The 46,811-nt window shown below is 49.1% G+C and carries 50 protein-coding genes, 1 tRNA gene and 2 pseudogenes (1 of these 53 only partly in view); 19 read left to right on the forward strand and 34 right to left on the reverse strand.

What is annotated here, in order from left to right; all coding sequences use genetic code 11:
• The 9 genes and pseudogenes from HMPREF1534_RS17395 to HMPREF1534_RS17360 all read right to left on the reverse strand — a co-directional run.
• Positions 1 to 3,428, reverse strand: the 5' portion of a protein-coding gene (locus tag HMPREF1534_RS17395) for a hypothetical protein (protein ID WP_005936081.1). Its footprint begins 97 nt before the window's first position; only the first 3,428 of its 3,525 coding nucleotides appear in the window; its start codon is at positions 3,426 to 3,428; its stop codon lies beyond the left edge, outside the window.
• A gap of 6 nt (positions 3,429 to 3,434) precedes the next feature.
• On the reverse strand, positions 3,435 to 3,737 hold the full coding sequence (locus HMPREF1534_RS17390; RefSeq protein ID WP_005936084.1) for a hypothetical protein: 303 nt from the start codon (positions 3,735 to 3,737) through the stop codon (positions 3,435 to 3,437).
• Complete coding sequence (locus HMPREF1534_RS17385) at positions 3,734 to 4,186, reverse strand: hypothetical protein (protein WP_018452625.1); 453 nt, start codon at positions 4,184 to 4,186, stop codon at positions 3,734 to 3,736. Before HMPREF1534_RS17385 ends, HMPREF1534_RS17390 begins: the two co-directional genes overlap by 4 nt.
• A gap of 7 nt (positions 4,187 to 4,193) precedes the next feature.
• Entirely contained in the window at positions 4,194 to 4,703 is a 510-nt protein-coding gene (locus tag HMPREF1534_RS17380; RefSeq protein WP_005936090.1) for a hypothetical protein, read from the reverse strand.
• Between the two features lie 17 nt (positions 4,704 to 4,720).
• Complete coding sequence (locus HMPREF1534_RS0118770; RefSeq protein WP_018452626.1) at positions 4,721 to 4,981, reverse strand: hypothetical protein; 261 nt, start codon at positions 4,979 to 4,981, stop codon at positions 4,721 to 4,723.
• Positions 4,971 to 5,456: a hypothetical protein gene (locus HMPREF1534_RS17375; protein WP_005936093.1), complete on the reverse strand. Its 486-nt coding sequence runs from the start codon at positions 5,454 to 5,456 to the stop codon at positions 4,971 to 4,973. The genes HMPREF1534_RS0118770 and HMPREF1534_RS17375 overlap by 11 nt, the downstream gene beginning before the upstream one ends.
• Before the next feature lie 21 nt (positions 5,457 to 5,477).
• Entirely contained in the window at positions 5,478 to 5,879 is a 402-nt protein-coding gene (locus HMPREF1534_RS17370; RefSeq protein ID WP_005936096.1) for a hypothetical protein, read from the reverse strand.
• 28 nt (positions 5,880 to 5,907) lie between these two features.
• Positions 5,908 to 6,843: pseudogene (locus HMPREF1534_RS17365) on the reverse strand (hypothetical protein); the annotation flags it as partial.
• A gap of 148 nt (positions 6,844 to 6,991) precedes the next feature.
• Positions 6,992 to 8,050, reverse strand: a complete 1,059-nt coding sequence (locus tag HMPREF1534_RS17360; RefSeq protein WP_005936102.1) for a head maturation protease, ClpP-related — start codon at positions 8,048 to 8,050, stop codon at positions 6,992 to 6,994.
• Between the two features lie 242 nt (positions 8,051 to 8,292).
• Here HMPREF1534_RS17360 and HMPREF1534_RS17355 point away from each other — a divergent pair, with 242 nt between their 5' ends.
• The 7 genes from HMPREF1534_RS17355 to HMPREF1534_RS17325 all read left to right on the forward strand — a co-directional run bounded on the left by HMPREF1534_RS17355 (position 8,293) and on the right by HMPREF1534_RS17325 (position 14,569).
• The gene (locus tag HMPREF1534_RS17355) at positions 8,293 to 8,736 is read left to right on the forward strand and encodes a YfeC-like transcriptional regulator (RefSeq protein ID WP_005936105.1); all 444 of its coding nucleotides are present in this window, start codon (positions 8,293 to 8,295) and stop codon (positions 8,734 to 8,736) included.
• Positions 8,733 to 10,259, forward strand: a complete 1,527-nt coding sequence (locus tag HMPREF1534_RS17350) for a hypothetical protein (protein WP_005936107.1) — start codon at positions 8,733 to 8,735, stop codon at positions 10,257 to 10,259. Before HMPREF1534_RS17355 ends, HMPREF1534_RS17350 begins: the two co-directional genes overlap by 4 nt.
• Before the next feature lie 22 nt (positions 10,260 to 10,281).
• The gene (locus HMPREF1534_RS17345) at positions 10,282 to 10,707 is read left to right on the forward strand and encodes a phage protein Gp36 family protein (RefSeq protein ID WP_005936110.1); all 426 of its coding nucleotides are present in this window, start codon (positions 10,282 to 10,284) and stop codon (positions 10,705 to 10,707) included.
• Between the two features lie 32 nt (positions 10,708 to 10,739).
• Positions 10,740 to 12,104 carry a phage portal protein family protein gene (locus HMPREF1534_RS17340; RefSeq protein WP_005936113.1) on the forward strand — a complete coding sequence of 455 codons (1,365 nt, stop codon included), beginning with the start codon at positions 10,740 to 10,742 and terminating at the stop codon, positions 12,102 to 12,104.
• Positions 12,104 to 13,390, forward strand: coding sequence for an LPD3 domain-containing protein (locus HMPREF1534_RS17335; RefSeq protein WP_005936116.1), 1,287 nt, complete (start codon positions 12,104 to 12,106; stop codon positions 13,388 to 13,390). Before HMPREF1534_RS17340 ends, HMPREF1534_RS17335 begins: the two co-directional genes overlap by 1 nt.
• Positions 13,391 to 13,496: 106 nt before the next feature.
• Positions 13,497 to 14,120, forward strand: coding sequence for a phage virion morphogenesis protein (locus HMPREF1534_RS17330; RefSeq protein WP_005936119.1), 624 nt, complete (start codon positions 13,497 to 13,499; stop codon positions 14,118 to 14,120).
• Between the two features lie 8 nt (positions 14,121 to 14,128).
• Positions 14,129 to 14,569 carry a hypothetical protein gene (locus HMPREF1534_RS17325; RefSeq protein WP_005936121.1) on the forward strand — a complete coding sequence of 147 codons (441 nt, stop codon included), beginning with the start codon at positions 14,129 to 14,131 and terminating at the stop codon, positions 14,567 to 14,569.
• Here the strand turns inward: HMPREF1534_RS17325 and HMPREF1534_RS17320 are convergent.
• Positions 14,566 to 14,802: a hypothetical protein gene (locus HMPREF1534_RS17320; RefSeq protein ID WP_005936123.1), complete on the reverse strand. Its 237-nt coding sequence runs from the start codon at positions 14,800 to 14,802 to the stop codon at positions 14,566 to 14,568. The genes HMPREF1534_RS17325 and HMPREF1534_RS17320 overlap by 4 nt on opposite strands.
• 237 nt (positions 14,803 to 15,039) lie before the next feature.
• Between HMPREF1534_RS17320 and HMPREF1534_RS17315 the strand changes: the two genes are divergently transcribed.
• The gene (locus HMPREF1534_RS17315) at positions 15,040 to 15,474 is read left to right on the forward strand and encodes an HU family DNA-binding protein (RefSeq protein WP_005936126.1); all 435 of its coding nucleotides are present in this window, start codon (positions 15,040 to 15,042) and stop codon (positions 15,472 to 15,474) included.
• A 149-nt stretch (positions 15,475 to 15,623) separates the two neighbouring features.
• Positions 15,624 to 15,833, forward strand: coding sequence for a DUF4248 domain-containing protein (locus HMPREF1534_RS17310; protein WP_018452628.1), 210 nt, complete (start codon positions 15,624 to 15,626; stop codon positions 15,831 to 15,833).
• Positions 15,834 to 15,922: 89 nt separating this feature from the next.
• On the opposite strand, the gene HMPREF1534_RS17305 is transcribed toward HMPREF1534_RS17310, so the two are convergent.
• From HMPREF1534_RS17305 to HMPREF1534_RS17235, 17 genes are all read right to left on the reverse strand, one after another.
• Complete coding sequence (locus HMPREF1534_RS17305; RefSeq protein WP_005936132.1) at positions 15,923 to 16,360, reverse strand: DUF2335 domain-containing protein; 438 nt, start codon at positions 16,358 to 16,360, stop codon at positions 15,923 to 15,925.
• Positions 16,353 to 16,586 carry a hypothetical protein gene (locus HMPREF1534_RS17300; protein ID WP_258462299.1) on the reverse strand — a complete coding sequence of 78 codons (234 nt, stop codon included), beginning with the start codon at positions 16,584 to 16,586 and terminating at the stop codon, positions 16,353 to 16,355. The genes HMPREF1534_RS17305 and HMPREF1534_RS17300 overlap by 8 nt, the downstream gene beginning before the upstream one ends.
• 269 nt (positions 16,587 to 16,855) lie before the next feature.
• Complete coding sequence (locus HMPREF1534_RS17295; protein WP_005936139.1) at positions 16,856 to 17,113, reverse strand: hypothetical protein; 258 nt, start codon at positions 17,111 to 17,113, stop codon at positions 16,856 to 16,858.
• Complete coding sequence (locus tag HMPREF1534_RS0118775) at positions 17,101 to 17,322, reverse strand: hypothetical protein (protein WP_018452629.1); 222 nt, start codon at positions 17,320 to 17,322, stop codon at positions 17,101 to 17,103. The genes HMPREF1534_RS17295 and HMPREF1534_RS0118775 overlap by 13 nt, the downstream gene beginning before the upstream one ends.
• On the reverse strand, positions 17,312 to 17,809 hold the full coding sequence (locus HMPREF1534_RS17290) for a DUF4494 domain-containing protein (RefSeq protein ID WP_005936141.1): 498 nt from the start codon (positions 17,807 to 17,809) through the stop codon (positions 17,312 to 17,314). The genes HMPREF1534_RS0118775 and HMPREF1534_RS17290 overlap by 11 nt, the downstream gene beginning before the upstream one ends.
• 35 nt (positions 17,810 to 17,844) lie before the next feature.
• Positions 17,845 to 18,549 (reverse strand): DUF2786 domain-containing protein, encoded by a 705-nt coding sequence (locus tag HMPREF1534_RS17285; protein ID WP_005936144.1) that lies wholly within the window; start codon positions 18,547 to 18,549, stop codon positions 17,845 to 17,847.
• 3 nt (positions 18,550 to 18,552) lie between these two features.
• Positions 18,553 to 18,837: a hypothetical protein gene (locus HMPREF1534_RS17280; RefSeq protein WP_005936147.1), complete on the reverse strand. Its 285-nt coding sequence runs from the start codon at positions 18,835 to 18,837 to the stop codon at positions 18,553 to 18,555.
• Between the two features lie 167 nt (positions 18,838 to 19,004).
• Entirely contained in the window at positions 19,005 to 19,547 is a 543-nt protein-coding gene (locus HMPREF1534_RS17275) for a host-nuclease inhibitor Gam family protein (protein WP_005936150.1), read from the reverse strand.
• Positions 19,548 to 19,736: 189 nt separating this feature from the next.
• Positions 19,737 to 19,904 carry a hypothetical protein gene (locus HMPREF1534_RS20580; protein WP_005936153.1) on the reverse strand — a complete coding sequence of 56 codons (168 nt, stop codon included), beginning with the start codon at positions 19,902 to 19,904 and terminating at the stop codon, positions 19,737 to 19,739.
• Positions 19,901 to 20,509, reverse strand: coding sequence for a MerR family transcriptional regulator (locus HMPREF1534_RS17270; RefSeq protein WP_005936155.1), 609 nt, complete (start codon positions 20,507 to 20,509; stop codon positions 19,901 to 19,903). The genes HMPREF1534_RS20580 and HMPREF1534_RS17270 overlap by 4 nt, the downstream gene beginning before the upstream one ends.
• A 48-nt stretch (positions 20,510 to 20,557) precedes the next feature.
• Entirely contained in the window at positions 20,558 to 21,001 is a 444-nt protein-coding gene (locus HMPREF1534_RS17265; RefSeq protein ID WP_005936158.1) for a hypothetical protein, read from the reverse strand.
• A gap of 22 nt (positions 21,002 to 21,023) precedes the next feature.
• Positions 21,024 to 21,707 carry a DNA repair protein RadA family protein gene (locus HMPREF1534_RS17260; protein ID WP_005936161.1) on the reverse strand — a complete coding sequence of 228 codons (684 nt, stop codon included), beginning with the start codon at positions 21,705 to 21,707 and terminating at the stop codon, positions 21,024 to 21,026.
• Complete coding sequence (locus HMPREF1534_RS17255; RefSeq protein WP_005936165.1) at positions 21,704 to 22,597, reverse strand: AAA family ATPase; 894 nt, start codon at positions 22,595 to 22,597, stop codon at positions 21,704 to 21,706. Before HMPREF1534_RS17255 ends, HMPREF1534_RS17260 begins: the two co-directional genes overlap by 4 nt.
• A gap of 61 nt (positions 22,598 to 22,658) precedes the next feature.
• Positions 22,659 to 24,752 carry a hypothetical protein gene (locus tag HMPREF1534_RS17250; RefSeq protein WP_005936169.1) on the reverse strand — a complete coding sequence of 698 codons (2,094 nt, stop codon included), beginning with the start codon at positions 24,750 to 24,752 and terminating at the stop codon, positions 22,659 to 22,661.
• A 203-nt stretch (positions 24,753 to 24,955) separates the two neighbouring features.
• Positions 24,956 to 25,171, reverse strand: coding sequence for a hypothetical protein (locus HMPREF1534_RS17245; RefSeq protein WP_005936172.1), 216 nt, complete (start codon positions 25,169 to 25,171; stop codon positions 24,956 to 24,958).
• 145 nt (positions 25,172 to 25,316) lie between these two features.
• Positions 25,317 to 25,517, reverse strand: a complete 201-nt coding sequence (locus HMPREF1534_RS17240) for a hypothetical protein (RefSeq protein WP_005936174.1) — start codon at positions 25,515 to 25,517, stop codon at positions 25,317 to 25,319.
• A gap of 11 nt (positions 25,518 to 25,528) precedes the next feature.
• Positions 25,529 to 25,741, reverse strand: coding sequence for a hypothetical protein (locus HMPREF1534_RS17235; protein ID WP_005936178.1), 213 nt, complete (start codon positions 25,739 to 25,741; stop codon positions 25,529 to 25,531).
• Positions 25,742 to 25,882: 141 nt separating this feature from the next.
• On the opposite strand from HMPREF1534_RS17235, the gene HMPREF1534_RS17230 reads away from it, so the two are divergent.
• Together HMPREF1534_RS17230 and HMPREF1534_RS17225 are read left to right on the forward strand one after the other, a co-directional pair.
• A complete protein-coding gene (locus HMPREF1534_RS17230; protein ID WP_018452630.1) occupies positions 25,883 to 26,698 on the forward strand; it encodes a LexA family transcriptional regulator in 816 nt (271 codons plus the stop codon).
• 33 nt (positions 26,699 to 26,731) lie between these two features.
• Entirely contained in the window at positions 26,732 to 28,075 is a 1,344-nt protein-coding gene (locus tag HMPREF1534_RS17225) for a hypothetical protein (protein WP_005936184.1), read from the forward strand.
• A 134-nt stretch (positions 28,076 to 28,209) separates the two neighbouring features.
• On the opposite strand, the gene HMPREF1534_RS20225 is transcribed toward HMPREF1534_RS17225, so the two are convergent.
• Positions 28,210 to 28,291, reverse strand: a tRNA-OTHER gene (locus HMPREF1534_RS20225).
• 798 nt (positions 28,292 to 29,089) lie between these two features.
• Between HMPREF1534_RS20225 and HMPREF1534_RS17220 the strand changes: the two genes are divergently transcribed.
• Positions 29,090 to 29,656 (forward strand): DUF4840 domain-containing protein, encoded by a 567-nt coding sequence (locus HMPREF1534_RS17220; protein WP_005936187.1) that lies wholly within the window; start codon positions 29,090 to 29,092, stop codon positions 29,654 to 29,656.
• A 59-nt stretch (positions 29,657 to 29,715) separates the two neighbouring features.
• Here HMPREF1534_RS17220 and HMPREF1534_RS17215 read toward each other — a convergent pair whose 3' ends face one another.
• Complete coding sequence (locus HMPREF1534_RS17215; RefSeq protein WP_025066763.1) at positions 29,716 to 30,600, reverse strand: helix-turn-helix domain-containing protein; 885 nt, start codon at positions 30,598 to 30,600, stop codon at positions 29,716 to 29,718.
• A gap of 233 nt (positions 30,601 to 30,833) precedes the next feature.
• Here HMPREF1534_RS17215 and HMPREF1534_RS17210 point away from each other — a divergent pair, with 233 nt between their 5' ends.
• The 7 genes from HMPREF1534_RS17210 to HMPREF1534_RS17180 all read left to right on the forward strand — a co-directional run bounded on the left by HMPREF1534_RS17210 (position 30,834) and on the right by HMPREF1534_RS17180 (position 38,224).
• The gene (locus HMPREF1534_RS17210) at positions 30,834 to 31,910 is read left to right on the forward strand and encodes an alpha/beta hydrolase (protein WP_025066764.1); all 1,077 of its coding nucleotides are present in this window, start codon (positions 30,834 to 30,836) and stop codon (positions 31,908 to 31,910) included.
• Between the two features lie 225 nt (positions 31,911 to 32,135).
• Complete coding sequence (locus HMPREF1534_RS17205; RefSeq protein WP_005936194.1) at positions 32,136 to 32,897, forward strand: amidohydrolase; 762 nt, start codon at positions 32,136 to 32,138, stop codon at positions 32,895 to 32,897.
• A gap of 46 nt (positions 32,898 to 32,943) precedes the next feature.
• Positions 32,944 to 34,560, forward strand: a complete 1,617-nt coding sequence (locus HMPREF1534_RS17200; RefSeq protein ID WP_005936197.1) for a thiamine pyrophosphate-dependent enzyme — start codon at positions 32,944 to 32,946, stop codon at positions 34,558 to 34,560.
• Positions 34,557 to 35,138 (forward strand): indolepyruvate oxidoreductase subunit beta, encoded by a 582-nt coding sequence (locus tag HMPREF1534_RS17195; protein ID WP_005936201.1) that lies wholly within the window; start codon positions 34,557 to 34,559, stop codon positions 35,136 to 35,138. Before HMPREF1534_RS17200 ends, HMPREF1534_RS17195 begins: the two co-directional genes overlap by 4 nt.
• A 6-nt stretch (positions 35,139 to 35,144) precedes the next feature.
• Positions 35,145 to 36,452, forward strand: a complete 1,308-nt coding sequence (locus tag HMPREF1534_RS17190; RefSeq protein ID WP_005936204.1) for an aminotransferase class I/II-fold pyridoxal phosphate-dependent enzyme — start codon at positions 35,145 to 35,147, stop codon at positions 36,450 to 36,452.
• Between the two features lie 39 nt (positions 36,453 to 36,491).
• Entirely contained in the window at positions 36,492 to 37,793 is a 1,302-nt protein-coding gene (locus HMPREF1534_RS17185; protein ID WP_005936207.1) for a phenylacetate--CoA ligase family protein, read from the forward strand.
• A gap of 14 nt (positions 37,794 to 37,807) precedes the next feature.
• Entirely contained in the window at positions 37,808 to 38,224 is a 417-nt protein-coding gene (locus tag HMPREF1534_RS17180; protein ID WP_005936209.1) for a hypothetical protein, read from the forward strand.
• A gap of 85 nt (positions 38,225 to 38,309) precedes the next feature.
• On the opposite strand, the gene HMPREF1534_RS17175 is transcribed toward HMPREF1534_RS17180, so the two are convergent.
• From HMPREF1534_RS17175 to HMPREF1534_RS17155, 5 genes and pseudogenes are all read right to left on the reverse strand, one after another.
• Positions 38,310 to 39,407 carry an OmpA family protein gene (locus HMPREF1534_RS17175; protein WP_005936212.1) on the reverse strand — a complete coding sequence of 366 codons (1,098 nt, stop codon included), beginning with the start codon at positions 39,405 to 39,407 and terminating at the stop codon, positions 38,310 to 38,312.
• Between the two features lie 128 nt (positions 39,408 to 39,535).
• The gene (locus HMPREF1534_RS17170; protein WP_005936214.1) at positions 39,536 to 41,740 is read right to left on the reverse strand and encodes a sodium-translocating pyrophosphatase; all 2,205 of its coding nucleotides are present in this window, start codon (positions 41,738 to 41,740) and stop codon (positions 39,536 to 39,538) included.
• A 258-nt stretch (positions 41,741 to 41,998) separates the two neighbouring features.
• A complete protein-coding gene (locus HMPREF1534_RS17165) occupies positions 41,999 to 43,939 on the reverse strand; it encodes a YgiQ family radical SAM protein (protein ID WP_018452632.1) in 1,941 nt (646 codons plus the stop codon).
• Positions 43,908 to 44,240, reverse strand: coding sequence for a hypothetical protein (locus HMPREF1534_RS17160; protein WP_005936219.1), 333 nt, complete (start codon positions 44,238 to 44,240; stop codon positions 43,908 to 43,910). Before HMPREF1534_RS17160 ends, HMPREF1534_RS17165 begins: the two co-directional genes overlap by 32 nt.
• 88 nt (positions 44,241 to 44,328) lie before the next feature.
• Positions 44,329 to 46,770 (reverse strand): annotated as a pseudogene (locus tag HMPREF1534_RS17155) (golvesin C-terminal-like domain-containing protein); the annotation flags it as partial.
• Positions 46,771 to 46,811: the final 41 nt, after the last annotated feature.

Raw genomic sequence — 46,811 nt, forward strand, 5'->3', positions numbered from 1 at the left:
GCAAAGACTGCACTGTCCGCCTCGCGTCCCTTCTTCAGCTCCTCCAGCAGGATGCCGAAGGATATCATCTTGTCCAGCATGTTGTTTCCGATACCCACCAGCTCGTTGCCGGTCTCTTCGGTAATGTTGCTTATGGCACCGCTTCTTCCAGCCTGAGAACTTGAAGAAGAAGGAGCAGACCAACCGAAATCTTTCATTATCCGTTCGCGTTCTTCCATCATGTCCTTCACTATGCGGTCATACGTTTCACGCAACGCATCCGCTTCCTTATCGTTCAGTTCCTTGTCACTTTCAGCCATATCCGCCCATGAAGCATACAAACTCTCTATGTCTTTTTTATATTTTCCCGCCACTAATGCGGAGAAGATGGCATTCTGCAAATATTTCTCGAAGTTCCTGGCAAAGTCCTCCGAAGTGGCGTCCAAGTCGGACAGGGTGGAAACAAAGCTGTCATAAAAACTGTCGAAATCCATTTTTGTAAGTGCCTCCTTGCGTGATTCCTGCACTTCCTGCCAGGCTTCTTCGCTCTCAATGATTTGATTCAGATATTCTTGCGTGTCCTGATGGAGTTCTCCCCAAAAGACGGAGGCTTCATCGCGCAGTTTCACCAGTTGTTCATAGGTCAGGTCGAACAGTCCCGTCATGCGTCCGTCCGAAATCTTGGTGAAATCGCTTCCCAGTGCCTTGCGTGCCTGCTCCCAAGCGGAAGACGAAATGTTTTTCCGCTGTTTTGTCCCTTCGGATGCGGAGGAACCGATGCCAAATACTCCTTTGCTTGCACCTGAATTTAGATATGCCTTACCCATTTCGCGCGCATAGTCCTGTTGTTTCCTCAACAGTTCACGCGCCTTTTCGTAAGAGTTGTCCGCATTGGCGAAATCATCCGCCTCCATGGAAGCAACCAGTTCCTTTTGTTTGCTGATGACTTGGTCCAGCACATCCATGTAGCTTTCGTATTTTTCTTTTGCCTCTTCATACCGCTTGCGTGACTTCTCACCGCCAAAGTCGGCACCAAACAAACTTCCGAACGTCTTGATCACACCGCCTGCCGAGCCTAACGCTCCCGCTATCATTCCGGCTATGTCACCGTTTTGCGCCGCGCTCACCACGTTGTTGATGCCTTCGCTCATGGCGCCGAACCCTTCCACCATGCCGCGGATATCTTCCCCCACTTCAACACCCAGCATGTCGAAAGTGGAAATGATGGAATTGGCGGCATCGGATATCCGGCTTATTTCGGACGATACGCCACTCATGGACTTGACCAGTCCCGACAAGGCTTCCTTGCGCTTTTTCTGTGCGGCGGTCAGCTTGTCTTCCGCTTCCTTTTGCGTGAGCAGGCGGCGGGTCACTTCTCCTGTCTCCTCGTCGTATTCTTCGATGATGAGCGAACCGAACTTCTGCACTTGGTTCAGCTCCGTCTGTGCCTTTTCCACTTCCGCCTGTGCGGTGCGGTAATCGGCCAGGTCCTTTTTCAGCTCCCGGAAAGGTTGTCGGCCTTTTATTTCAAAGTCGATATCCTTGAAGGCGTCCTGAAGGTTCTTTAAATCATCGGGCTTTAAATCCTTGGCGGAATTATTGATGAACTCCTTCAGCTTGTCGCGAAGAACAGCCAGTGCCTCCGTGCCCTGTGCGTCAAGGTCGCCGAAGATGCCGGCGAAGTCGATGCTGTTCTTGAACTCCTTCATGTTCAACTCGCGCAGGTCGGCCTCCAGTTCCTTTCCCAGCGATGCACGTTCACCTTCCGTCAGTCCTTCCTGCATCATCTTCAGGTTGTATTCGCGGGTAACCGCCAGACGTTTCTGTTGGTAGGTGCCGTATTCCTTGTTATAGTCTATCCATGACTGTATGTTCTTGTCCTGCCATTCCTTCTCGATGTCGTAATATTCCTTGATGTATTTCTCCGTAGCCAAGAGCCGGTTCAGCCGGGCGGTGTCCTTCACGCCCTGTTCCTCTTCGGGGGTGATCTTCACACCCTTCTTCTTCCGGGCCTCCTGCATCTTCTGCAGGGTCTCGCGTTCCGTCCGGTCTATGCCGGCTATTTCCTCGTCCAGTTCCCGGCGGGCGATGGCTTTCCGTTTCTTGTACCCCTCCGTCATGACGGCGATGCGTGCCGCCTCCAGTTTCTGCTGGGCGCGGATGCGTGCGTCCGCCAGTTCCTGCCGGTAGTCCAGGGCGGATTTGCCGGTATTCCGTTCCGGGTCCGGGTCTTCGGTCACCTTCTTCCGGATGCCGGCCTTTTTCAAGTCCTCGTCCGCCCGGCGGTTCAGCTCGCGGCTCTTGTCGTAATAGGAATTGTAGTTGGCCAGCCATACCGCCGCTTCCTCTTTGTATCCCTGTATCCTCTTTTCCTTCTGCTTTTCGAAGTCTTCCATCATGGTGTCCGCATCGTATGTGCCTATACCGGCCAGGATGACATCGCCCAATGACATTTCGCGCTGCGCTTCTTCCGCGCCTCGGCTTTCCGCCTGCAGGTATTTCTTGTACGCATCCTTGGCCAGTTCGTCGGCGGCTCCTGCCTGCGCCCGTTTTTTCAGTGCCGCTATAAAAGCGTCCGTGTTGCCTATCAGCAGGTTCTCCGCTTCGCGGACGGAATCGACAGAGACGCCCAGTCTCTCGAACTCGCCTTTTGAGGCGCGGATGAACTTCTGTTGTTTGTCGGCGTCCGTGCCAAGCTCCTTCCATTTGTCCTTCAGCTTTTGATAGGCAAGCACCTGCCCGGCTACAGTGCCCGTGCTCTCACGGTACCCCTCATTCAACTTCTTCTGCGCCTCTGCCATGGACAGGGCTTCTTCCTTGGCGCCGAGCATCTTTTTGACCCACGCCGTTATCTCTTTCCCGTGGGCGATAAACAGGGTGATGCCTACAATGAGTGCCGTCTGTGGGGAGAGCAACGCTTTGCCCAGCTGCTTCCATACCGGCACCGCCTTCTGTCCGGAGGCGCGGAGCAGCTCGTTCTCCTTGCGGACATTGGCGATAGCCTCTGTCAGCATGGGCAGGTTGTTGCTGATGGCCAGGATGAACATCTGCGGACTCAGTGCCAGCGATGGCAGCTCGTGTGCCACCTGCGTGAACTGCAATTTCAGGTTGGCAGCGGTTCTGCCTGCCTTGTCCATGCCGGCGGTCGCCTTATCGTCCACCACCAGTGTCTCGTGTCCTGCCTTCTTCTGCTTCTCCAGTTCCGCCAGTTCCTCCTTCAGTCCCTTCACCATGCCTGTCATGGCCTGTATGTCCGCCATTTGTTTCGGGGACACCACGCCCTGTTCCGCGGCCAGCTTCGCCTTTGCCTGCATCTCCGCCAGTTCCTTCTCCAGCAGCGCGATGACCGACAGGGTGTTCTGTTTCACCCCGTCGATGTTCTTCGCCACCGAGCGGAGTCCCGCACGGGTCAGGTCTTTCATGAATATTTCCAGTTTGATAGGTTCCATATACTTCTACTTGGCTGCGTAATGAGTGAAAAAATCCAGCGGACTGACTCCTTTTCCGGGAGCGGACTCCGGCGGACGGTTGGTTTGGCGGAGCTTGTCCATCTCCTCGAAGTGGCGCACGATCTCGTCGGGCGTCATCTTCTTCTTCTCTACATAGCGGGGTATGTCCATCTGTATCATCATCAGCGTGATGTAGTCCAATTTCAGGATGTAGTCCACGCTCCATCCCGTGGCGCGTGCCACTTCCCCGATGATTCCGAACAGGCTATGAGGCGGTTCGTAATGCCCTGACTCCTGTTTCCTTTTCATTGGCCCATCGTCAGCGGCGCCATCTGGTTGACGGCCTCCGCCGATGCGGTAATGTTGCCGAAAGCCCCCAGCGTGAGCGGGGAGAGTATCCGCATCCATGCCTCCTGCAGGGCCACCGGGTGCATGTACCGCCTGAGCAGCCATGCCACGATGCGGTTCTTCACCCCCGGGGGCGGCCAGCGGCGGGCGATGCCGAATGCCACCATGCGGCTCACCTCCCTGCCGTGTATCACCATGAAGCGGGCTTTCTGCTCGAACGTGTAGCCGTTCAGCTCCTCGGCGGTGACACCCATCTTCAGATACATGCGCGAGATGCGCAGCAGGTCTTCCGTGCTGGGTATCCTCATCGTGATGCGGACGGTGCCCAGCAGGGTCTGCAACGGCAGGCTGATGCCTCCTCCCAGCAGGGCGGTGGCACCCAGCAGTTCAGTTTCCTTGGGACTCATCATGCCTCAATCATGCTTCCGCCCCCGCGTCCGGAGCGGCATCGGCGGGTGGAACAATCTTGTACCGTTCGCCACCGGTGGCGGGCTTCATCATGTCCACACGGAATCCGAATGCCAGCACGTTGCTCATGTTCAGTCCGTTCTGCAGTCCGTTCTTGGACACGCGGGCGTTGGGAATAGTGAACGTGTGTCCCGAATGCGTCTTGATATCCATGGGTCCTGTGCCCATCATGACAGCGGGCGGTGTCCACGAGTCATCCGCCGCGCCTTTGGTGCCGCCGATGACGTCAACGAGGTTCTCGGCCTTCAGCTGTATCAGGTTGAAGGTAAAGGCGTCGCTGCCGGGATTGGTCATGATACTGTCCACCGGGCCGTCCTGCACCTGTGCCGCATGCACGTCCATGAAGGAGGGCGCGTTGCCAGCAGGCTGCATGCCCTGTTCGTCTATGTAGCCTATCACTTTTTCTTTGAATTTCACCTCGGCCACGCCGTAGATGATTCCGTTGCTTTTGTCTGCCATATTCTTTGAGTTTAAAATTAGAAATAGAGTTTTAAACGCCGCTTGAGGACTGTCAGAACAAGTCCCAAACAGCACACGCCCACCGCTATCCGTCCGGTGTGTATCCAGAACCATTGCCAGCCTGTAGGCTCATGCACGACCACTTCCGGAGGCTTGATATCCTGTTCCTGCAACTCGTTGCGGATGCGGATGATTTCCTCTTCCAGCTGCCGGCAGCGGCGCTGTATGCTGTCGCAGGCCGATTCCACCACGAGGTTGTTGTCTTCGTCACGCCCCACCTGCACCGAGGCCTGTCCGCTGCGTGCCGTGTAGCGTGCCCCTTCCGGGAGGCGGAGCACACTGTCCATCGGCACTTTCAGACTGACCCGGCTTTCGGGAATTGCCTCTTGCCACGTGAGTGTTCTTCTTACGCTTTGCAGGCTGTCGCACCGGACGGATGTCCGTTCCGTGGTCAGGTTCTTCTGCCCCCTGCAGCTCGCCGCGCATAGGGCAGTCGCGATAATGAGGGCAGGCAACAGCCTTCTGAATGGTGCGGTTAAGGTCGCGCACCGCCTTGTATAACTTGATGTTCTCATTCTGTAAGTCCAGTAAGGTGTCCGAAAGGTTGTCGTACATCTGTTTGTAGGCATCGTTGCGCTCTTTGGATGCCGCCGCCTTCCGGTTGTCCTTGGTTTTTATCCACACCAGCAGAGCGGTTACGCATCCGGGCGTGAACAGGAAATTCAGGACTTGTAAAATTCCGTCTGCTGTCATGGTCTGTTCTTTTTTTCTTGTTTACAATAGGTCCCAGCCCGCTTCCACTTCTTTCCTGTCGGCGGGCACTCCGTTTTCTACCTTGCTGATGGCTGCCGCCATGGCGGTCAGGGTGGCCTTGTCGTCCACGTCGGGGACATAGACCGAAGGCACCTGCATGTCGCGGCACACGCTGCGTATGTAGGCTCCGGTGTTGTTCTCGCACTCGGGCGCCCAGCGGGTGATGAAGTCCGCCACCGTGTGGCACTTGTGCTTGCGGCGGTAGTTCTGGAGGGTGCGCATCAGAGCACGGTAGCCCCATCTCATTTCGGTGAACTGGAAAAATTCCTTGTCCGCCTGCACCGGGCGCAGCCCCTGCCACTTGTCTTTCGACAGGCGCAGGTTGCCCGGGTTACAGTTTCTCAGTCCTCTGCTCTGTGCCATGGCGTCATCCCTCTCCGGCTGTCGCCTTCTTGAACACAGGTACCGCGCGCTTGTCCAGTACCACAAATTCCTCACCGAAAGCGATGTTGGTATCCGCCTTCATCAGCATTTTGAAAAAATAGAGTTCGGAGGCGGGTGCCAGCTTGTCTATCTGGATCACGTCTTCGTCGTCGCTCAGGTTCACGGCGGCAAACAGGTTGGACGAGGATGCGTTCGGCGAACAGAGGGTGGCCACAATCAGGTCATCGGGCCATGCGGCGAGCGTCTCGATGGGGATACCCTTGTAGCGCATGGCGTTCACATCCGTCTCGCTGGTGTTCTTCGCCTCACGTGCGGTCAGCTCGTCATCATACTTGTCAAAGTCATTGATGGACATGATGATGCGCAATGCGGGGTTGTTGCGGATGGCGACAGGGATGGCCTTGCGCAACGCTTTCAGCCTGCCCAGCATGGTGGTCTCGGCGCTTTCCGCGATAATGATGTCCGTATCCTTGGCCGCCTGCGTCAGAATACCGTTCATCAGCTTCGTGGCGTCATCGCCATATTCACCGTTCACGTACAGGTCGCCCAGCTCGAAAGTCACCTGTTTGGACAGTTCCTCCAGCAGCTTGTTCTGCACTTCGGCCGGCAGTTCGCGGAACACCATCTGCCCTTTGGGTTGGAACGGACGCCATACCGCTTCGAAAGCGATGGGGTCGAACACGGTGAAAGCCATCATGTCGTGCGGTTCCAGTTGTTTCTCGCTGTAGTCAAAATCCCCTTTGCTGTTGGCCAGCTGCGGGTTCTTGTTGCGCTTCTGCAGCATCTTTCCCGATTTGATGCGCGGGATGGATACAGCCTTGTTGATGTTGGGGATGACGCAGAGCAGTCCCTTCTCCACGATCTCGTTGCCGGTAGCGGCCAGCGTGAGGAGGGTTTCCAGCACCTCGCCGCTATAATTGGTGTTTTTTACATTCAGAGCCATTTCTTCTCGGATTAAAAATTATAAGTTGAAAATTAAAACTAGCGTCACATTTTGATGCTTTGGCGCGGGCGGATATAAGCGCCCGTATTCTTGCCGGAGGACACCGTACTGCCGATGCGCACTCCTTTCGGGGGTTGTGTCTTCATGGTCAGCGGTGTTGGTAGCGGTTTCGTATCTCCGCCTGTTTTCGTTCCCACGTCGAGTCGGCTTCCGGCTTCGGGTTGCCCAGTTCGTTTTTCAGCAGGCGTTTCTGTCTCAAAGCCTTCAGTGCCGTCATTCCGTTCTTGAAGTCCGCTTTCAGCAGGTTCTTGTACGTATCCTTTTGCCCGGCGTCGATGCGTCCGTCCGCCACGGCTTCTTCCACGGCGGTGTCGATGCGTTCCGCCTCCGCCTGTTCCATCTGCGCCTTCAGTGTGCCGTTCTCTTCTTTCAGTGTACTGTTCTCTGTCTCCAGCAGGTCTGCCTGGTCGGCACGTGCCGCCGTTTCGCCCAGCATGGCCAGGGCCGCCGTTTCGTCCGCACAGTTGGCGAAGCGTGGAATCTTCTTAAAATCTTCTAATTTCATGTCATTATCTGATTGTGGCTGTTGCCGGAAAGACTCCAGCCGGTTAGTAAATATGCGGTAAATGTCATCGGTGGTGCTGCCGTCCGGTACGGACTCCTCTACGTCGTAGATGGCGTCCACCAGCCCCATGGCCAGCGCTTCATCGGCTTTCAGCCAATGATCCTTGCCGTCAAAGTATTCGGCCTTCACCTCGTCCGGGGTCTTTCCGCAACGGTGGGAGATGATTTCCCCGATGGTGTTCTCCAGGCTCTCCAACTCGCGTATCATATCCCTCAGGTCATCCTTGTTGCCGTAGCATCCGCCGCTCACGTTGTGCAGCATGATGCGTGCGTAGCGGCTCATCTCCACCCTCCGTTCGCACAGGGCGATGACCCCCGCTATGCTGGCGGCGATGCCGTCTATGTAGATGGTCACGTTGCTCCGGCACCGGCGGATGGCGTTGAAAATGGCGATGCCGGGATACACGTCGCCGCCCACCGAGTTGATGCGGATGTTCAGGTTGCGGTAGCTTCCGTCCAGGTATAGCAGTTCGTTCACTACGTCGCGGCTAGAGATTTTCCCCTCGCCGCCCTCGTCGTTCACCTCGCCGTAAAGCAGCAGGCAGGCGGTGTCTTCGTTCAATATGGATTTGAATACTGTCATGGGTCTGTCGTTCTTTTCCGGCGAAATTAGGGTGTCCGCCCCGGCCGCGCAAAAAAGTGTGTAACCCTTCCACGCAAGCGCGCAACGGATGTGCACAACCTTGCAAGCCTTTCACGTTTTTTTCCGTACCCCGCCGATTCTATGAAACTTTGCGCCGACCGTAGGGGCGGGGGGGCCCGTCCGGCAACATACACCGTAGGGGCGGACACATGGGTCCACCCGACAACATAAAGCAGAGAATTATGGCAGATTTGACATCACAGCAGAAAAAGGAATGGGCGGGCATGCTCTACATCAAGGACAGCCTCACCCAGCAGGAGATAGCCGAGAAAGTGGGAGTCTCCCGCCAGACCGTCGCCCGGTGGGCGAAAGAGGAGAAATGGGAGGAACACAAGGTAGGCGTGACCCTGACCCGCGAACAGCAGATAGCCAACCTGCACCGGCAGGTGGCGGAAATAAACAAGGTGATCGCCTCGAGGGAGGACGGACAGCGTTACGCCAATGCCGCCGAGGCGGACACCATCAACAAGCTGTCCGCCGCCATCAAGAAACTGGAAACGGACGTAGGTGTCTCGGATATCATCAGCGTGGGCATGAAGTTCGTCAACTGGCTGCGTCCGTATGACCTGGACCGCAGCAAGGAGTATCTGAAATTGTGGGACGCATTCATCAAGGACAGCCTATGAAACTGACACAGAAAGACCGCGACGCCCTGAAAGAGTGGGCGGTGTTCTACGAGGCAGGCATGCGCCGCACCAATCAGGACGTGAACCTCACGCAGGCGGAAATCGCCAAAGAGCTGGAACGGCTGGAGCGTGACCCGGTTGTATGGATCAAGTTCTTTTTCCCCGACTATGCGAAATACGAGTTCGCCCCCTTCCATCTCCGTGCCATCCGCCGCTGCATTCAGCACGACGAATGGTTCGAGGTGCTCAGCTGGGCGCGAAGCCTGGCCAAGAGTACCACGGTGATGTTCATCGTGCTCTATCTGGCACTGACCGGACGGAAACGCAATGTGATGATGGCGAGCGCCACACAGGACAGTGCCGTCCGCCTGCTGGCACCCTACAAGGAGATGCTGGAATGCAACGGACTGATACGCGCCTATTACGGCGCACAGGTCTGTCCGGGCAACTGGGCGGCGGAGGAGTTCATTGCCAAGTGCGGCTGTTCCTTCCGTGCCGTAGGGGCGGGCAATGCACCGCGCGGCAGCCGTAACGGGGCTGTCCGTCCCGATGTGCTGCTGGTGGACGACTTCGACACCGACGAGGCGGTGCGCAACCCCGACACCGTGCAGAAGAACTGGGAGTGGTGGGAAAAGGCGCTCTATCCCACGCGTGACCCCGCCAACCCCGTACTGGTGGTGTTCTGCGGCAATATTATCGCCCGCGACTGCTGCGTGACCCGGGCCGGAGCGATGGCCGATCATTGGGATGTGGTGAACATACGCGACAAGGACGGACACAGCACATGGCCTCAGAAGAACACCGAGAAACAGATAGATGAGGTGCTGGCCAAGATCAGCACCTCCGCCCAGCAGACGGAGTATTTCAACAACCCCGTGACCGAAGGCGAGGTGTTCAAGGAACTGACCTACGGCCGGGTGCCCGCCCTGACGAAATTCAAGTTCCTGGTAGTTTACGGCGACCCCGCGCCCGGCGAGAACAAGACCAGGAACTCCTCCACCAAGGGCTGCATCCTAATGGGCATGACCGGACAGAAGCTCTACATCATCAAGGTGCGTCTGGACCGCGGGCTGAATGCCGAGTTCATCGACTGGTACGTGCAGCTGCTGGAGTACGTGAACGGCAAAGTGCCCGTGTATTGCTACATGGAGAACAACAAGCTGCAGGACCCCTTTTTCCAGCAGGTGTTCAAGCCGCTGGTGTCCAAGGTGCGCCGCGAGAGGGACGTGCAGCTCTACATCCACCCCGACGAAGACCGCAAGACGGAGAAGGGAACCCGTATAGAGGCCAATCTGGAACCGCTGAACCGCGAGGGCAACCTGATTCTGAACGAGGCCGAGAAAAACGACCCGCACATGAAACGCCTGGACGACCAGTTCCGCCTGTTCACCCTGCGGATGAAGTTTCCCGCCGACGGCCCCGACTGTGTGGAAGGCGGCCTGCGCGTATTGAAGAAAAAGACACAGCAACTGGAACCGGTGCAGGTGATGCACACCCGCAAGCACGGCAGCCGGAGACTATGACATTTATAAAAAAGACATAACCATGAGTAAATTCATCACCCCCGAAGACTATGACGCCAGCATCCACCGCGAGATACTGGACGCCCTGACCCGGAACGACGACACCCTTGTCGAGATATGTGAAGACCGTGCCGTCTCCGAGATGCGCGGCTACCTCAGTGCGCGTTACGACACGGACACCCTTTTCAGCGCGGAAGGCAGCGCACGCCATCCGCTGGTGCTGATGATGGCGCTGGACATCACCGTCTACCACCTGTTCTGCATCCACAACCCCCAGAAACTCTCGCAAGTGCGGGAAGACCGGTACGAGCGTGCCGTGGAATGGCTGCGCCAGGTGGCGAAGTGCCAGATCAACATAGACGGCGCACCGCCCCTGCCCGATACGGAATCCCGGCAGGGACTTCCCTGGAAGATGCGGAGCAACCCCAAACGCCGCAACCGGCTTTAATTTTCAATGTCTAATCCTCAACCCCAAGAAGTATGAAACTGATCGATAAAATCCCCCTGCTGCGCAACTACCGCACCGCCGCTTCCCACAAACAGGGACGGCGCATCACCGAGGGCGGCAACTTCCGCCCCGGCACTACCATCACCCTGACCGCCCCGCGCCGTTTTTCCTTTGACATGGACGCCTACAAGTCCGCCCTGCGCGGAGCGGAGGATGTGGACTTCACCCGCCGCGTCCGCCTGTACGACCTCTATAACGACACACTGCTGGACCCCCACCTGTTCTGCGTGGCGCAAAAACGGAAGTCCGGTGTGCTGGGCCGCAAGATAGAGTTCCGCCGGAACGGCATGCCAGACGACCGGGTGAACGAGCAGATATCCAGTCCGTGGTTCCTGCGCTTCATCGAGGATGCGCTGGACGCACAGTTCTGGGGATTTACCCTGCTGCAATTCTACCTCAACGAAAAGGGCTGGATAGATTACTACTGCGTGCCGCGCAAGCATGTGGACCCGGTGCGGCGGCTCATCAAGCACCGCCAGGACAACATCACCGGCGAGCCTTTCGACGCCTACGGCGACCTGCTGATGATATGCGGAAAGGAACCGCTGGGCATCCTGGCACGCACCGCCCCGTATGTGCTCTACAAGCGCGGCACCATGAACGACTGGGCGGAGTTCTCCGAATTGTTCGGCATGCCCATACGCAAATACACCTACGACTCCTCCGACCCCGAGTCCGTGAGCGCCGCCATGGATGCCGCCGCCGGCCAGGGAGGGGCGAATGTCTACTTCTGCCCGTCGGACAGCAATCTGGAATTCATCGAATCGAACAACAAGACCGGCAGCAGCGAACTCTACGCCTCGCTGGTGGACCGCTGCAATGCCGAGATGAGCAAAGCCGTGCTGGGCAACACCCTCACCACCGAAGCCAGCGAGACAGGCACACAGGCACTGGGCACGGTGCACGACAAGGTGGAGCAGGAACTGGCAGACCAGGACGCGCTCTTCATCCTCAACCTGCTGAACTATGACATGACCGACCAGTTCGCCGCCCTTGGCGTGAACACCGAAGGCGGGGAGTTTGTCTACGTGGAAGCCGAGGATACGGCCGATGTCACCGCCAAGGCCGCCTTGCTGGAGAAAGCCGTGACCGTGTTCCATCTGCCTCTGGGCGATGACTACCTGTACGAACAGCTCAAGGTGGAGAAGCCGGACAACTACGAACAACTGAAAGCGGAACAGGCGGCACAACGCAGCGAGAACCGGCAGCCCTTTCCCTCCGTAGGGGCGGACCCATGTGTCCGCCCGGATACTCAAGTCAAAGCACATCCCCAAAACCGCTCAGACCGTTTTTTCGCCCACGCCCCGCAACCCGAAGACGGGGCTTTAGACTGGTAATGAACGACCTGTACGGGCTTCCCGACCTGGACGAACTGGATTATATGGGCGACACCGTCAGCCCCCTGCAGGCGAAAGCCGAAGACGACGAGTCCGTAGCGTCGTCTTTCCGTTTTGACAAGGATACACTGCTTGCCTCCTTGAAGCGCATCTACGGCGGACAGCTGGACGTGTCCTCCGAGGTGGAGGAAGGCCTGTGGCAGGAAGTGTACCGCATCCTGTCCGAAGCCTCGGACACCGGACTGGCAGAGAGCGGTGCGGTGGTATCCACCGGCTTCCGCCGGCAGGTGGCTTACCACACAGCCGCGTTCAGTGCCTTCAAGGTGCACCGGATGCAGAATGATATCGCCGCCCGGCTTCATGATTCGAACGGTGTTCTCAAACCGTTTAAAGGTTGGTTGAACGATGTGCAGCCTATGCTGGACCACCATACAGACTCGTGGCTCCGCACGGAGTATGACACCGCGGTCATCCGCATGCATCAGGCGGCGGACTGGCAGCGCTTTGAGGAGGACGCGGATATCCTGCCCAATCTGGAATGGATGCCCAGCACCAGCGCGCATCCCGGAGCGGACCACCGCCTCTTCTGGGGGACGGTGCTTCCGGTGAACGATTCTTTCTGGAACCGCCACCGCCCCGGCGACCGCTGGAACTGCAAGTGCTGGCTGAAAAACACCGATGCCCCGGTGACAAAAGTGCCCGACGGTGGAGACGCTCCGAAAGACCGCCCCTCACCGGGACTGGACAATAACCCGGGCGTGGACGGCAAGCTGTTCGGTGACTCGCATCCGTATGTGGCGAAGGCTTATCCGGGGGCGGAGAAGGCGGTGCGGAAATTCATAGCGGAGAAGGTGAAGGAGGGGACGGTGATAAAGGTGGAGGCGAAGGTCTCTGCTCTGGAAAAGGAGAAGATAAAGGCACGCACAAAGGAATTGAGAAAGGAGGCGGCCGTTTTAAAGGAAGAGTCTTTCGTCAACAAGGACTTTCACAAGGAAATGCACATCACAGGACGTGGTATCAAGGAATGGCTGAACCAGCCGCATGAGCACTATGCCCAAAAGAACGAACTGCTACTGGATATAAATAACGTGATGAAAAAGGCAAAGTATCTGGGGTATGGAAATGACAAGCACGACCCGTCCGTAAAAGCACATTTGTTTGAAATTGAAATTGTAGGGGACAAATCTTGGATTATTGTCCGTGAGCTGAATCCTTCCAGATGTGAAATTTACAGTATATCGGACAGCTCTAATATTCTGAGAATAATAAAAGAGCCGACCTCTTAAAAAGGGTTCCGCGGAACTACAATCCGCAGCCTTTTTAGGAAATCAGCTCCTTGTTTTGCAAATATACGACTAATTATTTAATAACCAATTATATTGAACGAAAAACATGACTCCCGAACAACTGATCCGAACCTTGGAGCAACGTGTCGCCCGGCTGGGCGATTACCTGAAACGCACTGCTCCCCGGCTGGTGGGCGATATCGCCATCAACCACATCCGCGAGGACTTCGCCCGGGGCGGACTGACCCACAACGGCTTCCGTCCATGGGTCAAGACACGCCGCCAGCAGTCGGGCGGAACATCCGCATCCTCGCAATACGGCCCCCTACTCAGCAAACGGAACCACCTGATGCACAGCATCGACAAGCAGACCGGCGAGGGCCGGGTAACCGTCTACACCGATGTGCCCTACGCCGCCATCCATAACCGTGGTGGCACGCTGCACCCCAAGGTCACTCCCAAAATGCGGAAATTCGCCTGGGCGATGTACTACAAGGAGACCGGCATCACCCGCAAGATGAAACGCGGCGGCAAGGCACGGAAGAACCGGCAGCTGAACGAAAGCGAGGAAGCCAAGAACTGGAAACGCCTGGCATTGACCCGGAAGACGCAACTCAACATCCGCATTCCCCGGCGGCAGTTCATGCCCGACATCCCCGGACCGGAACTGGTGCGGAAAATCAACACCCGGCTGGACGCTGACATCGAAAAGATTATGAACCCTAAATAAGAATAGACATGGAACAATTATTCAACGACCTGCAAAAGCATATAGCCCTGAAGCTGGGCAACGAGATAATCCTGATAGACGAGGACTACGGACAGCTGGAGGCGCTGATGAACGGCGAGGACCAATACCCCGTCACCTTTCCCTGTGTGCTGATAAGCATGCCCGAAGTGAAATGGAGCTCCCTTGGCGGAGACGCCCAGCGCGGCACCTGCCTGATGACCGTGCGCCTGGCTTTCGACTGCTACGATGACACCCGTTATGGCAGCGGGCAGGAAGGAAAGGCGGCGGAACGCATGTCGCTGTCCCGGCAGCTGAACAGGAACATCCACCTGTGGAGATTTGAGGGATGCTCCAGGGTGATGGAGCGGAAGAGCACCCGCGGATATTCCCTGCCCGGAGGCGTCAAGGTGTACGAACATGTCTACGAGACCGAAATGATAGAATCCTAGAACAGTGACAGCTGCGTATTGATGCTTTTCAGCCCCTCAATGATGCGCGGCTCCGCACTGGCATTGATGATGTTGTAAAACGTCTTTTCGCAGATGTGGTATTTCGGCCAGATATGACGGCGCAGTATTTCGCGGTTGCTCAGCCCCGAACGGCTGTGCTCGTCGTAGATACGGATGATGTCATCCACCCTGTACAGATAACTGCGGCCTACTATTTTCCTGTGTTTACGCATCTTTTTGCCTTTAAAATGAAAGAAAACCGATAATTTGTCGAACGTCTTGGATTATATCTGATTATGTATGCAAATATAGTGATTTTCACTTTTATGTACCTATATTTATAGATGGATATTCTATAAAATGACCTGTTCGTCAACTCTATATTCTGCAACCATAGTATATTTGCGCCGTGTTCGCGACACAACATGCGATTGATTATTATTTACCAACCATTAAAACACGACAGAATTATGGCAGAAATCAACTATTCTATTGCGGCGATGAAGAAGCCCGCAGAACCCGAAGCCGCGCCGCTATACTACGCCAAAATGCAGGCAAGCGGCGTGGTGGACCTGGACGACATGGCCGAGGAAATATCCTACGCCACCACCCTGACCGACGGTGACGTGCTCAACGTGCTCCGCGCCCTTATCAAGCAGATGAAGAAGAACCTCGCGGCGGGCAAGATTGTCCGCATGGAGAAGTTCGGCTCGTTCCAGTTCCAGCTTTGCAGCAAAGGCGCAGACTCGGAAGAGAAGTTCTCGGCCGACAGCATCAAGAAGGTGAATATCCAGTTCCGCCCCGGCGCGCTGGTGCGCGAGGCGCAGAACCTGAAGACGCTCAACTTCAAGAAGGTGCCCAAGAAGACGGCCGGGAAGGACGCACCGGCCAAGGCGCAGGACTAGCATGGGGTAAACGCCAGCCTACCATGCAGTGATTCACCGACTACCCCATAGTAGATGACCGGCTACTATGGGGTAGTTTTTTATTAGTATGAACCATAGGGCAGACCCCGTGTGTCTGTCCGCAAACACGAAGGAAGGAGACAAGAAGTATGAAAGCAATTTATATGAATGAACTGGCACAGGAGTATTTTCCGCGTTCTACCAAGCGGAGTGCCGTGACGCAGCTGCGCCGATGGGTGGTGCTGTGCGTGCCGTTGCAGCACAGGCTGGAGGAACTGTCGTTTCATAAAGGGCAGCGGGTGCTTACACCGTTGCAGCATGAGGCGGTGGTGGAGTTTCTGGGTGAACCGGGAGAATAGACCTTTTTGCGGAGGTCAGCAAAATGATAATCCCCGGCAGACACAACCGTCTGCCGGGGATTATCATTTTCTTGTTATAGGTTATATTGTTATTTTTTCGATGCCTTGTTTTCGCTGTTGTCTTTATTGACGAAAATCGAAATGATGGAGACAATAGCTGTTCCTCCTAAGAAAGTAGCAAGCCAAGGTTTATCCAGATACAATGCGTAAGCAGCAACGGCGAGAAACGCAATCAGACATAAAAACGCAAAAAACATACCCCACCAGTTCATTCTTCCTGTTCTTCCGTCCGCTTTGCTTATTATTTGGAGCTTCTTCTCATCCATCTTATGCCTGTGGCTTTGTTCTTTTATTGAAGCGTCAATCAAATAATCTACAATGCGGGGGTCTATTTGTTTGTATGCTTCAAGTTCTTGAGGGGAAGGCAGACAATTATCATCTACTGTATAAGTTTGTTCCAATTGTTTCCCGACCCCTTGCTCGGTAGAGACCTGAGTCTCTTTTTGTTTGATTTCTTGCTTACCCATTTCTTAAAGCTAGTTTGTCGAATGATTTACGTACATCTTTTTCGATAGCTTTGCGGTCTTTTAATACATTCTGACGGTCATCCGAACGACGGCTTTCTTTCCCGAACATTTCTTCTTTTAGTTCAAGGATTTCCTTTGATTCTTTATGGTAGCGTCCTTTGGAAGCATCGCGGAATGTAGACGTTCCTTTCTTTATGAAACGACTCAATTCTTTTATTACACACATATTGGCCTCCATTCTTAATTGATTTATATTTAAACCCATATTCCAGTAAAAAGGTTCGCACTTTTATATTTAATTGTAATAGCTATCGGAATCTTCATTTTGAAACACGCTACAAATAAACGAAAAAAGAATGGTTTACGCAATTATTGTCGCTACTTTGTGGTTATCTTGTGGTCTTTTTGTGGCTTCTTCGTAGTGTGGCCGTGCTGTTCCGGATACAACAATCCCCGGCAGACACAACCGCCTGTCGGGGATTATCATTTTGGGACTCATTTCTGTTTCGTGATATTCCAAACCCGTCCTCCCGTCTTGCTCACCGCCCGCTCCATGAACTCCATGGCCTTGTAGTCTTTGGGGTTCACGGTGAAGGTCACCGCCACCAGTCCGGGGGTGTTTGCTTCTTGAAAGGTGATGGACATCGGGCGGTCATAGCGTACCCAGTAGGAGAGGAATTCCACGCACCGCGCTTCATCCAGCTGCACCGCCAGGCGTTGAGGGCCGAAGATGTCGAGACTTATCCCTTCCATGACACCTTTGTTTTGTCTTCAGGAATATAGGGGATTATCACCACGTCTATCACCGCACTCACCACGACGCGTCCGCTTCCCCGGCAGTCGGGACAGATTTCGGTGATCTCGTTCTCTTCCCGTTCATCCAGCCTGGTGAGGAAGCCTGTGCCGCCGCAGTGGCGGCACAAGGCTACTTTAGGGTGCTTGTACTTCTTCTCACTCTTCATCGTTCGCGGAGTCTGTATCGGAAAATTCGGGTTTGGGAGCATCCGGTCCGGCTTCGTAGTAATATACGTCCATGATGGGTGTCTCGGCTACAGAAGCTATCACGTAGTCCGCCATGGTGCCTTTCATTCCTTCGTCCATCTTTACGATAGAGTCGCGGAGGTCAGCAGCCTGTACCAATATGTTGGTGGCGACACGTTTTTCGGCACCGCTCTTTTCATCCAACGTGATATAGTAAAGCTTGAACTTGAACCAGCGGTCGGCGGCATCCTCGTTACTGGGGAACAACTCGCTGAAATTGGCGCGTTTCACATCGGACACGGTGAATCCGCCGCTGATGAACGGGGTCGTTTCTTCGATGATACGTGCTTCGGCTTCGGTGAAGCTGAGGGCATCCACCAGGTAGGGTTCGGTCACTTTCTTGTTCATTCCATTCTCGGCTACCTTCTCGTAGCGTACTTTGCATTCAAACCATGTGTGCATTGCCATAATCTTTTTGTTTTTAGTGAGTTAATAAAATGTTGTTATTTAAGTGCTTTCGCAATCCGTTGTTTGCGTCCATCCTTTTCGCCGATGGAGTATGCGTTTCCGTCCAACATGCGGCGGGCACCGGATTTCCATTGTCCGGCCTTCTGGCCCTGGTCTTTCAAATAGTGTTCAATCATCGTTTGATGACAGACGGTGAGAGCGGTGCAGGTTTCTTCCGCTGCTTTCTCTTTTTCCAGTTTGTCACGTACTCCGGACGCGCAGCCCAGCAGATAGGATGCCGCCCACAGATTACGCTGTCGCGGAAGGATGCGGTATCCGGCAAAGTGCTCTTTGTAACGGCGCGGCATCAGACCGGAGAATACGGTGGTGAGGAAGTTGAAGGCGTATTCCACTGCCATGCGGTTCACGTCCGTGCCGTAAACGCACATCGTGCAGGTGCCTTTCACCATGAAACCTTTGCTGTAATAGTGCTTGCAGAGCACGTTCAGCAGGTCTTGTTTCCAGCCGCAACGGTAAGGGTCGGCGGTGTTCAGGCCGCTGCTGCGACCGATGGGGCTTTCTTCTTTTTCACCGGTAGCTGCTGACTGGTACACTTCTGCCATTTCCAAATTATATTGGGTCAACAGTCGCTGGATGGCAGCAGCCGCGGCATTGGCTTCGCCTTCGGAACCGATGGCCTGCGCACCGTCGCGCAGGGCTATCAGTTTCTTTATTTTGTCTATGATGGTCTGTTTGTCCATAGGTTATTGTTTAATATAGACTGAAAGCAGCGGTGTGCCGTTTCGCTTGACAATCAGCACGGTGTTTCCGCTGTCTTCTATAATCTCCGTGGTTACCCGGCTGGTGAGTGTCTGCCCCAACCGGAGTTGGTCCAGGTATCGGTCCAGCGAGTACTTCAGGTGGTCGAAGTCATCACGTGTGCCTTCGTAGTCACATCGCTGTGCGTTTGCCAGCACGCAGATGAGGAGCTTCAGCCACTTGGGGCGTTTCTCCTTTGCGATGTTACATTTATAGGTGAGTATGGCCATTGTTGTCTGTAGTTTTGGGTTTATACTTCCATCCGTTCAGGTCGTAGAGGGCGCGGCGTGCCGTCTCGAAATCGGCGAACTCGCCCACCTCGTTGCCCTCCCAGTGCTCCGCCACCTGCCGCCACCGGATGATGCGGAAGCGGCTGTAGTGGCGGCTGATGGTATACTTAGGATGCGGAGGCAGGGGTCGGCTGTTCATTCTCTTTCTTGGGTTCAAGGTAAAACGTTTCGTCCTGCACCACCTGCACGCCTATCTTGGGGAAGACGGCTGCCACCTCCTCGATGGCGCGGTCGGCCAGCAGTTTGTCTTTGGCCAGTTCCTCGGTGGTGCGGATGTAGCCGGGGAGCAGCTCCTTGCATAAATTGGTTACCGCCGCCCAGGTGAAGCCTTTCAGATTTTTCAGTTTCGGCGTTCCGGTACGGAAGCCGAACACGCCGTGAGCGGATTCCATGCTCTTCTTCTTGCCAAACAGCGCATCCTTGTTCTCGGTGGCGTAAGTCTGGATAATCTCGAAGTTGCGTTCCTTGGTGTCGCCCAGCTCTGCCAGCTGGTCGGCATACTTCTCGCGGATGCGGGTCATTTCCTGATCCATGCGGGCGGTGATGCCCTGTACCTTGGCATCGGCTGCTGCATAGTCGGCGAATGCCTGTTCGGCGGCTTCGCGAGTGACGCCTGTAATGACTGTTTTCTTTACTCTTTTTGTTGCCATAATCTTGTTTTTAATTAGTGGTTAAGTAGTTATTAGTAGTTACTAGTTGTCAAGTAGTCAACTGTAGGGGCAGGGTCTGCCTGCCCGAATGCACAGGGCGAACCGTTTTCGGGCGACCGAACGTCGCCCCTACAGCAAAATGATAGCCGGATTCGGTTTTGACACGTCTCCTGGCTTCTGTGGCTTCTCCTATTCATCGTCCCAGCCGCTGATGTTGTATTCCTGCTGCATGCTGATGCGTATCTCTTCGTCCAGAAATTCCACCAGTTCATTGTATATCTGAATCTGGTCGAGGTTGGTGAATCGTTCCACCTTGCGGCGGATGGCTTCCTTGAGTTGTTCGATTACTTCGTTCATGCGTTTTCGGATTTTGATAGTTTGTATTCTTTCACCACTTCGCTGTGCATCAGACCGTGCTTGCTGTAGCACACTCTTTTCCCCTTCAAGTACCCTGTTACCAGTCCTTTGTCCGCCCATCGCTTGATGGTGCTTTTGCCGCATCCCAGCAGGCGGCATGCTTCGGCCTGGCTGATGAGGTCGGAGGGGGCTTCGGAAGCATCCTTGCGAGTGGCCTTGTTGATTTCGGCACGAAGCCCCAGGCGACGCTCCAATCGTTCCACCCGCTTCAACAGATTGCGGTAGTCTTTCAGCGACACCGTTGCGGTGGTTTCTTCCGCCTCGTATTCTTCCTTTTGGCGCATCAGGTTTTCCCATACACCGTCCGGCAGGTCGGGAATCAGTTCTTCCAGCGTGAGTCGGCCGGATACGTATTGTGCGGCATCGCGTGCGGCGAAAAAGCGGGCTTCGTTTCTTTCGTCTCCGAGAGCGGTTGATACGTAGGTGTCGAACACCTGTGATTCGGTCATGCGATTGTGCAATACGTCGGTCTGCGCATCCTTGTGTTCGCCTCCGTACTGGTCCAGCAGGTGGAGGGCGGTTTGGATTTCTTGTCTTGTTCTCATTTCTTTTCTTTGTGTGTTCGGGCGGACACACGGGTCCGCCTCTATGGGTTATTGGTTTTCTTTTCGTGCGATGACTTCCAGCTGCTTCTTCACTTCCTTCAGCTCGGGCAGGGTCATCAGCGTGAGGTTCTTGCGGAACTTGGTGTGTGTGCGGCAGAAGAGGTTGATCTTGGCTTTGTTCATTTCAAAATCAGCTTCGCTGTCCGAGGCGTAGTCCTTGTTCAGGAAGGTAATCTGCAGAGACAGGGCATAGATACTGCGGCACAGGGCTTTCGCTTCCTTCCGGGCCGCCTGCTGTCTGTCGATGTTCAGTCTTTCCAGTAGCAGGCGCGCTTCGTCGAAGGTCAGCTCCTTGGTACTGTCGGTACGTCCGTCGGTGAACCGGGCGATGAAGTCGTGACGGTCGTCGTCATCGTATCCCATCTTATGGAAACTGGCGTGCAGGGCTTTGAGTTGCTGCGGCGATACGGGTTTGTTTGCTGTTGTCTTCATTGTTATGACTTTTTAAATGTTGTTACTCTTCAACAGGCCAGCACTTCCGTGCCCCTTCCGGCCAGATGTCGAAATATCCCCTCGGTCCGATGTAACGTCCGCGGCTGAATGCACGGTAGCTTTCGATATACACTTTCATGTCGGCATTGTACATCACGCTGCGGGCGGCACGTCCGGCAGGTAGTTTGCCGTCGGCGTGGCTGATGAAGATGAGCAGTTTGTTCTTGTTGCGCTCTTTGAACTCTACATACTGCTTGAAACTCATCATGGTGTACTGAAAGCTGTCTATCACCACAAAGTCGGGGCTTTTCTGACGGTGCAGACGGATATCCAGTTGCTCCATGCTCTCGGCATCTATCAGCAGGAAGCGGCGGTTTACTTCCATCATGTTGAAACGTTTCAGCGAGTTCTGCATGGTGAGGCTCACGCCTTCCTCCAGACTGTTGTAGGCCACGCGCCCGAAACGGCACAGGTATTTGCAGAGCTGCATCACGAACGAGGTCTTTCCGTTGCCGCTTTGTCCCCAGATGAGCCACACGCCGCGCTTCTCGGGACGGCCGAACGCCTGATACCAGTCGCCGTCAAAGTCGAAGGTGTCGTACTTGATACTCATCATCTCACGCACCCCTTTGGCGTTGCGCTCGAAGGTGCGCTGTTCCGGCTGGGGGGCGCGGCGTCCTTTCTTCTTCACCTGCTCCGCCATCATTCCGCATCTCCTTTCCTGTTGCGGCTTTCGATGATGCGTTTCTGTGCGTGCACCATTTTCTTGACGCGGCGAAGGTCGTTCTCGCTGGCTTCCGCGTCTTTCAGCACTTTCTTTATCTCGGAGTCGGCGGTCAGCCCGTTGGCCTGGCAGATGGTGTAGATGTCGTTCTGCGTGGTGGCGTGCACTTCAAAGAAACGGCGTCCGATGCGGCTGTTTATCTCTTTGTACCCCTTTTTGTTGTAACGGAGGCCGCCCGCCATGCGGCGTTTGATGAAGTCGGTGCTGAGGAACACGATGCCGCTGTGACCTTCCAGACGGTTGTAGATACTGATGAAGTAATTGAAAACACTGTCCGTCAGCTTGTCGCCCTCATCGAAGATGATCAGGGGATTGTTGAGAAAGGCAATCATGCCGATGGCGTATTCCAGCATCTCGCGCAGGTTGGTGCCGTCGGTGGGTGCGCCCACCTGTTTGGCTATTTCGCGCACGAAGTCGCTTTTCTTCATGTCTTCCGAGCAGAGTATGTAGAACACGTTGCGGTGGTTCTTGCGGTAGTCTATGGCGGCGGTGGTTTTTCCGCATCCGGCATCGCCCACCACCCACGTGACGTTTTTGTACATCTGTGCATCGGCCAGGACGAAGTTGATTTCCTTGAAGGCGGTGCTCTCGGTCAGCATCCAACGTTCAAAGCTGTAGCCTATCTGGGTGGCGATGCGCACGAACATGTCATCGCTGATGCTGGTGTACTTGCTGTTCAGGATGGTGGAGATGGTTGCGGCGGATACTCCGCTGAGGGATTCGCTCGCACGGTTACGCGAAGTGTAGTTGTCGCAGTAGGCGTTCAGCGCGTCGCGGATGGTATCCTTGTCTTGCAGTGATAGTTCTTTCATTTTGTTTGAATCTTATTTTAATGGTTATTTAATGTCGTTCAAATAGTGTTCAATGAGGGGGTTACATCATTTCGTAGCCTTTCACATCATCGAAGGTGAGATTGGAAAGTTCCTTGGTCTGTCCGCCCAGGGTGGAGTAGGCCAGTTCCATTCCGTCCTCGTCTTCTTCCTGCTCCAGTTTCTCGGGCAGGGAGATGGGGGCTTTGCGCCTGCCTTTCTCGTAGTCCTTCCGTATCTGTTCCATCTTCTCCTTGCTTACGTTTTTGGGCTGGGGAGTAGAAAGCCCGAACAGTTCGGCAGCTATTTTTTCGTCCAAATCAAATTCTTCAGTGGCAATCTGTAGCAATCCCATAGTCTCTTTACTCTGTTCGATGGCGCGGCGCATATAGCTGGTCTGTTCCTCGGTACGTTCCTGCGTGCCTCGGCAGATGGATACCTTCGGAGTGGCATCGGTACTGTATCTCAACTCATTGTTGGCCAGCACTTCCCACAGTTCGATGCGGGTCATATCCATAGGATCATAGAAGATACGGAATTTGCGTCCGGTGTTGCGTAGCGCCCATGCTTCATTGCGAAGCCCGTTTTTGCCATATACATCGTATTCGTAGGACTCCTTGTTGAGGTCGAAAGCCAGTCCCTTGTTTGTGTAAGTCACAGTTTCAGGCTTTTTCAGCCAGAACATCTGTATCAGGTCCATGGCGGTGACAGGCTGCGTTTCGGGATTTTCGCTCATGCGGTACATCTCGATGCGTGCGATGCCTGTGGCGGGATGCGGGGCATTGTTCCACTGCTCGCGGCATTCCTTGTATATCTGCTTCACTTCCTCCAGTGTGGGAAGGGCGTAGGCATTCTGTTCGATGAATTCCATATTGGGATGACTGTTCTTTTTCACGGTGGTGACGTTCTGTCCCGTGAAGTGCCATATCTTGTGCAATATCTGCGACTGGAAACGGCCGAAGGCTGATTCGATGGTCTTGCTGTTGCCGTTGTAGGGCATCGTGGGTTTGCGCAGCACGGCTATCTTGTCGAAGAACCCCTGTGCGGCGGCTTTCCTGTGGCCGCCCTGGTTGTCGTTCACTATCTCGTAGGGGCGGACACCTGCCACCTCCACCGCCATGCGGAAAGCACGGTACTGGCTGTCGAAGTTCTCGTTCGGGGCGATGTCGTAGCCCAGAAACACTTCGCTGTAGGCATCCATCACTTCGTATACGGAAGTGGTGCACATCTTTCCGTCCTTGTTCTTATAGTACAAGTTGAGTTTCGTACCGTCACTGTACCACAGTGAGTCGCGCATGGTGGGCATTTCCGTTTTCAGCAGGGAAGTGTATTTTCCTTTCCATGCCTGCATTCCGAATACGGCTGCATACCACAGGGGCATCACTTCGGGGGCATAGAGGTAATTGCGCAGGGTGTTGGGTGACTTGATGGGCTTTAATGCCTGTGTCTTGTCTCTCTTCCATTGGCTCTCTTCTGCCAGACGGTTGAATTCTTCAAATATCTGGGCTTCCGTGTAAACAGGCACACGGCTGCGTCTCAGTCTCAGTATCAGGCGTGCTTCGCGCGGTCCTATCTTGCGGGCGGAGCTGTTGCCGTTCTTCTGGCTGACCAGCACGATGTAGCCGTATTTTTTATAGTCGTTGAGCTTCTCGCGCAGGCGGCTGCTCTTCGGCAGGGTGTGCCCGTAGAGTTGGCGCAGTTTCTCGCAGGTGCCTTCCGCCAGTTCCCATGCCACCTTGGGGCGGCTGTGTCCCAGCTTGCCTTGCATGGCCCTTGCTTCCGCTTCCACGCGTACCATTTCATTCAGTACCTGGGCATTTAGAATATATTCTGCCTGTTTTTTGTCTGTGAGGCTGCTTCCGTCCGCCAATGTATGGCGGCGGTAGAAGTCGATCGCTTTACTGTCTGTTCGTAGGATATTGTTCATAAGCTGGTTCTTTAATCGGATTTCGGCATCGGGGTGGATTTCGTCATACTTCTGACGCACGAGGGCAGGCAGCGAGTTGTAGTCTATCAGCGCTATCCGTCCGTTCCCTCCGCGTTGGTGGAAAATGAACTGCTTGCGCTTTGTGTAATTGATGTATTGCGCCTGGGTTATCACGCCTCCGTCCACCAGTTCGGAATGGGTGACGCACTTTACGTTTCCGTACATTTCCATGATTCTTGTTCCTTTGTCTTTGTTTGTGCAAGCCCCGGCATCGGACCGGGGATGAAAGCCGCCTTTTCCGTCTTCTTACTTCTTACCTCTTGTTGAACACCACCTATTGAAAACACGTGGTTTCAAGAATATCTATTATGATGAAAGCGTTGTTATCCTGAATATTTCGGAAAGGTTCTTTGCTTGCTCCGTTCTGTTTTTTGTCAAGCCTCCGGTCTTGCCTGGAGGTTCGCTCCGCCGTTTCCGTCGTGGTGATCGTGGCTGATGCGGTCGCTTATCAGCACAATGGCGCACATCACTACCAGCATCATACCGCCCAGCAGCTCGTTGTCCGAGGGCTGGAGGTTGTCCACCATCTTCAGTGCGATCAGCAGGCCTGCTGCTGCGGCTGTTCTCTGTACTAACTTGAATGTCTTCATCTATTTCTATGTTTTAAATGGTTGTTACTGAAAAATCTATCCCTATTCATCCCGAACCGGGATAGTTTCGCTACATTTGTAGCCGGATAATAAACATTAACTTTAAATTTATGAGTGCATTTCTTTCTATATCATAGACTTGCTTTTATTTGACTACCTTGTATCCTTTATTTCTAAGATACATTGCTACATAGTTATCATCGCCTACATCTTGAAGGACGTCGAAAAGATAACCTTTTACATAATTGGCTACAACGACCGCGTTTGCATACTCGATGTTCTGCGAAATGAATCTCACTTTCTCTGTTCTTCCTAAGCCTCTAAAGGCTTCTTCAATCTTGTTCATAATTATTCTGTTTATAGGGTTACTACATTCTGATAAGGATTCTCCGCTTCCTCAAACAGCTTTCCGCCATGACTCAAAGCCCACGTGCGGATAAGCATCGCCAGTGCACTGTCTGTTTGAAACTTCAGTGCCGCATACACAGTTACCGTAGACACTCCTTTGATGTCTGCAATCTCCTTTACTTTGTCTTTGTCTAGCTTGATGTACCTTTCTTTTTTTGCCATATTCTTTGATTTATGAGTTGCTATTTATATCTTTGAGGGCTATCTTAATTCATTAAGACGTTGCAAATATAAACACTTCGCGAATACAAACCAAACATTCTGCGAAATATTTCGCATAATGTTTATTATATATCTTTGAATATGGATAAAAAGAAGATGCTCGAACAATTGATTGAGTATTATGATAATGGTAATAAGTCACAGTTTGCTAAGCGATTAGGTATTACTCCTCAAGGTGTTAGCACATGGATGTCCCGTAATACATATGATAGCGAACTAATATTCGCAAAGTGCGAAAATGTTAATGCGGAATGGCTCCTCGCTGGTAAAGGCTCCATGCTCCGCACCGAAGAAGTACCGTCCGTTATGGAGAAAGCCGATCCGGCTGTGGAGGTAATCTCTTTCACGGAAGATAATACTGTTACCATCCCCATAGTGGAAATATCCGTAGCGGCTGGAACTGCCGGTTTTCCTAATCCGAATTATATAGAAGCAGTGGACGGGATAAAATTGCCAGCATCTATGCTGCATCGCCATGCGCAATATTATTGTGTCAGGGTAAAAGGGGACAGTATGGCACCTACCATATTAGACAGTTCTTATGTCGTGGTGCGCTTATTGGATCGTGCCGAATGGGAAGACCTCCGCGATCAGCACGTATATGTCATCAGCGACCTTGATGGACGCTCCTACCTCAAACGCTTGAAGAACCGGTTTCATGAACACGGCTTTGTCACCTGCATGAGCGACAATCCCGACAAAGTGAATTATGGGAACTTTAACCTCATGGAAAATGAGATAAATTCTATTCTGTATGCCGAGTTCTATATCAGTGCCAAAATGCCGAATATCCATGAAACATATTATAAAAAAGTTGGGGAACTGGAAGATAAGTATGATGTTCTACAAGAACAAATGAATATGGTATTAAAAAAAATAAATTTGAGGAATCCATAATTGCGATTTAATGAATATAAGAAGGATGAGAGGATGAATATGGTTTTATGGACTGTTTTGCTGTTAATCGTAGTCGTTGCTTGTATGTTCAGCAAAAGAAAAAAAAGAGAAGATGTGTCTTCTAATAAAAAAAACGCAACTGGCGATATCGTTAGAACTTGGGTAAAACAATCATTGGAAACAATCCATGTAATGGAAACAACCATAAATATAGATGTGCTGGTTGGAAGAATGGATTTATTATCACATCTAAAGACCTCACTAGCGGAAATTGACAAAACATATCTGTATAATAGTGCTGTCAATGATGGAATTGAGTTTTATAAAAATATGTATTACAATCGAGATGTAACAAAAGTTCAGTTGGACTTTATAACATCCCCAGCCACTTTTAATGATGAACCATTTATAGCATGTAATATATATAGATGCTTTAGTCAATATTGCCAAAAGATGAAAAATGAGATGGAAACACTAAAGACAAACTCAGCCAAAGAGAAAAGGAGGGATAAAATAATCGATGTGTCTCATACTTGTATCAATGAGTTGTCCCATATTGGCAAACTTGAAAATTATATTCATAATATCATTGACATGTTGAATGAAGTTGGTATAACCGCCTCTGTTAGACCAAAAGAAAACCAACCAGCTTCAAACTCATCCTATGTATTTAGTCTAAAACCACTTGTAGTTGATTCCCTTATGAAGTATGCTTCTGAGAACTGTAATATTACTAATAAAAAAGAAGCTCTTAATGTCAGAAATGAAATAGAAACAATGTTAGATAATAACACGTCTCCTGACGCGCCTTTTGTGGATTTTATAAAGAATGACACAAGGCAAAATTACGTGGATTCTTTCAGACTGTTTATTGATTCCTTTTTTCATTTAACAAACCATGATGATAATGGATACTTTAGAGTATCTCACTTCTTAAAACCGTTTACGCAAAGTTATGTTACACTAAAAGAGATACAGGAAACACGAAAAGCTGATTACAATCAGATTAAAAGAGCATCTATGGTTGAAATTCGAAAATATATGAAATTCAGGATGCCTTCATTGTTAAAAGGAATAATTGAAGACCCATTATCTAATGAAAAGAGCATCAAAGAAATCTCTCTTTCTGCATTTATTGAAGGTACTGAATATTGGGATGATGTTCTATCGTCATATAAGCAAAAAAAAGCCTATGCAAATAGACTTGAATATTTATTAGATAAACTTTCTGAAATTGAAACAAATGAAATAGATATTCCTGAATTGAATGTTTTAATTATGAAGCAGATAGAATGTTATTCGGACCTGTTGAACTCCGTAGATAATAAAAAACTCCCGGCGGAAACACCGGGAGCCAAACTAAACAAAAAAAACTAATACCGCAAGCATCGTGCATATTTTCGTGTCACCTCTCAGATAGAGTACGTCCGGTTTTTACGTCCGGCAACACATCCTGCGCTATCTTCGCCCTACTCATACGCCTGATAGATACTTCTTTCATTCTAGGATTGGGGCAGAAAGTGGACTCGAACCACTGACACGATCAGACTGAATTCCCGAAATCTGCTAGACTACCAACTGTCCTATTCTGTCATAATTAAGCCACACACACGCTTTTTGTGGTGCTAATATACTTACTAATACATTAATTATCTAATAACCAGTGTTCTAATAATTAGCCTGCTTAACCATAGAACCGTAATAACGCGTAATATCCCCCTACAAACAAGTGTTTAATCCTGCGTATTTATTGCCGAAGTTGAAATAACAGGTATAAAACACACCTCTAAAATCACGCAAAATGACTAACCAACCCTTGTATGATATTATTTTATTTTACAAATGATGACTAACCAACTTACTAACCAAATGACTAACCAACTCTGTTTTTAACATTTCAAAGTTCAAAAAGCTCACATCGCATATCTTCGTTCTGCCTTGCCAGTTCTTTAAATGGTAAAACAAACCCGCTCAAATAGCTGTAATCTGCTTTCTACAGCTATTTGAGCGGGTCTAATGTGGTTTCTATTGTGGATGTTGCATTTGAGCCGTTCAAACTCTTCAAATCGGCCGTTCAATGTTACATGATTGATACGTATTGTTACATTTTGATTTGCATGCTCGTTTATGGCTAAATTCTCTCAAACGCCCTGTTTATCGGCATTTCCAATGTTTTCTCCGATGTGCTATTTGTCGCATTTCAATTTGAGCCCCCTAGTTATAAACCGCAAAACGAAATGAAGTACTGAGCGTGTATCAAGGAAATGCAAAATGCGAATAAAAAAATTGCTTTTTATTCGTCGACTAAAAAAATATTTGTGTAGTTTTGCTTTAAATGATAAAGGCATATGTATGTATTGGGGGTAACATAATAATTAATCGATTTATGATATGAAAACAAAGGGACTGTTAAGGATAGTAGTATTATTCTTTTGTGTGATAGGATTTTCCGGGTGTAATGACGATGAATCTGAATTTTCATCTACTGAGATTCAACAAGCACTTTTTGATATGAAAGGCACGTACAAGGGTGCCGTGGAAGTTTCATATTATAGAGGTAAGGAAATTGCAACCTTTCCCGATGGAATAGCAGTGTCAAAAGATTCTCTAATATTTAAATTGCCTTTATCGCCTATTGCAGAGATGATTAAAGATGAGAATATATCACGGCACTTAAGGGAAATAGGTGATGTTGAAGTAAAAGCAGGATATGAATTCCATCAGATGGATCAAGGTGTCATGAACTTTGTCCTGCACCCTGAAAATATAGTCATTTTAGGCGGATATGGTGCTCCATTGTCAGTGAGAATAGAATTCTCTCAAAATTTTGGAGGTGATGCAGAAATATATAGCCAGTTTATGATGTTTAATATTTCACCGACAGAATTGTGGATAGACAATGAAAGATCAGAAGATTTTTCGCAGCTTGTTTATCATTTCAGGGGTAGTTATGAATGAGGTTTCACATAGAGTTTTCATGAGTAGAAGGTTTATCTTTTAAAAACACTCAAGGTCTTTTAGTTTTGTGAGTGCCGATAGTCATTCGGTGTACAGCCTGTCACCTTTTTAAAGATGAAACTAAAATATTGTACGTTGGGGTAACCCAACTGTTTAGCTACGGCAATAGGGCTATTGTCGTTTTTCTGTAATAAATGCTTGGCTTTCTCCAGTTGCTTGAATTGAAAGTATTCTTCCCAGGTCTTGCCTGTCTCGAATTTCAACAGGTCATTAAAATAGGCTGCCGAGAGATGAAGCTTTCCTGCAATATGGTAGGGCGTGGGGAGCTTGCCGCTTTGTAGTCTACCGGAAGCAATGTAATCGTCGAGTATCTTTTCTGCTGTTTTTAAAATAGCCTTGTTTTTGTTTTCCCTTGTAATGAACTGACGTTCGTAGTAGCGTGTGCAATAGTCCAGAAAGAGCTCAATGTGTTTTGAGAGGATGGTGTTGCTGTGTGTGTCGATTGGATGATGTAACTCGTCCTCTATATTTTCGAGGCAACAGGTTATTTTTGATGTTTCGCGTTGGGAGAGATGGAGTGCTTCTTCTTTCCGGTATTGGAAAAAGGTATAGTTTTGGATATGGCTTTTCAATGAAGTCTGAGATAGTAGATTGGGATGAAAGGCTAATAGATACCCTTTGTCGGGAAGTGTGTTCTCTTCACTCATGCGAAATATCTCACCGGGCATGAGGAATACCATTGTCGTATTGGAAAAGTCGTAATACTTACGGCCGCAACAGCAGCTGTTGGGACATTCCTCAATGAGCAGGATGGTATAGAAATCAAACTTCACGGCTTCCTGTTTCAAATTGAGATTTTCCAAATTGATGATGCTTACTCGCGGATGCCATGTCTTGCAACCTAAGTTTCGATTGCACTCGCATACAGTCTTGAAGTCTAAAATCTTTTTCATTGTTCGGTTTCTGTTTCTTGCTCTGCAAAAGTAAATAATCATTCAGGCTTTCCTATTACCCGGATTACTGATTATATGACCTGATTTACAGCTTATAATGAGTAAGGTTGAAACTCATAGGTTAAGAAAACTGTAATTGAGGTTGGAACATCAGTAATTGAGGTACAATGAAATATGATGTAAACTGCTACTTTTGCTACAGTAAGAATTAATAATGAAACAGCATGAAAAAGTCATTAAGAAGTTTATGTGCAGTAACGACGATAAGTCTTTGTGCCATGGGAAACCTGTTTGCGGTAGATAATAATTATTTTAATAGTGTTTATATGATAGATCAAAAACAAAGTTTGGTTCAGGAGTGGAACAAAGTATTCCCACAAAGTGATAAAGTGCATCACATGAAAGTGACTTTTCGTAATCGTTATGGTATCATCCTTGCTGCTGATATGTATATCCCTCGCAATGCTGAAGGAAAGCTGCCTGCTATTGCTGTAAGCGGTCCTTTCGGTGCGGTGAAGGAACAGGCGTCGGGGTTATATGCACAGGCCTTGGCGGAGCGTGGTTTTCTGACGATTGCCTTCGATCCTTCGTATACCGGAGAAAGTGATGGAGAACCCCGTTATGTGGCTTCGCCCGATATTAACACGGAAGATTTTTGTGCAGCAGTGGATTTTCTGTCCATTCGTGACGATGTGGATGCAGAGCGTATTGGTATTTTGGGTATTTGCGGATGGGGTGGTATGGCACTCAATGCAGCGGCTATCGATACCCGAATCAAGGCAACGGTTACGGTAACCATGTATGATATGAGCCGTGTGAATGCCAATGGCTATTTTGACTCAATGAATGCCGATGCACGTTACGAATTGCGTAAGCAGCTCAATGCTCAGCGCACGGAAGATGCGAGGAACGGTTCGTATGCTTTGGCCGGGGGAGTGGTGGACCCGTTGCCTGTGGATGCTCCCCAATTCTTGAAGGATTATCATAGTTATTATAAGACAGAACGCGGTTATCACAAGCGTTCGCTTAACTCTAACAATGGGTGGAACAAGACTTCTTCACTCTCTTTCATTAATATGCCTATACTTTCGTATAGTGATGAGATTCGAAGTGCTGTGCTGATGCTTCATGGAGAAAAAGCTCATTCGCGTTATTTCAGTGAAGATGCTTTCAAGAAGTTGAAAGGCGGGAACAAGGAGTTGCTAATCATTCCCGATGCCAGTCACGTGGATTTGTATGATAATCTAAACGTAATTCCGTTTGACAGAATAGAACGGTTCTTCCGTGAATATCTTAAATGAAAAATATTAGTCGGTTCATAGTGGTGGGTTTGTTGTTTCGTGAATTATAAGAGGATGGCTGTCTAAATAGGATGCTTCAATGGAGTGGACATGAATATAATGTATTTGCGGGATTTTCGTGTTTTTAATATAAGAAAAATGTGCTGTAAAGGAAATAGTTGGTGATAAAATGTTTGCCATCTTATTATAATTGTTACCTTTGTGGGTCTTATAATATGAAAAACAATGAAAATAACAATTCTACAAAGAAATATAGAATGGGCGAATCCTCAAGCAAATGTAGAGAGAGCTGATGAGGCTATTAATCGTTTGCCGGATGCCGATTTGTTTGTCTTACCCGAAATGTTCTCCACTGGTTTTTGTACCAAGCCGGAGGGTGTGGCCGAGAGTGCGGACAGTGAAACTTTGCATTGGATGCAGCGTAAAGCGGTCGAGCGTAACTGTGCTGTTGCCGGAAGTGTGGCAGTGCAGGAAAATGGAAAATATTATAACCGTTTCTATTTTGTACATCCTGACGGCTCGGTGCAGCATTATGATAAAAAGCATTTATTTACTTATGGAGGAGAGGATAAGCGGTTTACTGCCGGAACGCAAAGGGTGGTGGTAAACTATCGGGGTGTGCGTATTTTGTTGGAAGTATGTTACGATCTCCGCTTCCCGGTGTGGTCTCGTAATTTGGGCGACTATGATATGATACTTTATGTGGCCAGTTGGCCTACTCCCCGTGTAGATGCATGGAGTGCTTTGCTCCGTGCCCGTGCCATAGAAAATCAATGCTATGTGGCAGGAGTTAATCGGATGGGGACTGACCCGGCTTGTGAATATTCGGGTGGGAGCGCCATCATAGATCCATACGGAAAGACAATGGCCGAATGTCCGTGGAGTTGTGAAAGTGAAGTCACTGCAGAGATAGATATGGAGAAATTAGCAGCATTCCGTGAGAAATTTCCGGTGCTGAATGATGCCGATTCTTTTAGCTTGCTATAAAAAAGAACGGATAGAATCGAATAATAACTAATAAAATAAATAGATAATGGCAGAAAAAAGATTATTGTTGGGCGATGAAGCGATTGCCTTGGGAGCGATACATGCCGGAATATCGGGTGTGTATGCTTATCCGGGAACACCGTCTACAGAAATTACGGAATTCATTCAAAATAATAAGCTGGCACAGGAAAGAAATTTGCATAGTACGTGGTGTACGAATGAGAAGACGGCAATGGAGGCTGCCTTGGGCATGTCTTATGCAGGCAAGCGTGCTTTGGTCTGCATGAAGCATGTAGGTATGAATGTGGCTGCCGATGCTTTTGTCAATTCGGCTATTACGGGAGTGAACGGCGGACTGGTGGTGTTGGCTGCTGATGATCCTTCCATGCATTCTTCACAAAATGAGCAGGACTCCCGTTTTTATGGAAAGTTTGCGATGCTTCCCATTTTGGAACCGTCAAACCAACAAGAAGCTTATGATATGATGCATGATGCCTATACACTTTCGGAAGAATTGAAGTTGCCGGTATTGATGCGTGTCGTTACTCGTTTGGCACATTCACGTGCCGGTGTGAAAGTGGGGGAAGTAGGGGAAGAAAACCAACTGAATCCTGACAGTGAACGTACCCATTGGGTGCTATTGCCGGCCATTGCGCGCAATCAATATGCTGCTTTGATAAAGAAGCAAGAACAGCTGGAAAAGGTTTCAAGAAAGTCGCCATACAATGGTTTGGAAAATTTCAATCCTGACAGCTCTTATGAGTTTGGTATTATAGCTTGCGGTATCGGATATAATTATGTGAAAGAATGTGATACAGACGATTCACCTGTTCCTATATTAAAAGTATCACAATATCCTTTACCGGCAGAAGAGATTCAGAAGATGGCTGATTGTTGCAAATATATTCTGGTTGTAGAAGATGGACAGCCTTTTGTCGAAGAACAGGTGAAAGCTCTTCTTTCTAGCGATTATACAGTGAAAGGTCGTTTGACCGGTGATCTTCCCCGTACGGGTGAATTGACTCCTGACAATGTGGGTAATGCTATCGGTTGGGCTACCAAATCTCCTTTTGTCACTCCGCAGGTGGTGATGCCTCGTCCTCCGGCTTTATGTCAGGGATGCGGACACCGTGATGTGTATGATGCTTTGAATAAGGTTGCTGCAGAATATCCCGGTGCACGTATCTTTGGTGATATCGGTTGTTATACTTTGGGGGCATTACCTCCGTTCCGTGCTATCGACAGTTGTGTGGATATGGGGGCTTCTATTACTATGGCAAAAGGTGCTGCGGATGCAGGCGTTTTTCCTGCTATTTCTGTTATCGGTGACTCTACTTTTACTCATTCGGGCATGACCGGATTGTTGGATGCCGTCAATGATAAAGCGAATATCACGATTATTATTTCCGACAACCTGACCACAGCCATGACCGGCGGACAGGATTCGGCAGGTACAAATAAGTTTGAAGCTATTTGTCTGGGATTGGGGGTGGAACCCGAACATGTGCGAGTGGTGGTTCCGTTGCCTAAGAATATGGAGGAAATAACTCGTATCATTCGTGAAGAAATAGAATATAAAGGAGTGTCTGTTATCATTCCGCGCCGTGAATGTGTGCAGACTTTAAATCGTAAATTGAGACAGAAAAGAGTAGAAAAGGCATGAGAAAAGATATTATACTTTCAGGGGTAGGAGGACAGGGTATCCTCACTATCGCTACTATTATAGGCGAAGCCGCAACTGTTGCAGGTCTTAACTTGAAGCAGGCCGAAGTGCACGGTATGAGTCAGCGGGGAGGTGATGTGCAGTCTAATCTCCGTCTTTCGGACGAAACAATCCATTCAGATCTCATTTCATTGGGGGAAGCGGATTTGATTATTTCTATGGAGCCTATGGAGGCTTTGCGCTATTTGCCTTATTTGGAAAAAGAAGGATGGGTGGTTACTTCTGCAAATCCGTTTAAGAATATTCCCAATTATCCCGATGAGGAAGAATTGATGAAGACGCTGAATAGTCTTCCGCGTGTAGCCAAACTGGAAATAGAAGATATAGCGAAGGAAAATAATATGCCGAAATGTGCGAATGTCATCTTGTTGGGCATGGCTGCTAAATTTATTGGAATTCTGTCACCTGAACAACTGCGCGAAAGTATCGGTCGGGTGTTCGCTTCTAAAGGTGAGAAGATAGTGGAAATGAATAAGCGGGCTTTTGATATAGGTTTGGAAGCGGCAAAGAATCGGTAGGATGCTATGAAAATATTTAGTGAAGAATTGGTAGAAAGAGCTGTGTCGGAACTGCATATTGCCGACCTCTCACAGGCAACTATCGGCGATGTGCTGTTGGTTGCTCAATATTTGGAGAAAGAAACCGGTATTCCTTTTATTCGGATGGATCAAGGCTCTCCGGGGCTTCCTGCCAATCAAATAGGTATAGAGGCCGAGAAAGCAGCGCTCGACCGGGGGGTCGGTTCACAATATCCGGCCGCTGCGGGTGTGGCTGAATTAAAGAATGAAGCTTCTCGTTTTGTAAAGGCATTTATGAATGTAGAAATTTCTCCGCGTGCCTGTGTGCCGACTACGGGTTCGGTTGCAGGTTCGTTCGGTTCGTTTATTGCTTGTACGCAGCGCATTTCCGGAAAAAATAAAGTATTGTTTATCGATCCCGGATTTCCGATTCAGAAATCCCAGCTTCGCATTATAGGGGTGCAGTGGGAAGAATTTGATATTTATGCTTATCGCGGGGCTGCTTTGCATGATAAATTGGAAAGCATGTTGAGCACGGGCGAAATTGCTGCTATCGTATACTCCAATCCGAATAATCCGGCATGGATTTGTCTGGAAGAGGAAGAATTGGCTATTATCGGTGAACTGGCAACAAAATATGATGTGATTGTGATGGAGGACTTGGCTTATTTTTGCATGGATTTCCGTCGTGATTTGGGACATCCGTTTGAGCCGCCTTATCCTCCCACAGTAGCGCATTATACGGATAATTATATTCTGATGTTGTCTTCTTCCAAGATTTTCAGTTATGCGGGTCAGCGTATGGCATTGACATGTATTAGTGATAAGTTGTTCGACCGACAGTATCCGGCATTGGCAGAACGTTATAAAGATGCAGGTGTCTTCGGACCTACTTTGATAGCTTCTATTCTTTATATGATAACTTCAGGTTGTACGGCATCTACTCAATATGCTTATGCAGAGATGCTCCGTTTGTCTACCGAAGGTAAGATTAATTTTGTGGAGGATACGCGTGAGTATGCCCGTCGTGCCGAACGCATGAAGAAGATATTTACCGACAACGGTTTCCACATTGTTTATGATTATGATGCGACTCAGGTGGTTGGAGACGGATTTTTCTTCACTATCGGTTATGGCAAGATGAAAGGTGGTGAGTTGCTGCGTGAATTGTTGTATTATGGTGTGAGCAGTATTTCTCTTTCCACTACCGGAAGTGAGCAGGAAGGTGTGCGGGCTTGCACATCAAGAATGAGAGAGGAGCTGTATCCTGTCATGGAAGAACGTATGAAAGCTTTCCATGAAGACCATCCATGATAGATGAAAGACTAACACAAATAAAATCAATCTATTACTATGATTTGGAACAAAAATAAAGAATGTATGAGTCGGGATGAGATGCATGCGCTTCAAAGCAAGCGTTTGCAGAAATTGGTTGCACTGGTCTATCATAATGTCCCGTTCTATCGTAATAAGATGCAGGAGATGGATTTGTCTCCCGATGATATCCGTAGCATTGATGATATCGTGAAACTTCCTTTTACTACCAAACAGGATTTGCGGGATAATTATCCTTATGGGCTTCAGGCTGCTCCTGCTTCTGAAATAGTGCGTGTACATGCCTCTTCGGGCACTACCGGAAATCCTACTATTGTAGGTTATACCCGTCGTGACTTATCTGTGTGGTCGGAAGTAATGTCTCGTTGTCTTGCCGCTTATGGGGTGACCCGGGAAGATACGTTCTCGGTGAGTTATGGCTATGGCTTGTTTACCGGTGGTTTGGGTGCTCATTATGGTGTGGAAAATTTAGGTGCAACGGTTATTCCGGCGTCTACGGGAAATACTGAAAAGCATGTGCGTCTGATTCGTGATTTAGGTATAACCGGTATCGCTTGTACTCCATCATACGCTCTTTATCTGGCAGAAACGGTGGAACGAATGGGGCTTACCAAAGATGATATAAAATTGCGTATCGGTGCTTTTGGTGCAGAACCTTGGACAGACAATATGCGTAAGGAAATAGAAGAGCGGTTGGGCTTGAAAGGTTATAATCTGTATGGATTGAGCGAAATCATGGGACCGGGCGTTTCCTTCGAGTGCCAGGAACAAAATGGCTCTCATATCAATGAAGACCATTTCTATCCTGAAATAATCAATCCTGAAACATTGGAACAACTTCCCAGCGGGCAGCAGGGTGAATTGGTATTCACTACGCTCACCAAAGAGGGAATGCCGTTGTTGCGTTACCGCACAAAGGATTTATGTTCGTTGATGGAGGGTACTTGCGCTTGTGGTCGTACCAGTGTTCGTATGAGCCGCATCATGGGACGTAGTGATGATATGTTGATTATTCGTGGCATCAATGTCTTTCCTTCACAAGTGGAAAGTGTTATTTTGGGAATGCCTGAATTTGAACCTCAGTATATGCTGGTTGTCGACAGGCAAAATAATCTTGATATTCTTCAGGTTCAGGTGGAGGTTCGTCGTGACTTCTTCTCAGATGATTTAGGACGTATGCTTGCCATGAAAAAGACATTGAGTGACAAATTAAAGAGTGTGCTTTCTATCAGTGCGGATATTAAACTGATGGAGCCGAACAGTATCAGTCGTAGTGAAGGAAAGAGCAAGCACGTGATAGATAAACGAGTATTAAAATAAAAACTTTACGCAATATGACAATTAAGCAATTATCTGTTTTTCTGGAAAATAAAACCGGAAGAATTAATGATGTAGCAAAGACGTTGGCGAAGTATGACATTAATATGCACGCGTTCAGCATGGCTGAGTCTACAGATTTTGGAATCCTTCGTCTGATTGTTTCTGATGTCGATAAAGCAGTGGAAGTGCTCCGTGCAGAAAACTTTGCTGTAATGCTGACCGATGTGGTATGTATCAGTTGCCCGAATGTAGCAGGTTCGTTGTCGGCAATCCTGGAATGTCTGGCTGTCGAACAAATCTTTATTGAATACATGTATGCTTTTGCTCAGGGTGATACGGCAAATGTGGTTATACGTCCTAATGATTTGAAGAAATGCGTGCAAGTATTGGAGAAATGTCAATGTGATATTTTGAATAAAAATAATCTGTAAGATTTCCGCATATTCGTTTGGGAAAAGAAAAAGAGGCAGTCTCGCTGTGTAGGGACTGCCTCTTTTTTGCAGAGTAGGTTATTGATTATTCAGCAATACAAATAGAAACACGGTTTTCTTCAGCTGTTGAGAACGGCTGAACTGTGTCACCTTTGTAATCTACATTAATTCTGTTTTCAGTGATACCTTTGGCTTTCAAAGCTTCTGCAACGGCGTTGGCACGTTTTTGCGAGATAGTTTTGTTGTAAGCGGCAGTACCGGTTTGAACGTCTGCATAACCGGTGATAGTTACTTTAGCATTAGGATATTTATTCAAATAGTCCACGATGCTGTTTACTTTACCCAGTTCGGCTTCTTTAATTTTAGAAGAGTTGATAACGAAGAAGATGTTTTCTGTCAATGCTTCAACTTTTACAGGTTTGGGCTCTTCCTTTACAACCGGTTGCGGTTTAGGCTCTTCTTTTTTAGGAGCAGGAGCTGGAGCCGGTTCATAATAAACAGGTTCTGTCTTCTTGTAAGTCTTGCCAAACTTGAATGTGAAACCTACCAATCCGTTGAATTGCCAGTCTGCATTACCTGCTTTCTTTGAATTGTATTTATCGGATAACGCATTGGCATTTACTTCTAAGTTGACGAATACATGGTCGCTCAAACGAATGTTTGCGCCTAAACCTCCGCGTCCTACAATAAAGTTTTTGCTGTCATTCCATAAATATCTTAACTCATGTCCCTGTGCGTTGATAGCCACAGCTTCGTCATTGTCAAATGCATGGTTGAAACCTACTCCTAAGAAACCATAAGCATTGAATACACGTTTGGGATTGAATTTGCAGAATAAAGCACTTAAGTCCAACATAGCATCTACGTTGCCCTGTACAAATTTATATTTATACACGGTGGAAGGAGAAGCCCATGCTCCTTTAGCTTCCCAAGCACTTACTCCGGCACGCAGACCAAATAACGGGCTGAATTGGTAACCCCCTGTAACTTGTGCAGCTGGTGATATCAAATCCGAGAAACTAGCTTCACCCAAAGTATGGCTGGCACCGCCTTGAATTTGCATAAACCAATGAGGGTTGAACACCACTTTACCTTCTTCTTTCACTTCCTGAGCAAAAGAACTAACTGTGCAAAGAGAGAATGCACAGATTAAGAATTTCTTTGTTAAATTTGATAGTCCCATTTTTAAAAATATTTTGGTGATTCTGCAAAGGTATAAAAAAATAATATATCAACACGTTTTTTCACAAAAATATGTTGATATACTAATAAAACCGGAATTTAAGCTTACCAAATGAGACTGTAATCGGTTTAGAACAAACTCCAGGCTACGGTTAATCCTGCCATAACGATGGCTACCATACTCATTAATTTAATAAGTATATTCAGGCTTGGACCGGATGTATCTTTAAACGGATCTCCTACTGTGTCTCCGGTGACAGTCGCTTTGTGTACTTCACTGCCTTTGCCGCCAAAATTGCCTTCTTCCACATATTTCTTGGCGTTATCCCATGCACCGCCCGAATTTGCCATGAAAATGGCGAGAACAAAACCGGATGACAAACCGCCAATCAGCAGTCCGATTACTCCCGGAACACCAAATAAGAGTCCGGTGGCAATGGGAGCAATAATAGCCAGCAGAGATGGGAATACCATTTCTCGTTGTGCACCTTTGGTTGAAATTTGTACACATCGTGCGTAGTCGGGTTCGGCTTCACCGGTCAGAATCCCTTTTATTTCCCGGAATTGTCTGCGTACTTCTTCCACCATGTGGGCAGCTGCACGTCCTACTGCGTTCATTGTCAGTCCGCAGAATAAAAATGCCATCATGCTACCGATAAAAATTCCCGAAAGAACTTTCGGATTCATCAGTGTTACATCATAGTACAGCATATAATCGGTGAAACTTGCATTGTGTACTTCAACAGTAATGCCGTTGGGCAGTTCTAAAATTGTTTGTCCCAATCGAGTCAGTCCGATACGTATTTCTTCTATGTATGATGCCAGCAGTGCCAGACCTGTGAGCGCTGCAGAACCGATGGCAAATCCTTTTCCGGTTGCGGCTGTCGTATTACCCAACGAATCGAGGGCGTCTGTGCGCTTGCGCACTTCTTCACCCAATCCACTCATTTCTGCATTGCCTCCGGCATTGTCGGCTATCGGACCGTAAGCATCAGTAGCAAGAGTGATGCCCAAGGTGGAAAGCATTCCTACAGCGGCAATTCCGATACCATACAGTCCCATGGAAATATTGGCAAAATCAAAACCTGATGCGAGCCAATAAGAAAGGATAATTCCAACTACTACCGCCAAGACGGGGATAGTGGTAGATACCATACCCAGCCCGATACCTGAGATGATTACGGTGGCCGGACCGGTCTTTCCGCTTTCGGCCAAACGTTGTGTTGGTTTATATGATTGAGAAGTGTAATATTCGGTAGAACGCCCGATGATAATTCCTACTATCAATCCGACAACTACGGCAAATGAGATATTTACCCAATTTTGTAAATTCAGTATCCAAAGGATAAGGAAAGTTGCAACGACTATTAAAGCAGAACTTAAGTTTGTTCCGACAGCCAGTGAGCCTAATAACTCTTTCATGCCTGCATTTTCTTTTGTTCTGACGGAGAAGATTCCTATAATGGAAAGGAGAATGCCTACAGCAGCAATCAACATTGGTGCGATAACAGCTTTAAATTGCATGGTTGTATCGTTTGTACCTATATAGGCAGCAGCCCCCAATGCAGCAGTGGCGAGAATCGAGCCGCAATAGCTTTCGTACAAGTCTGCCCCCATACCGGCTACATCGCCAACATTATCACCTACATTGTCGGCAATGGTTGCCGGATTGCGTGGGTCGTCTTCGGGGATGCCGGCTTCTACTTTGCCTACAAGGTCGGCACCCACATCGGCTGCTTTGGTATAAATTCCTCCTCCGACACGTGCAAATAAAGCCTGTGTGCTGGCTCCCATACCGAATGTCAGCATGGTGGTGGTAATGATACACAATTTGGCAGATGGATTCATGACGTCTGCCGGAATACATTTATCCAGCAATAGATACCAGAACGAAATATCAAACAGGCCGAGTCCTACCACCACCAGTCCCATGACTGCTCCGCTTCGGAAAGCGATACGCAAACCTTTGTTTAAAGAGCTACGGGCTGCATTGGCGGTACGTGCTGAAGCATACGTTGCGGTCTTCATTCCCAAAAAACCGGAAAGCCCGGAGAAGAAACCGCCGGTAAGGAAGGCAACGGGCACCCAGGCGTTTTGCAGATGGAAGCCGTAAGCCATAACGGAGAATAGAATAACCAGCCCCAGGAATACCATTCCCACTACCTTGTATTGCTGTTTGAGATAGGACATGGCGCCTTGACGTACATACAGAGCGATTTTCTCCATTGTAGGAGTTCCTTCGCTTTCACGCATCATTTGTTTGTAGAAATACCAAGCGAGTACCAACGCCAATAAAGAGGCGATGGGTACAATCCAGAAAAGATAGGTTTCCATACGCAGTATTGATTTAGAAGTTACTTCCCAAAGATAAAAAAAATAAGTGATATTCAAAGGTATAGGAGCACTTTTTTATTTGTTAAGGGAAAAAGAGAACTAGTTGGAATATTGTGGGTTATCAGGTTTATGGAATATGCCGGAGGTGCCTGAGGGAGGCTTTTCGGGTAGCGGAAGAATTTTACCGTTTCAAGCGATAAAGTTACCCGGATTCATCTAAGTATCCGGATGATAAAATAATAAATTGTATGGGAATAGTTATTTCCCATACAATTTATCTATCAAGTCACTGCGGCCTATCTTGCGTAATTCATTGATGATAGCACGGCGTTCTTCGGGTTTATACCAGAAAAAGAACATTCGTTGCGCCAATTTTTCCTTTTGCGTCTTGGCAGAAAAGACCGGTTGCAAAGTATAGGGATGATAGCCTGTATACCAGGCTTCGGTAGCGATGGTCATGGGAGTGGGAGTGAAGTCCTGTACCTGTTCCAGATGGAAGTCCAACCTTTTGGTGATAACTGCCAGCTCTGCCATATCTTCTTCTGTGCATCCGGGATGGCTGCTTATAAAATAAGGAATGATTTGCTGTTTCAGATTCAGCTCCCTGTTCACTTTATCGAATGTTTTCTTGAATTCATAGAATTGTGCGAACGAAGGCTTCCGCATGATATGCAATACTTGATCGCTGGTATGTTCGGGGGCAACTTTCAGTCGTCCGCTCACATGTTTGGCTATCAGCTCGCGTGTATATTCAGCTGTGCTTCGGTTTATCGCCGGGTCTTTACTTTGGTATTGCAACAGGTCATAACGTACACCGCTTCCGATAAAGCTTTTCTTTATTCCCGGTATGGCATCTACCGAGCGATAGATGTCGAGCAGCGGGCGATGGTCGGTATTCAGATTCGGACATACTTTGGGATGGATGCAGGACGGGCGTTTGCAACGGCGGCATTTGTTTTCATCCATTCCGTGCATGGCATACATATTGGCACTCGGTCCTCCCAAATCGCTCAGATAACCTTTGAAATCAGGCATTTCTGTAATCTCTTTCACTTCTTTCAGGATGCTTTCCTTGCTTCGGCTGACTATGAACTTTCCCTGGTGGGCAGAAATGGTACAGAAAGCACATCCGCCGAAACATCCCCGGTGGAGATTGACGGAGAATTTAATCATATCATAAGCCGGGATGCGTTTCCCTTTGTATTTGGGATGGGGCAGCCGGGTGTATGGCAAGTCGAAAGACATATCCAGTTCGCCCTGTGTCATGGGAGGGTAGGGAGGATTGACCACTACGGTCTTGTTTCCCACATCCTGCAGGATGCGGGAAGCTTCGTATTTATTGCTTTCCTCTTCGATGAAGCGGAAGTTTTCGGCTTGTTTCTTCTTATCTTTCAGACACTCTTCATGAGAGTGGAGGATGATATCCGGTTTTTCTTTACTGTGCTCGGATGATGTGCTGATGTTTTGGAGCGGACACACGGGGTCTCCCTTACGGATTATGTAGGCTGTTTGTAAGATATCATGTGGAACAGGAAGACCGGCTGCTATAGGAGCAGACCCGTGTGTCTGTCCGGCAGCAGCCGTCAGTGCTTTCATCCTTCTGCAAAGTTCTGTAATCGGCTTTTCCCCCATTCCATAAATGAGCAAATCTGCTCCCGAATCTATTAAAATAGACTTCTGCACACAATCCTGCCAATAGTCATAATGGGTGACGCGGCGTAAGGAAGCCTCTATACCTCCCAAGATGACAGGCACATCCGGGTATAGTTTTTTAAGAATCTGTGTATATACAATGCTGGGATATTCGGGACGCATATCGTGACGACCGTCCGGTGTATAAGCATCTTCACTGCGTAAACGTTTATTGGCTGTGTACTTATTCACCATGCTGTCCATACATCCGGCAGATACACCGAAAAAAAGACGTGGTCGTCCCAGCTTTTTGAAATCGCGCAAGTCATCACGCCAATTGGGTTGAGGCACGATGGCTACTCTTAGTCCCTGTGCCTCTAATAATCTTCCGATAACGGCCGGTCCGAAAGAAGGATGGTCTACATACGCATCTCCGCTAAATAAGATAACATCCAGGTCATCCCATCCACGCAGTTCAACTTCTTTCTTTGTTGTCGGCAGCCAATCTGTAAGTTTATGTTCTTTCAAATCCTTTTTATTCTTCTTTTTGGCCTCCTTCTTCATCATCCTGATTCTTTTCTTTTTCCCAGCGGATGTAGAGCAAAATCAATTGATGAAGCCCGAAGGCTTTCATGTTATTATGATAAATTACATCTATGCAAAGGTCGAGCAACTCTTTGTTGTTTCCCTCTTCACTGGTAATCAGTGAGCGTATATTCAGTTTTAATTTTTCCAGTACAGACTCATCTACAATGCCGTTACTGTCTATTAAGTGCTGAAATAGAGCGTATTTCTCGATTGTTTGCAGGTTTTCTTCCGAAATTTCCATGCAACGTGTGCCTGAGGCATTTGTTTGTATAGTGTACATAGTCCTTATTTTAATGGTTTATACGGACAAAGTTAGGTGTTTTTATGAAATAACCTCTAATTTGCTTCTTTATTTTCATAGAAAATCCTTATTTGCTTCCGAAGAAACCTAATATGGCACTCATTATCCGTGTCCGTTGCTGCACTCCTTCGATGCTTTCGAAAGGGAAGCCCAATACGAAAGTGCGGTAATTGCCTTTGTAGGCAATGCCGGCACTGTAATTGCCGGGAGTGTATATAAATGTGGAATAAGCCGGTGCGACAGGAGTCAGGCAGTCGGGGGCAGGTACGGCATACGTTTTTTCATTCACGGTGCAGGGAATTGTAAAATGGGTGTTGGCACCGTAAATAGTGCCTGATGTTTTTCCGCCCATGCTTCCGCCAAAACTGTATTTCAGTATGTTCTCGGTAAAGCCGAGTGCCGAAGGACTGTTCATGTTGCTGCCGATATAAGAACCGCTGACCAATATGTTTCCACCACGGCGGCAATAATCCGTGATAAGTTGTTGCATGATAGGGGAGAATGCCTGTTTCTCCGCACCCATAATGAGGTCTGTGACCGGATAGTCTGTCAGTCGGACGAATCCGTTTTCCACTGCTTCGTCGCTGCATGAGACAAAGGAATATCCTCCGGCGGATTGTATGGCTTTGCCGTGTATGAAAGGATAATCAAACGTGTTTCCGGCTATCAGCATTCCTTCCAGCTCACTGCCACTGTATCCCAGTCCGTCTTTTGTTTCCCGTCCGATGCGGCTTCGGTCAAAACTTTGTTGTGCACCGCAATAGGCCGGTGTACTTATATAAGGTATTCCCGGGTCTGTCTTTAAGTCAAATCCTTGTATAAAATTCGATTCTATGGTAGCGGGACCGCTTAGGCGATCGAATGCATTTACTATTAAAACAGTTCCTTTGCTCTTTTTGGCTTTATAGGCCGACAGAATTTCGGAAGGGAAACTTTCTCCTCCACGGTTGACGGCTGTGACTTTGAAGCTGTATACCAGTCCCGGTTCGGCTTCGAAAGTATATTTCGTATCGCGAACCAACGTACCATTGTCGAATCCACCATGTCCCAAACGGGTGTACACAATGTATTCCCGGGCCTTTGCCGTAGGTTCCAGCGGGTCGTCTACTGCCTGCCAGCTCAGACGGAATGTGTTCTTCTTGCTTCCTTCGGCTATTGAAAAATTGCTCACCGGCAATGGTTGTACCACATAGTCAGTGCCATGCATAGTGGCTGTATACTTTAGGATTGATTTATAAACCGAACGTGCAACCGTGAATTTAAACCGGGGATTGTGTCCCAGTTTAAGGTCGGCAAAGTTTTGATGGGAAAGCAGTTCCAGAATCATGGATGGAACACCCGGCAGGCGTGTCTCGCTGTAATTGCGGTTCCACAGGCTGCGGCGCGGCCATTGAATACCAAATCCGGCAGAGATATCCCGTTGCAGTCCGGTCAGCACCATGTCTGCCAGGTCGCGGGAAGCATAGCGGGAGATTCCGGCGTTTAATTTCCCATTATTGCTGCCGGTGGTATAAATGCCCAATGTCCCGATTAGCTCATCTTCTTTGGAGAAGCCGGCATCGCTGTGCAGTCCGAAAGTCATTTCAAACGGCACTCCCAAACCTTGTTCCTGCGGATTGTAAACAGAACCGCCACTCATGTAATTGATAACCCGGCTGCGGCTGTTGATGTCGTCGGTATAATCATTTTTCCCTTCGGCGGGACTATATATACCGTAGGGCATTCCCGCCCATTGTGCTGCATAACGTGCTCCTTCCAGGTAGCGTGGAAGACCGCTGATGCTTCCTCCTCTCGAAATATTTCCCATGCCTCCTCCAAAGCGGACGGCATCGGCGCACACTACTCCTTTTTGTTTGCTCTCATTACTTAATACTACCATTCCGTAGTCGTTGGTTCCTTTGTCGAATTCAAAAGTGCCCAGATAAACCCATGTACCTCCGCCCATTTGCTGGTTGACTTTGAATTCGGTCACTCCGCCTTTATGGAAAACCAAATATTTGGCATCGCTTACACTTCCCGGCAATGTCTGATAAGAAACGTATACGGCATATTTCCCTGTTTCGGGAATATCGGGAATCCATTGTGCAAAAGCCTTTTCAGGCTTTTTTTCCGTTGCGGCAAAGCGTGCCGTGCCGTCCCGGAAAGGATTCTGTCCGTCTGTATAAACAGAACGTTTTCGGGCGAATCCTGCCAAAGGAGATGTTTTCCATTTTCCTTTCCGGCTTTTCTCTTCTAGATAAATGCTTTTTCCCGTAACTGTGTTGTTGTCCACTATAACTTCGTTGCGCTGCCGGTCTCGTTCGCGTGGCGTATAGACGACGGCACCGGCGTTTTCCAGCATGGGGATGATATAAGGAACGACGAAAGACTGTGTGAAGAGGTCTTCTGTGGTGCAGAATAAGCGCGGACGTTGCCATTCCCAACTTCCTTTGTTGTTTTTATAATATTTTCCATGGCTTTGCCACAATGCGATGTGTCTGCCCTCCAATCCTTTAGAGGCAAGATAAGGGCTCAGTTGTAATTCTTGGGGGATTAACATTTGTTAATTTC

It is taken from the genome of Phocaeicola massiliensis B84634 = Timone 84634 = DSM 17679 = JCM 13223 (genome assembly GCF_000382445.1).
In the GTDB taxonomy this organism is placed as follows: Bacteria; Bacteroidota; Bacteroidia; order Bacteroidales; family Bacteroidaceae; genus Phocaeicola; species Phocaeicola massiliensis.

Bases quoted from the DNA above. Each gene is read 5' to 3' on its own strand.
- HMPREF1534_RS17250 (WP_005936169.1), bottom strand. From the start codon at position 24,752: ATGGAAATGTACGGAAACGTAAAGTGCGTCACCCATTCCGAACTGGTG.
- HMPREF1534_RS17275 (WP_005936150.1), bottom strand. From the start codon at position 19,547: ATGGCAACAAAAAGAGTAAAGAAAACAGTCATTACAGGCGTCACTCGC.
- HMPREF1534_RS17280 (WP_005936147.1), bottom strand. From the start codon at position 18,837: ATGGCCATACTCACCTATAAATGTAACATCGCAAAGGAGAAACGCCCC.
- HMPREF1534_RS17360 (WP_005936102.1), bottom strand. From the start codon at position 8,050: ATGACAGTATTCAAATCCATATTGAACGAAGACACCGCCTGCCTGCTG.
- HMPREF1534_RS17295 (WP_005936139.1), bottom strand. From the start codon at position 17,113: ATGGAAGGGATAAGTCTCGACATCTTCGGCCCTCAACGCCTGGCGGTG.
- HMPREF1534_RS17165 (WP_018452632.1), bottom strand. From the start codon at position 43,939: ATGATGAAGAAGGAGGCCAAAAAGAAGAATAAAAAGGATTTGAAAGAA.
- HMPREF1534_RS17230 (WP_018452630.1), top strand. From the start codon at position 25,883: ATGGATAAAAAGAAGATGCTCGAACAATTGATTGAGTATTATGATAAT.
- HMPREF1534_RS17190 (WP_005936204.1), top strand. From the start codon at position 35,145: ATGAAAATATTTAGTGAAGAATTGGTAGAAAGAGCTGTGTCGGAACTG.
- HMPREF1534_RS17220 (WP_005936187.1), top strand. From the start codon at position 29,090: ATGAAAACAAAGGGACTGTTAAGGATAGTAGTATTATTCTTTTGTGTG.
- HMPREF1534_RS17245 (WP_005936172.1), bottom strand. From the start codon at position 25,171: ATGAAGACATTCAAGTTAGTACAGAGAACAGCCGCAGCAGCAGGCCTG.
- HMPREF1534_RS17320 (WP_005936123.1), bottom strand. From the start codon at position 14,802: ATGCGTAAACACAGGAAAATAGTAGGCCGCAGTTATCTGTACAGGGTG.
- HMPREF1534_RS17335 (WP_005936116.1), top strand. From the start codon at position 12,104: ATGAACGACCTGTACGGGCTTCCCGACCTGGACGAACTGGATTATATG.
- HMPREF1534_RS17180 (WP_005936209.1), top strand. From the start codon at position 37,808: ATGACAATTAAGCAATTATCTGTTTTTCTGGAAAATAAAACCGGAAGA.
- HMPREF1534_RS17370 (WP_005936096.1), bottom strand. From the start codon at position 5,879: ATGGCACAGAGCAGAGGACTGAGAAACTGTAACCCGGGCAACCTGCGC.
- HMPREF1534_RS17305 (WP_005936132.1), bottom strand. From the start codon at position 16,360: ATGGGTAAGCAAGAAATCAAACAAAAAGAGACTCAGGTCTCTACCGAG.
- HMPREF1534_RS17235 (WP_005936178.1), bottom strand. From the start codon at position 25,741: ATGGCAAAAAAAGAAAGGTACATCAAGCTAGACAAAGACAAAGTAAAG.
- HMPREF1534_RS17355 (WP_005936105.1), top strand. From the start codon at position 8,293: ATGGCAGATTTGACATCACAGCAGAAAAAGGAATGGGCGGGCATGCTC.
- HMPREF1534_RS17170 (WP_005936214.1), bottom strand. From the start codon at position 41,740: ATGGAAACCTATCTTTTCTGGATTGTACCCATCGCCTCTTTATTGGCG.
- HMPREF1534_RS17225 (WP_005936184.1), top strand. From the start codon at position 26,732: ATGAATATGGTTTTATGGACTGTTTTGCTGTTAATCGTAGTCGTTGCT.
- HMPREF1534_RS17290 (WP_005936141.1), bottom strand. From the start codon at position 17,809: ATGGCAATGCACACATGGTTTGAATGCAAAGTACGCTACGAGAAGGTA.
- HMPREF1534_RS0118775 (WP_018452629.1), bottom strand. From the start codon at position 17,322: ATGAAGAGTGAGAAGAAGTACAAGCACCCTAAAGTAGCCTTGTGCCGC.
- HMPREF1534_RS17310 (WP_018452628.1), top strand. From the start codon at position 15,624: ATGAAAGCAATTTATATGAATGAACTGGCACAGGAGTATTTTCCGCGT.
- HMPREF1534_RS17300 (WP_258462299.1), bottom strand. From the start codon at position 16,586: ATGTGTGTAATAAAAGAATTGAGTCGTTTCATAAAGAAAGGAACGTCT.
- HMPREF1534_RS17385 (WP_018452625.1), bottom strand. From the start codon at position 4,186: ATGATGAGTCCCAAGGAAACTGAACTGCTGGGTGCCACCGCCCTGCTG.
- HMPREF1534_RS17375 (WP_005936093.1), bottom strand. From the start codon at position 5,456: ATGACAGCAGACGGAATTTTACAAGTCCTGAATTTCCTGTTCACGCCC.
- HMPREF1534_RS20580 (WP_005936153.1), bottom strand. From the start codon at position 19,904: ATGAACGAAGTAATCGAACAACTCAAGGAAGCCATCCGCCGCAAGGTG.
- HMPREF1534_RS17340 (WP_005936113.1), top strand. From the start codon at position 10,740: ATGAAACTGATCGATAAAATCCCCCTGCTGCGCAACTACCGCACCGCC.
- HMPREF1534_RS17160 (WP_005936219.1), bottom strand. From the start codon at position 44,240: ATGTACACTATACAAACAAATGCCTCAGGCACACGTTGCATGGAAATT.
- HMPREF1534_RS17195 (WP_005936201.1), top strand. From the start codon at position 34,557: ATGAGAAAAGATATTATACTTTCAGGGGTAGGAGGACAGGGTATCCTC.
- HMPREF1534_RS17350 (WP_005936107.1), top strand. From the start codon at position 8,733: ATGAAACTGACACAGAAAGACCGCGACGCCCTGAAAGAGTGGGCGGTG.
- HMPREF1534_RS17265 (WP_005936158.1), bottom strand. From the start codon at position 21,001: ATGAAGACAACAGCAAACAAACCCGTATCGCCGCAGCAACTCAAAGCC.
- HMPREF1534_RS17240 (WP_005936174.1), bottom strand. From the start codon at position 25,517: ATGAACAAGATTGAAGAAGCCTTTAGAGGCTTAGGAAGAACAGAGAAA.
- HMPREF1534_RS17325 (WP_005936121.1), top strand. From the start codon at position 14,129: ATGGAACAATTATTCAACGACCTGCAAAAGCATATAGCCCTGAAGCTG.
- HMPREF1534_RS17200 (WP_005936197.1), top strand. From the start codon at position 32,944: ATGGCAGAAAAAAGATTATTGTTGGGCGATGAAGCGATTGCCTTGGGA.
- HMPREF1534_RS17390 (WP_005936084.1), bottom strand. From the start codon at position 3,737: ATGAAAAGGAAACAGGAGTCAGGGCATTACGAACCGCCTCATAGCCTG.
- HMPREF1534_RS17270 (WP_005936155.1), bottom strand. From the start codon at position 20,509: ATGAGAACAAGACAAGAAATCCAAACCGCCCTCCACCTGCTGGACCAG.
- HMPREF1534_RS17175 (WP_005936212.1), bottom strand. From the start codon at position 39,407: ATGGGACTATCAAATTTAACAAAGAAATTCTTAATCTGTGCATTCTCT.
- HMPREF1534_RS17185 (WP_005936207.1), top strand. From the start codon at position 36,492: ATGATTTGGAACAAAAATAAAGAATGTATGAGTCGGGATGAGATGCAT.
- HMPREF1534_RS17380 (WP_005936090.1), bottom strand. From the start codon at position 4,703: ATGGCAGACAAAAGCAACGGAATCATCTACGGCGTGGCCGAGGTGAAA.
- HMPREF1534_RS17285 (WP_005936144.1), bottom strand. From the start codon at position 18,549: ATGGACAAACAGACCATCATAGACAAAATAAAGAAACTGATAGCCCTG.
- HMPREF1534_RS17260 (WP_005936161.1), bottom strand. From the start codon at position 21,707: ATGATGGCGGAGCAGGTGAAGAAGAAAGGACGCCGCGCCCCCCAGCCG.
- HMPREF1534_RS17210 (WP_025066764.1), top strand. From the start codon at position 30,834: ATGAAAAAGTCATTAAGAAGTTTATGTGCAGTAACGACGATAAGTCTT.
- HMPREF1534_RS17330 (WP_005936119.1), top strand. From the start codon at position 13,497: ATGACTCCCGAACAACTGATCCGAACCTTGGAGCAACGTGTCGCCCGG.
- HMPREF1534_RS17315 (WP_005936126.1), top strand. From the start codon at position 15,040: ATGGCAGAAATCAACTATTCTATTGCGGCGATGAAGAAGCCCGCAGAA.
- HMPREF1534_RS17255 (WP_005936165.1), bottom strand. From the start codon at position 22,597: ATGAAAGAACTATCACTGCAAGACAAGGATACCATCCGCGACGCGCTG.
- HMPREF1534_RS17205 (WP_005936194.1), top strand. From the start codon at position 32,136: ATGAAAATAACAATTCTACAAAGAAATATAGAATGGGCGAATCCTCAA.
- HMPREF1534_RS17345 (WP_005936110.1), top strand. From the start codon at position 10,282: ATGAGTAAATTCATCACCCCCGAAGACTATGACGCCAGCATCCACCGC.